Annotated in this window: 58 protein-coding genes (1 of these 58 running past the window's edge); 42 read left to right on the top strand and 16 right to left on the bottom strand. The window is 45.4% G+C overall.

Annotation, left to right across the window (positions count from 1 at the left end; translation table 11 throughout):
• The first annotated feature begins 9 nt into the window (after positions 1–9).
• From ACAW68_10960 to ACAW68_10910, 11 genes are all read left to right on the top strand, one after another.
• Positions 10–339 carry a hypothetical protein gene (locus ACAW68_10960; GenBank protein ID XGA15954.1) on the top strand — a complete coding sequence of 110 codons (330 nt, stop codon included), beginning with the start codon at positions 10–12 and terminating at the stop codon, positions 337–339.
• A 110-nt stretch (positions 340–449) separates the two neighbouring features.
• The gene (gene rlmD / locus ACAW68_10955) at positions 450–1,931 is read left to right on the top strand and encodes a 23S rRNA (uracil(1939)-C(5))-methyltransferase RlmD (GenBank protein XGA15953.1); all 1,482 of its coding nucleotides are present in this window, start codon (positions 450–452) and stop codon (positions 1,929–1,931) included.
• Between the two features lie 126 nt (positions 1,932–2,057).
• Positions 2,058–4,550 (top strand): excinuclease ABC subunit UvrA, encoded by a 2,493-nt coding sequence (locus ACAW68_10950; GenBank protein ID XGA15952.1) that lies wholly within the window; start codon positions 2,058–2,060, stop codon positions 4,548–4,550.
• A 114-nt stretch (positions 4,551–4,664) separates the two neighbouring features.
• Complete coding sequence (locus tag ACAW68_10945) at positions 4,665–6,395, top strand: hypothetical protein (protein ID XGA15951.1); 1,731 nt, start codon at positions 4,665–4,667, stop codon at positions 6,393–6,395.
• Positions 6,396–6,460: 65 nt separating this feature from the next.
• Positions 6,461–7,342 (top strand): DMT family transporter, encoded by an 882-nt coding sequence (locus ACAW68_10940; GenBank protein ID XGA15950.1) that lies wholly within the window; start codon positions 6,461–6,463, stop codon positions 7,340–7,342.
• Between the two features lie 152 nt (positions 7,343–7,494).
• Entirely contained in the window at positions 7,495–8,625 is a 1,131-nt protein-coding gene (locus ACAW68_10935) for a lipase (GenBank protein XGA15949.1), read from the top strand.
• Positions 8,622–9,242, top strand: a complete 621-nt coding sequence (locus ACAW68_10930; protein XGA15948.1) for a DedA family protein — start codon at positions 8,622–8,624, stop codon at positions 9,240–9,242. The genes ACAW68_10935 and ACAW68_10930 overlap by 4 nt, the downstream gene beginning before the upstream one ends.
• 57 nt (positions 9,243–9,299) lie before the next feature.
• On the top strand, positions 9,300–9,791 hold the full coding sequence (locus ACAW68_10925; GenBank protein XGA15947.1) for an NUDIX domain-containing protein: 492 nt from the start codon (positions 9,300–9,302) through the stop codon (positions 9,789–9,791).
• Positions 9,792–9,949: 158 nt separating this feature from the next.
• On the top strand, positions 9,950–10,543 hold the full coding sequence (locus ACAW68_10920) for a MarR family winged helix-turn-helix transcriptional regulator (protein XGA15946.1): 594 nt from the start codon (positions 9,950–9,952) through the stop codon (positions 10,541–10,543).
• 39 nt (positions 10,544–10,582) lie between these two features.
• On the top strand, positions 10,583–12,349 hold the full coding sequence (locus ACAW68_10915; protein XGA15945.1) for an ABC transporter ATP-binding protein: 1,767 nt from the start codon (positions 10,583–10,585) through the stop codon (positions 12,347–12,349).
• Between the two features lie 178 nt (positions 12,350–12,527).
• A complete protein-coding gene (locus ACAW68_10910; protein ID XGA15944.1) occupies positions 12,528–12,731 on the top strand; it encodes a hypothetical protein in 204 nt (67 codons plus the stop codon).
• Positions 12,732–12,860: 129 nt separating this feature from the next.
• On the opposite strand, the gene ACAW68_10905 is transcribed toward ACAW68_10910, so the two are convergent.
• Positions 12,861–13,718: an aldo/keto reductase gene (locus ACAW68_10905; protein XGA15943.1), complete on the bottom strand. Its 858-nt coding sequence runs from the start codon at positions 13,716–13,718 to the stop codon at positions 12,861–12,863.
• Between the two features lie 291 nt (positions 13,719–14,009).
• Between ACAW68_10905 and ACAW68_10900 the strand changes: the two genes are divergently transcribed.
• The 3 genes from ACAW68_10900 (at position 14,010) to fetB (ending at position 16,090) form a co-directional block, all read left to right on the top strand.
• Positions 14,010–14,594, top strand: coding sequence for a TetR/AcrR family transcriptional regulator (locus tag ACAW68_10900; GenBank protein XGA15942.1), 585 nt, complete (start codon positions 14,010–14,012; stop codon positions 14,592–14,594).
• A gap of 76 nt (positions 14,595–14,670) precedes the next feature.
• Positions 14,671–15,321, top strand: coding sequence for an ATP-binding cassette domain-containing protein (locus ACAW68_10895; GenBank protein ID XGA15941.1), 651 nt, complete (start codon positions 14,671–14,673; stop codon positions 15,319–15,321).
• The gene (gene fetB / locus ACAW68_10890) at positions 15,314–16,090 is read left to right on the top strand and encodes an iron export ABC transporter permease subunit FetB (protein ID XGA15940.1); all 777 of its coding nucleotides are present in this window, start codon (positions 15,314–15,316) and stop codon (positions 16,088–16,090) included. The genes ACAW68_10895 and fetB overlap by 8 nt, the downstream gene beginning before the upstream one ends.
• Before the next feature lie 57 nt (positions 16,091–16,147).
• Here fetB and ACAW68_10885 read toward each other — a convergent pair whose 3' ends face one another.
• Together ACAW68_10885 and ACAW68_10880 are read right to left on the bottom strand one after the other, a co-directional pair.
• Positions 16,148–16,888: an amino acid ABC transporter ATP-binding protein gene (locus ACAW68_10885; protein ID XGA15939.1), complete on the bottom strand. Its 741-nt coding sequence runs from the start codon at positions 16,886–16,888 to the stop codon at positions 16,148–16,150.
• A gap of 6 nt (positions 16,889–16,894) precedes the next feature.
• Entirely contained in the window at positions 16,895–17,596 is a 702-nt protein-coding gene (locus ACAW68_10880; protein XGA15938.1) for an amino acid ABC transporter permease, read from the bottom strand.
• Between the two features lie 525 nt (positions 17,597–18,121).
• Here ACAW68_10880 and ACAW68_10875 point away from each other — a divergent pair.
• From ACAW68_10875 to ACAW68_10855, 5 genes are all read left to right on the top strand, one after another.
• Positions 18,122–18,793 (top strand): transporter substrate-binding domain-containing protein, encoded by a 672-nt coding sequence (locus tag ACAW68_10875; protein ID XGA15937.1) that lies wholly within the window; start codon positions 18,122–18,124, stop codon positions 18,791–18,793.
• A 135-nt stretch (positions 18,794–18,928) separates the two neighbouring features.
• Positions 18,929–19,051, top strand: coding sequence for a hypothetical protein (locus ACAW68_10870; protein XGA15936.1), 123 nt, complete (start codon positions 18,929–18,931; stop codon positions 19,049–19,051).
• 14 nt (positions 19,052–19,065) lie between these two features.
• Positions 19,066–19,866 (top strand): transporter substrate-binding domain-containing protein, encoded by an 801-nt coding sequence (locus tag ACAW68_10865; protein XGA15935.1) that lies wholly within the window; start codon positions 19,066–19,068, stop codon positions 19,864–19,866.
• A 62-nt stretch (positions 19,867–19,928) separates the two neighbouring features.
• Positions 19,929–20,204: an acylphosphatase gene (locus tag ACAW68_10860; protein ID XGA15934.1), complete on the top strand. Its 276-nt coding sequence runs from the start codon at positions 19,929–19,931 to the stop codon at positions 20,202–20,204.
• A 616-nt stretch (positions 20,205–20,820) separates the two neighbouring features.
• Positions 20,821–21,714, top strand: coding sequence for a prenyltransferase (locus tag ACAW68_10855; protein XGA15933.1), 894 nt, complete (start codon positions 20,821–20,823; stop codon positions 21,712–21,714).
• A gap of 60 nt (positions 21,715–21,774) precedes the next feature.
• Here ACAW68_10855 and mprF read toward each other — a convergent pair whose 3' ends face one another.
• Positions 21,775–24,306: a bifunctional lysylphosphatidylglycerol flippase/synthetase MprF gene (gene mprF / locus ACAW68_10850; GenBank protein ID XGA15932.1), complete on the bottom strand. Its 2,532-nt coding sequence runs from the start codon at positions 24,304–24,306 to the stop codon at positions 21,775–21,777.
• Positions 24,307–24,308: 2 nt separating this feature from the next.
• Positions 24,309–25,019: an alpha/beta fold hydrolase gene (locus tag ACAW68_10845; protein ID XGA15931.1), complete on the bottom strand. Its 711-nt coding sequence runs from the start codon at positions 25,017–25,019 to the stop codon at positions 24,309–24,311.
• Positions 25,020–25,272: 253 nt separating this feature from the next.
• Here ACAW68_10845 and ACAW68_10840 point away from each other — a divergent pair, with 253 nt between their 5' ends.
• Positions 25,273–26,388 (top strand): AI-2E family transporter, encoded by a 1,116-nt coding sequence (locus ACAW68_10840; GenBank protein XGA15930.1) that lies wholly within the window; start codon positions 25,273–25,275, stop codon positions 26,386–26,388.
• Between the two features lie 36 nt (positions 26,389–26,424).
• Here the strand turns inward: ACAW68_10840 and ACAW68_10835 are convergent, their stop codons facing one another.
• A complete protein-coding gene (locus ACAW68_10835) occupies positions 26,425–26,760 on the bottom strand; it encodes a winged helix-turn-helix transcriptional regulator (GenBank protein ID XGA15929.1) in 336 nt (111 codons plus the stop codon).
• Positions 26,761–26,926: 166 nt separating this feature from the next.
• On the opposite strand from ACAW68_10835, the gene ACAW68_10830 reads away from it, so the two are divergent.
• The gene (locus tag ACAW68_10830; protein ID XGA15928.1) at positions 26,927–27,697 is read left to right on the top strand and encodes a nuclear transport factor 2 family protein; all 771 of its coding nucleotides are present in this window, start codon (positions 26,927–26,929) and stop codon (positions 27,695–27,697) included.
• Between the two features lie 101 nt (positions 27,698–27,798).
• Here the strand turns inward: ACAW68_10830 and ACAW68_10825 are convergent, their stop codons facing one another.
• The gene (locus tag ACAW68_10825; protein ID XGA15927.1) at positions 27,799–28,440 is read right to left on the bottom strand and encodes an NADH-flavin reductase; all 642 of its coding nucleotides are present in this window, start codon (positions 28,438–28,440) and stop codon (positions 27,799–27,801) included.
• Positions 28,441–28,589: 149 nt separating this feature from the next.
• On the opposite strand from ACAW68_10825, the gene ACAW68_10820 reads away from it, so the two are divergent.
• The 6 genes from ACAW68_10820 (at position 28,590) to ACAW68_10795 (ending at position 34,356) form a co-directional block, all read left to right on the top strand.
• Positions 28,590–30,050 (top strand): glutamate--cysteine ligase, encoded by a 1,461-nt coding sequence (locus ACAW68_10820; protein ID XGA15926.1) that lies wholly within the window; start codon positions 28,590–28,592, stop codon positions 30,048–30,050.
• Between the two features lie 100 nt (positions 30,051–30,150).
• On the top strand, positions 30,151–30,561 hold the full coding sequence (locus tag ACAW68_10815; protein ID XGA15925.1) for a DUF6508 domain-containing protein: 411 nt from the start codon (positions 30,151–30,153) through the stop codon (positions 30,559–30,561).
• Positions 30,562–30,751: 190 nt separating this feature from the next.
• Positions 30,752–32,095 carry an amino acid permease gene (locus tag ACAW68_10810; protein ID XGA15924.1) on the top strand — a complete coding sequence of 448 codons (1,344 nt, stop codon included), beginning with the start codon at positions 30,752–30,754 and terminating at the stop codon, positions 32,093–32,095.
• Positions 32,096–32,168: 73 nt separating this feature from the next.
• Positions 32,169–33,062, top strand: coding sequence for an alpha/beta hydrolase fold domain-containing protein (locus tag ACAW68_10805; protein ID XGA15923.1), 894 nt, complete (start codon positions 32,169–32,171; stop codon positions 33,060–33,062).
• A gap of 14 nt (positions 33,063–33,076) precedes the next feature.
• On the top strand, positions 33,077–33,286 hold the full coding sequence (locus ACAW68_10800) for a hypothetical protein (protein ID XGA15922.1): 210 nt from the start codon (positions 33,077–33,079) through the stop codon (positions 33,284–33,286).
• A gap of 119 nt (positions 33,287–33,405) precedes the next feature.
• Positions 33,406–34,356, top strand: a complete 951-nt coding sequence (locus tag ACAW68_10795) for a YihY/virulence factor BrkB family protein (GenBank protein XGA15921.1) — start codon at positions 33,406–33,408, stop codon at positions 34,354–34,356.
• Here ACAW68_10795 and ACAW68_10790 read toward each other — a convergent pair.
• Both ACAW68_10790 and ACAW68_10785 read right to left on the bottom strand, forming a co-directional pair.
• Positions 34,326–34,874: a YiiX/YebB-like N1pC/P60 family cysteine hydrolase gene (locus tag ACAW68_10790; GenBank protein XGA15920.1), complete on the bottom strand. Its 549-nt coding sequence runs from the start codon at positions 34,872–34,874 to the stop codon at positions 34,326–34,328. The two genes, ACAW68_10795 and ACAW68_10790, sit on opposite strands and share 31 nt — an antisense overlap.
• Positions 34,875–34,937: 63 nt before the next feature.
• A complete protein-coding gene (locus ACAW68_10785) occupies positions 34,938–35,999 on the bottom strand; it encodes a tRNA dihydrouridine synthase (protein XGA15919.1) in 1,062 nt (353 codons plus the stop codon).
• Between the two features lie 200 nt (positions 36,000–36,199).
• Between ACAW68_10785 and ACAW68_10780 the strand changes: the two genes are divergently transcribed.
• The 3 genes from ACAW68_10780 to ACAW68_10770 all read left to right on the top strand — a co-directional run bounded on the left by ACAW68_10780 (position 36,200) and on the right by ACAW68_10770 (position 38,475).
• The gene (locus ACAW68_10780) at positions 36,200–36,772 is read left to right on the top strand and encodes an N-acetyltransferase family protein (GenBank protein ID XGA15918.1); all 573 of its coding nucleotides are present in this window, start codon (positions 36,200–36,202) and stop codon (positions 36,770–36,772) included.
• A 66-nt stretch (positions 36,773–36,838) separates the two neighbouring features.
• A complete protein-coding gene (locus ACAW68_10775; protein XGA15917.1) occupies positions 36,839–37,834 on the top strand; it encodes a YeiH family protein in 996 nt (331 codons plus the stop codon).
• A gap of 146 nt (positions 37,835–37,980) precedes the next feature.
• Complete coding sequence (locus ACAW68_10770) at positions 37,981–38,475, top strand: hypothetical protein (protein ID XGA15916.1); 495 nt, start codon at positions 37,981–37,983, stop codon at positions 38,473–38,475.
• A gap of 51 nt (positions 38,476–38,526) precedes the next feature.
• Here ACAW68_10770 and ACAW68_10765 read toward each other — a convergent pair whose 3' ends face one another.
• Positions 38,527–38,889 carry a hypothetical protein gene (locus ACAW68_10765; protein ID XGA15915.1) on the bottom strand — a complete coding sequence of 121 codons (363 nt, stop codon included), beginning with the start codon at positions 38,887–38,889 and terminating at the stop codon, positions 38,527–38,529.
• Between the two features lie 122 nt (positions 38,890–39,011).
• On the opposite strand from ACAW68_10765, the gene ACAW68_10760 reads away from it, so the two are divergent.
• Entirely contained in the window at positions 39,012–39,566 is a 555-nt protein-coding gene (locus tag ACAW68_10760) for a PolC-type DNA polymerase III (GenBank protein XGA15914.1), read from the top strand.
• A gap of 47 nt (positions 39,567–39,613) precedes the next feature.
• Here the strand turns inward: ACAW68_10760 and ACAW68_10755 are convergent, their stop codons facing one another.
• A complete protein-coding gene (locus ACAW68_10755) occupies positions 39,614–40,849 on the bottom strand; it encodes an amidohydrolase family protein (GenBank protein XGA15913.1) in 1,236 nt (411 codons plus the stop codon).
• 495 nt (positions 40,850–41,344) lie between these two features.
• On the opposite strand from ACAW68_10755, the gene ACAW68_10750 reads away from it, so the two are divergent.
• The 4 genes from ACAW68_10750 to ACAW68_10735 all read left to right on the top strand — a co-directional run bounded on the left by ACAW68_10750 (position 41,345) and on the right by ACAW68_10735 (position 45,535).
• Positions 41,345–42,742, top strand: a complete 1,398-nt coding sequence (locus ACAW68_10750; protein XGA15912.1) for an APC family permease — start codon at positions 41,345–41,347, stop codon at positions 42,740–42,742.
• 149 nt (positions 42,743–42,891) lie between these two features.
• A complete protein-coding gene (locus ACAW68_10745) occupies positions 42,892–43,494 on the top strand; it encodes a cation transporter (GenBank protein XGA15911.1) in 603 nt (200 codons plus the stop codon).
• Positions 43,495–43,675: 181 nt separating this feature from the next.
• On the top strand, positions 43,676–44,629 hold the full coding sequence (locus ACAW68_10740; protein XGA15910.1) for a GRP family sugar transporter: 954 nt from the start codon (positions 43,676–43,678) through the stop codon (positions 44,627–44,629).
• A gap of 27 nt (positions 44,630–44,656) precedes the next feature.
• Positions 44,657–45,535: an ROK family protein gene (locus tag ACAW68_10735; GenBank protein XGA15909.1), complete on the top strand. Its 879-nt coding sequence runs from the start codon at positions 44,657–44,659 to the stop codon at positions 45,533–45,535.
• Positions 45,536–45,567: 32 nt separating this feature from the next.
• Here the strand turns inward: ACAW68_10735 and ACAW68_10730 are convergent, their stop codons facing one another.
• The 4 genes from ACAW68_10730 to ACAW68_10715 all read right to left on the bottom strand — a co-directional run bounded on the left by ACAW68_10730 (position 45,568) and on the right by ACAW68_10715 (position 49,947).
• The gene (locus tag ACAW68_10730; GenBank protein ID XGA15908.1) at positions 45,568–45,945 is read right to left on the bottom strand and encodes a hypothetical protein; all 378 of its coding nucleotides are present in this window, start codon (positions 45,943–45,945) and stop codon (positions 45,568–45,570) included.
• Positions 45,938–47,251: a Y-family DNA polymerase gene (locus ACAW68_10725; protein ID XGA15907.1), complete on the bottom strand. Its 1,314-nt coding sequence runs from the start codon at positions 47,249–47,251 to the stop codon at positions 45,938–45,940. Before ACAW68_10725 ends, ACAW68_10730 begins: the two co-directional genes overlap by 8 nt.
• A 180-nt stretch (positions 47,252–47,431) precedes the next feature.
• A complete protein-coding gene (locus ACAW68_10720; protein XGA15906.1) occupies positions 47,432–49,282 on the bottom strand; it encodes an FAD/NAD(P)-binding protein in 1,851 nt (616 codons plus the stop codon).
• A complete protein-coding gene (locus ACAW68_10715; GenBank protein ID XGA15905.1) occupies positions 49,282–49,947 on the bottom strand; it encodes an NAD(P)H-hydrate epimerase in 666 nt (221 codons plus the stop codon). Before ACAW68_10715 ends, ACAW68_10720 begins: the two co-directional genes overlap by 1 nt.
• 151 nt (positions 49,948–50,098) lie before the next feature.
• Between ACAW68_10715 and ACAW68_10710 the strand changes: the two genes are divergently transcribed.
• From ACAW68_10710 to ACAW68_10695, 4 genes are all read left to right on the top strand, one after another.
• The gene (locus ACAW68_10710) at positions 50,099–50,437 is read left to right on the top strand and encodes a hypothetical protein (protein ID XGA15904.1); all 339 of its coding nucleotides are present in this window, start codon (positions 50,099–50,101) and stop codon (positions 50,435–50,437) included.
• A gap of 124 nt (positions 50,438–50,561) precedes the next feature.
• Positions 50,562–51,266, top strand: coding sequence for an MIP/aquaporin family protein (locus ACAW68_10705; protein ID XGA15903.1), 705 nt, complete (start codon positions 50,562–50,564; stop codon positions 51,264–51,266).
• 152 nt (positions 51,267–51,418) lie between these two features.
• Positions 51,419–52,330 carry an NADP-dependent oxidoreductase gene (locus ACAW68_10700; protein XGA15902.1) on the top strand — a complete coding sequence of 304 codons (912 nt, stop codon included), beginning with the start codon at positions 51,419–51,421 and terminating at the stop codon, positions 52,328–52,330.
• Between the two features lie 78 nt (positions 52,331–52,408).
• The gene (locus ACAW68_10695) at positions 52,409–52,894 is read left to right on the top strand and encodes a phosphatidylglycerophosphatase A (GenBank protein ID XGA15901.1); all 486 of its coding nucleotides are present in this window, start codon (positions 52,409–52,411) and stop codon (positions 52,892–52,894) included.
• Positions 52,895–52,946: 52 nt separating this feature from the next.
• Here the strand turns inward: ACAW68_10695 and ACAW68_10690 are convergent, their stop codons facing one another.
• Positions 52,947–53,087 (bottom strand): hypothetical protein, encoded by a 141-nt coding sequence (locus tag ACAW68_10690; GenBank protein ID XGA15900.1) that lies wholly within the window; start codon positions 53,085–53,087, stop codon positions 52,947–52,949.
• Positions 53,088–53,368: 281 nt separating this feature from the next.
• Between ACAW68_10690 and ACAW68_10685 the strand changes: the two genes are divergently transcribed.
• The 3 genes from ACAW68_10685 to ACAW68_10675 all read left to right on the top strand — a co-directional run.
• Entirely contained in the window at positions 53,369–54,733 is a 1,365-nt protein-coding gene (locus ACAW68_10685; protein ID XGA15899.1) for an MFS transporter, read from the top strand.
• A gap of 140 nt (positions 54,734–54,873) precedes the next feature.
• Positions 54,874–55,788 (top strand): GRP family sugar transporter, encoded by a 915-nt coding sequence (locus tag ACAW68_10680; GenBank protein XGA15898.1) that lies wholly within the window; start codon positions 54,874–54,876, stop codon positions 55,786–55,788.
• Between the two features lie 386 nt (positions 55,789–56,174).
• Positions 56,175–57,056, top strand: partial view of an APC family permease gene (locus tag ACAW68_10675; protein ID XGA15897.1) — the 5' portion only. 444 nt of this gene lie beyond the right edge of the window; the window shows 882 of its 1,326 coding nt (coding positions 1–882); the start codon lies at positions 56,175–56,177; the stop codon falls past the right edge of the window.

Genomic DNA, 57,056 nt, shown 5'->3' with positions numbered 1-57,056 from the left:
AAGTTGAATATGGAATCTTATGAATTGCAACAACACACTAATGCAGTGCAGGATGCGGCTAATGCAACGCGTGAGCAAAATTGGCTTTTGCAGCAACAAGCGCAAGAGTTGGCAACGCAAAATGAGTTGAGTCAAAAAGACTTCGAACTCCGTCGCCAAGTGATGATGATTGAGCACCCAGAATTGCGTCCGATCATTGAACAACAAATGCGTGAAGAAGCAGAAGCAATTGCTCGTCGTAAGCGACATGATTTTATTGGTAGTTTGGTTGGCGTTGTTATCTTAGGGTTGATGATTGGATATGGGCTGCCCTGGTTGTTGAACAGTGGCTTAATTTAAAAACGAATGACCGATTAGTCGCGAAGGACTGACCGGTCATTTTTACTTCCTACATGTTAGAATAGAACTATCTTATAGAAAGAGTAGACGATAAGTCTTTGTAGAACGAAATGGCTGAAGAAAAGAAGCGTCGTCCTTACCAAGGTAAGGGTGGCAACAATCAAAATCGCGGCAAGTTTGTTCCACGTGGAACACGTGGACCTCGTCGTGATAATCGCAACCAACAAAACGTCGAAGTTAACGTTGGTGACAAGCTGTTGATTACCATCAAGCGATTGGGAATCAACGGTGAAGGAATTGGTTACTATAAGCGTAAGATTACGTTTATTCCAGGAGCACTTCCTGATGAAGTTGTTGATGTTGTTGTAACGAACGTCACAGACAAGTTCATCGAAGCGCGTGTTCGTAAGATTAAGCAACGCTCACCAAAGCGTGTTGATCCAGTTGATAACCAAGAAGTTGGTGGCTTTGAATTGGAGCACTTGTCTTACGATGGCCAACTAGAATTTAAGCAAGATGTGATTCGTCAGGCCTTGGAAAAGTACAAGCCTGAAGGATATGAAAAGTTTGATTTGCGCCCAACGATTGGTATGGAAAACCCAGATGGTTACCGTAACAAGGCGCAATTCCCGGTTCGAGAAGTTGACGGTAAGTTGGCCGTGGGAATGTACAAGCGTAATTCTCACGACTTGGTTGATTTGCCAAAGGTTTCAACGCAACACCCAGCAACATTGAAGGTAGTGCGTAAGGTGCGTGATATTTTGGCTGATATGGACATGCCAATTTACAACGAGCGCAAGAACTCAGGAATCGTTAAGACGTTGATTGCCCGCGTGTCAGAAACGACAGGTGATGTGCAATTGACGATTGTTACGAACGGCAAGTACTTGCCTAGTGCTGATGAATTGATTGCACGTATCAACAAGGAATTGCCTGAAGTTGTTTCTGTTCACCAGAACATCAACTCAGACAAGACGTCACTTGTTTGGGGTGAAGATACCAAGTTGTTGTGGGGGAGTGAGTACATTACGGAGACGATTAACGGTAAGACGTTCAAGTTGTCACCACGTGCATTCTTGCAATTGAACCCACGCCAAACGCAACGTTTGTACAACGAGGCCATCTCAGCGCTTGATTTGACGCAAGCCGATAAGTTGATTGACGCCTACTCAGGAGTTGGAACCATCGGTATTTCATTGGCTGATCATGCTGGTGAGGTGCGTGGTATGGATACGGTTCCTGAAGCCATCGATGACGCAAATGAAAATGCGGCTGATAACGGTGTTAAGAATGCTGCCTACTACACAGGTGCAGCTGAAGATTTGATTCCACGCTGGGCAAACGAAGGCTGGGTTGCCGACGCTTTGGTTGTTGATCCGCCACGTACTGGTTTGGATGAAGAATTGCGTTGGACAATTTTGGAAACACAACCAGATAAGTTTGTGTATGTGTCATGTAATGCATCAACGTTGGCCCGTGATTTGGTCGACTTGACGCGTGTTTATGATGTTGAATACATCCAATCAATTGATATGTTCCCACAAACTGCTCGTTGGGAAGGTATTGTTAAGTTTACGAAGAAGAGCAAGTAAGATAGAGGACGCGCAAATTAATTGCGCGTCCTTTTTCAGTTGGGGAGAACTGTTTTTCATGCTTTGAAGCGATACAATGAAAGGTAACAGGGAAAACGAGCACGACAACTAAGGGGTGGTAAGAAAATGACATTTTCGATTGAAGTCCGGGGTGCAAAAACTAATAATCTGAAAAATATTGATGTGGATATTCCACTTGGACAAATGACTGGAATTACTGGGCGCAGTGGTTCTGGAAAGAGTTCGCTGGCGATGGGGACGCTATACGGTGAGGGGATGCGTCGCTATTTGAATGCCTTGTCGACCTATACGCGACGCCGAATTACACAGGCGAATCGCGCTGACGTGACAAGTATTCATCATTTGCCATCAGCTTTGGCACTGCGTCAACGTCCACAGGTGCCAGACGTACGTTCAACGGTTGGAACGATGACTGAGAGTTTAAACGTGCTACGTTTGATGTTTTCTCGTTTAGGGTCGATGGTGTGTCCAAATGGGCATCGCATTGGGCCAACCTTGGCCGTTGCAATGGATGTTGATATGACGGGGATGGATTGCCCGGTTTGTGGTGTGCATTTCATGCCGTATGGCGCCGAAGATTTCGCTTTTAACTCGGCTGGCGCATGCCCAACGTGCCAAGGGACGGGTGAGGTGCAAACCATTAATCCAGCGTTACTGATCAATGAAAAATTAACCATTCGCGATGGGGCGGTGAATTCATGGCGCACACCTGGGCGTACGTTTATGCCATTGGTGGCTGAAGCAGCGGGCATTAATATTGATATTCCATATGAAGATTTGCCAGATGACCAAAAGGATTTGGTTTTGCATGGTGACCGTGATGAATATGAAATTAATATTCCAAGCAAAAGCGGGAAGGTGTTCCACATGGATCATGCGGTGTTTGAAAATGCGACGAACGCCATTGAGGACAGCATGAAGAGCAGTAAAAATGAGCGCACTATCAAACGCTTGAATCAGTTTTACACTTTCCAAACTTGTCCAACGTGTCATGGATCGCGTTTTAACCCGAAGTTGCTGACGCAGTTACTACGAGACAAGAACATCGCGGAGCTGTCAGAGTACACCATCGAAGAGCTGGCAGTATTTATTGCCGAATTGCCTGCGACATTGCCAGACGAGATGCAAAAGATGGGACAAAAGCTTGTTGATGAGTTTTTGGAACTATTAGATGCACCAATTAAGCTTGGTTTGGATTATCTTACGTTGGCCCGTGCCGGAAGTACACTTTCGACTGGTGAACTACAACGTATTCAACTTGGACGTACGATTCGCAATGAAACGACTGGTGTATTGTATGTGCTAGACGAGCCAACGGTTGGATTGCACCCAGCCAACGTCGCAGGCCTATTAACGATTTTCAAAACGCTTTTGGAACAAGGTAATACGTTGGTCGTGGTTGATCACGATATGAGTGTCATTGGAGCGAGCGACCATATTATTGAAATTGGCCCTGGTTCGGGCGATTACGGTGGGACGGTGACGTTTACCGGGAGTGCCCGTAATGCAAAGACGTCCAACGCGTTGGTGGCCCCTTATCTAAACGGGACGGCTGACATTCAGACCAGAACATTGGCGCCGCGGGAATCGCTGTTTGATGATGGTAGCATCGATATCGCGGTGACTGCCAAGAATAATTTGCATAACGTTAGGGCACGGATTCCTAAGAACCGATTGACGAGTGTCACGGGGATGAGTGGTGCCGGTAAGACAACGTTGATTCTCGATTTGTTGGTGCCAGGTATTCTAGCGCAAAACGAACAACAGCCACTACCTGATGGTGTGGCGTCACTTGATGCGGCAGGTGTTGCAAACGTGGTGATGGTTGATTCGGTGCCGGTTGGTAAGAATGCACGTTCAACGGTTGCGACGTACACCAACATTTTGGATAATTTGCGCAAGTTGTTCGCTAGCTTGCCGGATGCTAAGGAACATGGTTTCACCGCAAGTGATTTCTCATACAATGCAGCTGGTGCATGTCCAACTTGTGGTGGTGTCGGGCACATTACGCTCGATGTGCAATATCTACCAGATGTGACACAAGTCTGCCCAACCTGCCAAGGCTCACGTTATCGTGCTGAGGTACTGGATGTAAAGTGGCATGATCGATCAATCGCAGATTTGTTGGCCTTGTCTGTCACGGATGCACTTGAAGTGTTCAAGGATGAAAAGAAGATTCTAAAGACGCTCGAAACGTTGCAAGAATTGGGCTTGGATTATCTGATTTTGGGTGAAAGTACACCTGAATTATCAGGTGGGGAGGCACAACGCCTAAAGTTGGTGTCACAAATTCACCAAAAGCAGGGTGCCAGCTTGTTTATCTTTGATGAACCGTCAGTTGGATTGCACCCGTTGGACATTGAGAATCTGCTTCACGTGTTCGATTTGTTGCTGATGCAAGGGGCAACAATCATTACCATCGAACACGATTTGGAAGTGATGGCTAACTCAGATTGGTTGATTGATTTGGGACAAGGTGGTGGTACGCACGGTGGTCAAATTGTTGGTACTGGGACACCAGCCGAACTAGCTGCGATACCAGAAAACGTCACAGGTCAGTATTTAAAGGATTATTTGGCGCAATATCAACGCGCATAATACTGTGGTCGTTAGTTTTGGACTGACGACCTTTTTGTTTTAATCATCAAAATAAATTAACAAGTTATTGATAAACTATAAACTGATATATTAGTCGTAAATAGGAGGTGCAAGATGCGTTCATGGCGATCGCTTGTGTTGCCTGGTGGCGTGCTATTACTAGCATCAGTTGTACTGGTGTTACCGCAGCTGATATCGAATATGCCGATTATTGGCATCGATGCGCTTTTCCACTTTAATCGGTTCTATGATATTGCGGAACAAATTAAACACGGGCAGTTTAACTACTTCATGTCAGAATATGGCTATCAACATTCCGGACGAATTGTCACGCCGTTATATGGACCGTGGCTATCGTACTTGATGGGGTTTGCCCTCATGCTAATACCAAACTGGTTTTGGTTTGAAATTGTAACTGACATTGCTATCTTGTTCGTCGCTGGTGTGGGGATTTATCGACTAGGCCGTTATTTGAAATCTAGTCGATATGCCAGTTTAGTGAGTGCGGTTGTCTATATGGCGTTACCGTTAACGACAACTTGGCAAACGAGCCAATCATTTACTGGCATCGGCGCTGCGCTACTGTCGTATGTGGTGTATTACGGCATTGCAATGGCTAAACAGCCGACAACCTTTTCTTGGGTTGGTCTGTCGATATCGTTGGCGGTACTGACGCAAGCCCATTTATTCACGGCACTATTAGGTGTCTTGGTATTAGGCATTTTATTTGTGGTGACGGTGATTGGTAAGAACAAGGCAACAATCATTGCTTTGATGCAACGGTTGCTAAAAGCGGTTGTCTTATACGGGTTGCTAGTCGCTAATGTTCTAGTTGGTATGGCCGACGTGATGGGAAGCAATCAGATTCTAACGCCATATACGCCGCTTAATATTAGCCGTGAGGGAATGCGGATCACATTGTCGCAATCCCCAACGCTCCGAAATTATAGTTGGCTTGGCGTTATAGCAGTGATTGTCTTGATTGTTGCCGTGTTGGTTTATCGGAAGCTGGCCCGTGAATACCGCTTCTTATTTTGGCTGGCAGTTATCTTTTTCAGTTTGTCATTAACGGTATTTCCGTGGGATGCGATTCAGCAAATTGAACCAACCATTGTTGATACGATGCAATTTCCATCACGGTTGTCAGTGGTTAGCAACATTGCTTTGGTGTTGTTGTTGCCACGAATCCTGATGATGCCGGATGTGAAAAGACAGCTAAATAGTCGGTTGCGATTGGTGATTGTTATGATAGCCGTCGTGGTGCCGGTGGCGATTTCGGCAAGTATTTTGGCGAAGAGTGCTCATCGCTTGCATACGGATGAGCTGGTCCACGTCACGAAGCACATGGTATTTAACGATAAAAAATCTAAAGCTGAAATTGCACGGGATTGGCGCTACGGTGATGTACAGGTTGCACTAGCAGATGTACAAAAAGCGACCCCTGATTATTTGGTGAATAATGGCTTGCAACCAGGTGATAACAGTTATGACATGTATATGCGCGAGGTTATTCAGAACCCACTAAAAGCGCAGGTGACACAAGGTAATAATGCACTCACGTATCGTTGGCATAGTGGAAATGAACAGCAGACAACAGTGCCAGTTGCTGTCTATGCGCATTCAAAGGTGATGCTGAACGGCCAGCAGGTGACGAACCCGCAAACGACACGTATTGGGACGTTACAGGTTCGACCACGGGTTGGTCAGAATAACGTGACGATTTCGTATGACGTGTCACCAGTTATTACAATAATCGTTTTAGGCAACGCTGTACTTTGGGCGGGCCTCGTCATTTTCATGACTGGTAAAACAATTTGGCGTAACGGCTATCAGATTAAGGTCTGATGGCCGTTTTTTGCGTGGTATACTTAGCGATAAGTTTCTATTTTTAACGTAAGGGAAGTGTTTGTGTGAGTAAGCAGTGGTATGTGGGGATGGCTGCTGGTGGTGCCTTGTTCTGGGGTATCAATGGTATCTTGTCGAATATGCTATTCGATCGGATTGCGATTTCCCCAGATTGGTTAACGACCGCTCGTTTGTTAATCTCAGGTGTCGCGTTGCTGTTGTATTCGTTGATTCGCCGGCAGAATATTTTTGCGATTTGGCGTCAACCAAAGAATGCTGTCTTGTTAGTGTCGTTTGGGTTGGTTGGGGTGTATTTTGCCCAGTCTAATTTTGTGCGAACGTTGTACTACGGTAACGCAGCGGTTGCGACGGTGTTGCAGTATATGGCGCCAGCTTTGATTGTTATTTTTTTGGCGCTATTTCGTCGCAGGTGGCCACAACGACAAGAATTAATCGCAGTAATTCTGTCGTTAGTGGGGATTGTGTTGTTGGTAACCAATGGTAATCTGGCGCAATTGCAAATCTCTGAGAAGACATTATTCTTTGGAATTTTGTCAGCGTTGGGATTGGTCGCCTACACGTTGATACCAGGATCTTTGCTGGCTGAAAACGATGCTATCGTTGTTGTTGGTTGGGGGATGTTTATGGGTGGTTTGGCCGCTAATTTCGTGGCGCCACTTTATCACCCGGCTTATCATTTTGATATGATCGACTTGATATTGCTGTTCTTTATTGTGGTGTTTGGGTCGATTGTTGCGTTTGTCTGGTATATTGCGAGTTTGCGTAAGGTGGCCCCAGAAACAGTGGGGATGCTTGGCATGTTAGAGCCATTAAGTGCGACTGTCTTATCAGCGCTTGTGTTGGGAGTGTCATTCCATGCCTTTCAAGTAGTTGGGATTGTCATGACACTCGGTGCGATTTTGATTATGAATGTCGTTAAGAAGTGACGAAATGCTTGTAGAGTTAATGCTCTGCAAGCGTTTTTTTGTCTGTACAGCAATGTTTCTTCATGTTTTTAGAATACAAATCGAGTAGACTGAAGGGTAACAAGTGACGTTTTTAAAGTGACAGTGACGTAATTAGTGGTGGGGGTAATGAAATGACTGTTTTAACATTTACAACAAGTAATCTTCAGGGGCGTTTGCCGGAAGCCCGAGAGATGGACGTACCATATAGCGATGCGCTTTTTAACAATAATCCGGCTGAGTACCAACATGATTTGGCGCGAGTTAGCGCTGTGATGGCTGGGTCAACGTACACGCGTGATAGCCAAGTGGCCGGACCAGGTTATACAACTGAAAATTTGCGTGCCTTGGGCTTTAAGACAGAGTCACACGGCTATCATGTGCTTGATGATCCGAATAATGTCGCTTTCACGCTAGGTTATAAGCGGGTTGGCGCCAATAATTTGTTTGCGGTGATTATCCGTGGGACGCCACAAAACGCGGAATGGTCGGGCGATTTCATGATTGGTGACGAAGATGCACCAGGAATGGATAACATGATTTATATCGGCCAAAAGATTGCAGCGCAGTTGCATGATTATGTGATGCAATTCGACAACGTTGGTCAGGAAAATATCTTCTGGGTAACCGGGCATTCTCGTGGCGGTAGTGCGACAGAAGTGCTGGGAAAGTTGTTGATTGATGCCGGAGAAGAACACGTTTTTGCCTATGCATTTGCGCCAACGACAACGTACAAGACGGTTGCTAACGTTGATTATGCGGTGAAGTATGATGCAGTGCATGCCATTATCAATCCGCTAGATGTTGCCCCAACATTCCCATTGGTCCAGTGGGGCTTCACACACATTGGCCAGCAACATATGCTGCCAGTGTCAGCATTGCCGGAAGTTGCCAAGGAATATGAGCGCATTAATGGAGTGCCATTTAAGGGCGATGCTCAGCAAGATGCGGAGATGTTGGAACGTGGTTTGCAACTGTACTATGCGTTGGCATCAAGTGTGCATGACTTTTACCATGCGACGACACCTTGGTGGGACGGACAAACGATGACGCCATATCAATGGGTGCAGGATATGATGATGGCACCACAAGGGCTGGAAATCCCTGAGCGAACGGCTAATGTGATGGCATATGCAAAGACGCATCCAGTGTATGCAAAGTTGTTCGAGCATATGGCGAATGGTGGTATGGCATCATATGAGCACACGATCACCACATATATTAGTTTCATGGCAGTCTTACCAGATGATTGGGTTAAGTCATGATTGAATTAGCAGATATTATTTCGGTTATCCAAAATCCGATTGTTTTTATCCGACCGATAATGGACAATCCGTGGCTGGTGTATCCAGTACTTTGGGCGATTGTGGCACTAGAAAGTTATTTCGTTCTCTTCGCATGGATGCCAGCGGAAACGACCATGTTTCTGGCCGGTAGTTTGGCGGCCCATCCAGATATTCCAATCGAGCTGTGGTTGCTATGGATTGGCTATTTGCCAATGGTGTATCTTGGCTGGCAGGCGAAGTATAAGCGTGGTCGCAAGCACAAAATTAAGAATGCCCGCATGGACGATACAGTCGCATTCTTCAACAGTCATGCACCCCTAGCGATGCTATTTGGCCGGTATATTCCAGTGTTGGGTATTTTTATTCCAATTATCGCCGGTGAAAGTCAGTATGCAGCTGACCGCTTTAAAAACCAGAATATGGCGGGAACTTTAATTTGGGTGCTCGGATCAACCGTAATTGGCTTCTTTTTGGGATCAGTACCGTTTTTCCAACAACATTTTTCAATCTTGATTGTCGGCATCATTATTGTGCCGGCTGGCCTTTACTACCTCGTCAACTTTGTAAATAGCTTTTTCCAGCATATGCGTGGATAACGTGTTGCATTATCTCCTTAACGTGGAATAATGGGTGGTGAAAAGAGGGCGAATCATATGGCAGAGAAAAATTACATCGCACGTATGCGCGAAAAAGTTGGTCATGAAGCCATGATTTTTAACACGGTATTCGGTGTGTTATGGCAGGCGGATCGTTCAGCAATCTTATTAGAGAAACGTTCTGATATTCAAAAAGGCTGGGGCTTTCCAGGTGGCTATATCGAATACGGTGAAACGCCACAGGAAGCGATTGTACGCGAATTCAAAGAAGAAACGGGACTTGATGTGCACCTGAAGCGTTTGCTCGGTGTATCGTCTGAAATCGTCACTGAGAACCGTTGGGGTGATGCGCAAGAAACGATTGCAATGGGTTTTGAAGTCGAAGCGGTTGGTGGCATGCTGCGTGAAGATGGTGAGGAAACATTGGTTGTTTCGTACGTACCGGTGAGCCCTGAACCCGAGATGTTTGTGCCACAGGCGCAGAAGACCGTTCATCAAGTAATTAATGATAATGAAGCTTCCGAGGCTGTTTGGCTACGTGAAGACTAGACGAAAGTCGCACTCAGACGGGTGCGACTTTTTAATTACCAAATTAATTAGTTAGTTTGTGTTGACTTAACCTAACTAACGGTTTATACTTCTTTTTCGTTAGGTTGGATGTTGTAAAACTAACTAATTAACTAATGACTATTTGAGGTAAAAATAAAATGACAGATGAAACACAAGACTTGATGGAATCGTTCAGCCGTTTGATGCACTCGCGCTTCTTTATGGCAGCGATGTCAATGAACATGCGTACTAAGCGCGGTAGTGATAAGGAATTGGGTCGTGGTCGTTTACGCTTGTTGGCTTTGTTGAACAAGGAAGATGGTCTAACGAATGCGGAAATCGCAGAAAAGTTGGATATTCGTCCTAGCTCAGTGAGTGCACAGGTGACGAGTTTGGTGGAGACGGGGATGATTGAACGTCGTGCTTCTGAGAATGATGGACGCGTTTCACTTATTTTCATTACAGATGCCGGTAAGGAGACGCTTGCTGGTTTGCATAACGGTAATGACGAAATGAGTGAACGTGCTTTCTCAGTGCTAACTGAAGCCGAGCAGGCGCAGTTGAAGGACATGTTGCGTCGCATCGCAGCCAATACTGAGGACATTGAAATGGATCCTGAGATGCTCCGCGATGCGTTTGGACCATTCGCTGAGCGTTTCCAAAACATGGATTTCACTGACCGCCGTGAAATGCGCAAGGAGATGCACAAGATGCACCACGACTTGCACAAGGGCTTCAAGGGTTGGTTCTAACCGATAAGAGATAAGAGATAAGAGATAAGAGGCAGAGAGATGGATCGTGGACAAAACGTTGAAACGGAAGCATTTCAACGACCAGCAAAGTTTGATATGAAGGCATTTATGCGCTTGATTCGTCAAACAAAACCAGCCTATTGGCAACTAGGACTGGGCCTAGGATTAGGCGTGATTGCGACGGGCATTCAGTTGGCCGTGCCACATTTTGCGGGTGATTTGATTAACGGGTTTGGTAAGTCGATTGATAAAACATTGCTCGTCAGTGTGATTGGTATGTTTATCTTGAGCGCGGTAATTAGCGCCTTATCAGGAACTGTTTTGGGAATCTTTGGCGAAAACGTGGTTAGTCGTTTGCGTAATACCTTATGGGACAAACTAATTCGTTTGCGCGTCGCCTATTTTGATGAAACCAAAGCGGGCGAAATGACGTCACGTTTGATTAATGATTCAACGCAAATTAAAGACTTGCTGGCAAACTCATTCCCTCGTATGATTACGTCTTTGCTAACAGTGGTAGGTGCACTGACGCTGATGGTCTTGAAGGATTGGCGCATGACGGCGATTATGGCATTGGCAATTCCATTGGTGATGTTGGTGATGTTGCCAGTGATGCGCCAATCACACAAGGTTGGTCGTGATCGTCAAAATTCATTAGCTGACTTTAATGGCGCAGCCGGCGAAACGCTAAGCGAAATTCGTTTGGTGAGGTCATCTAACGCGGAACCGTTTGAAACGGAAAAGGGCCACACAACGATCCAATCTTTGTACAAGATCGGCTTGCGTGAAGCTGTGTATGATTCCGTGGCCGGTCCATTGATGACGGCGGTTATGATGGGATTATTTGTTGGTGTATTGGCCTATGGTGCGCACCGTGTGTCACAAGGCACGATGACGATGGGAACGATGTTTTCATTCTTGATGTACCTATTCCAATTGCTGGGACCATCAGCAACGCTGGGTCAATTCTTCTCAGATTTGGCTAAGGCCAGTGGTTCAACAGAACGTGTTCAAGCCCTGTTGACAGAGCCTGAAGAGGATTTGACGTCTGGTGTCGATGTTGATGTTGAAGGGCAAACGTTGGCGATGAACCATGTTGATTTTGCCTATGATGACAGCAAGAACATCTTGAGCGACGTATCGTTTGAGGCCCAGCCAAATACAGTTGTGGCGTTTGCTGGACCTTCGGGTGGTGGTAAGTCAACCATCTTTAGTTTGCTTGAGCGTTACTACATGCCAACGGCCGGTGAAATCATGATTGGTAATCATGATGTGGCAGATGTGAATTTGGCTAATTGGCGTGAACAAATTGGGTTCGTTAGCCAAGATTCAGCGATTATGGCTGGAACCATCCGCCATAATTTGACGTATGGTCTAACGGGTGATTACTCAGATGATGATTTGTGGCGTGTGTTGGGACTAGCGTTTGCTGAAAAGTTCGTGCGTGACATGCCAGCTGGCCTGGACACTGAAGTTGGTGAACGTGGTGTCAAGGTGTCTGGTGGACAACGTCAACGTTTGGCAATCGCGCGTGCGTTCTTGCGTGATCCAAAGATTTTGATGTTGGATGAAGCGACGGCAAGTTTGGATTCAGAATCTGAAGCAATGGTGCAAAAGGCTTTGGAATCTTTGATGAGGGGTCGCACGACGTTGGTGATTGCACACCGTTTGAGCACAATTGTAGACGCCGACAAGATTTACTTTATCGAACATGGGACGGTAAGTGGCGCTGGTACGCACAAGGAATTGGTTGCTAACCACGACTTGTATCGTGAGTACGTTGATACACAATTCAATCAAGATTAATATGTTTTTGCAGGCGGGTGTAGATGATTACACTCGCTTTTTGTTTCATGTGGAACAAAATTAGTTAACTTAGGTATCTTTTATTGTGGACGACTTTTTCCTTTCGCTCTTGAATAAAAGTAAGTAACGGTTATAATAAATACTCGTGTGAGATTTATATTTGTGAGAGGTTTGAATAATGCAAGAGATGAAGTATGTGATGTCAGCAAAGGCGTCAGCTATTGCCGCTATTGCAACGATTGTTGTGTTCGCAGCATTGATGTTGCTATTTAGCGCTGAGGGCAACGCCTCAACGTGGGAAGTTGAGTTAGATGTTGTTCTAGCCGTTGTTGCTTTGTTGGCCGTAGGCGTCGTTACAGTCGCTTTTGGTTTTAAGAAGTAATCATATATCAATATCGTTGGGTGGTTGGTGAGAGAGCCACCTGATGAGCAAGAAATCATTCAATTGAATCATTCCTTACAGACAAAAACGCCCCTAACTTTTCAGTTAGGGGCGTTTTGTTATGCATAATTAGAAGTTTGTCTTGTCAGCGTCGTTGTGCCTACCAGCAACACCTTCAAGCTTGTCCAACGTTGCCATATCTTCAGCAGACAACTCGAAGTCAAAGAGTTGACCGTTTTCAACGATACGCTCCTTGTGCGTTGACTTTGGCAATGGCAAGAAGCCGTGTTGCAATGACCAGCGCAATGCAACTTGAGCAACTGACTTGTTGTACTTGTCGGCAACTTCTTGAATTACAGCAACCGTCAACATCTTACCCGTTCCCAATGGTGAGTAAGCTTCAGTCAAAACGTTGTGCTCGTTGTTGAAGGCAACGATTTCGGCTTCCATGTCAGAAGGGTTAACGAACAATTGGTTAACCATAGGCGTAACCTTAGCCGTCTTCAACAATTCTTCGAAGTGGTGTACTTGGAAGTTTGAGATACCGATTGCACGGACCTTACCAGCCTCGTAGGCTTCTTCCATCGCACGCCAAGTCTCAGCGTTAGCTTCGGCCCAGTTTTCGCGGTTAGCCTTTGGGTTTGGCCAGTGGATCAAGTACAAGTCCAAGTACTCCAAGTCCAAGCGCTTCAACGTGTCTTCCAAGGCTTGCTTAGCTGACTCGTATCCGTGCATGTCGTTCCACAACTTTGATGTTACGAAGATATCTTCGCGGGCAATGCCTGAATCCTTCAAAGCACGTCCGATTGATTCTTCGTTACCGTAAGCAGCGGCCGTATCGATGTGACGGTAGCCGGCAGCCAAAGCATCCAACGTGCTTTGGTAGGCCACATCACCATCAGGCGTTTGCCAAGTTCCGAATCCCACAACGGGGATCTTAACACCGTTTGAAAGCGTGTAAGTATCAGTCAATGATGAAATAGTCATTAAATTTCACACTCCTATTAAATTGATTAGGTGCATCGACGTGTAACGTTACTAAATAAAAATAAGTTACACAACTACCCCTTAATGATAACAAAAATATTGAGAAGTTTAAAAAATTAGGCACTTTTTTAAGGTTCGGCTATAATAAAGCAGACTAGGAATGTCGGAGGTTTGACCTCCGACGTGACCAAGTCGCCCTTATCAGGTGCGTTGTTGGTCTTACGCCTGACTAAAGTCAGGGGTTTTAGACCAACAGCTGCTGTGATAAACAACAGAACGGAGGTGAACGTCATGGCGAAAGTGACGACAGAGTCCATTTTTGATGCCGCACGAGCAGTTCTCGACGAAAAGGGTTTTGAAAAGTCGCGATTAGCTGACGTTGCCCGAAAGTTGGATATTACGCCGGCGGCTTTATACAAGCATTTTGCGAATAAAGAGGCGCTTTTTGAAGCGATGAATACGGCTTGGCTAGAGCAAGTTGATGGTCCGGTTTGGGAAGCGAATGTTCGCGCACCTGAAGAAGAGCGTGTCACAGCCTTGCACGATTGGTTGTGGTTGTTGGCATCACGTCGACGCGAAGGATTTAGTCGCGAGCCTGAAATGATGGCTTTTTACGAAGAACAATTGGCTAACCGAGATGTGTTGCTTGATCCACGTTTGCAGGATTTTGCGCTGGCCGTGGAAAACATCATGGCCTGGGATACATTCCGTAATCAGCGTGGCATGACCATCATGCAGACATTTACATATTTCTACCACCCATTTTTTGCAGACAAGTGGGATGATAATTTGTTTAAAACGTTGTTCGAAACAACGTGGCAAGAAATGTTGCCAGTTGTGGAGCAAGGAATTGTGTTAAATGAAGAAGAAAATTGATTAAAAAGCGTTGGTGCCAGGTGCATCGGCGCTTTTTGGTTTACAATGTCATTAGGTTTAATGTGGGGGGATAATCATGACAACGTTAGAATTGAAACATGTTAATTATCTGGTAGATGGTCGGACGATTTTGAAAGACTTGAATTTGAAGCTTTCGTCTGGCGATTGGGTGACGGTAGTGGGGCCGTCAGGAACAGGTAAAAGTACACTATTGAAGATTATTGCTGGGCTGCAAGATGCCACTGATGGTGAGGTCGTTCTGGATGATGCCAGTACGACAACCATGCCAATCGGAACAGTGCGCCAACAAATCTCATATGCGACGCAATCGGCCCAACTATTTGGTGAGACGGTGCGTGATAATTTAGATTTTCCGTTTTTGGTGCGCCAAGAAACGGTGAATGAAGCCGCCCAACGTGATGGTTTGGTGAAGATGGGCTTGCCTGAGTCTTATCTTGATAAGGCGGTTTCAGAATTGTCAGGTGGTGAACGCCAACGTATTGGTGTGCTACGCAATTTGCTATTTCCGCCAAAGGTTTTGTTATTAGATGAAATTTCAACCGGTTTGGACAGTGAAACGAAGCAAGCAATTTGGCAAGCTATTCACGCTTTACATGATCGTGAGAATAACATTGTCTTGTCAGTCACACACGATGAGCAAGAAATCGCTGAAGCGCAAACTGTGTTGACGTTGCACGAGGGTGAGGGGGTGTTGACGCATGAATAGTCAAATTAATGTTAGCAATTGGTCACTCGCCCTTGCGTTTGTGTTGGTCGTTATCTCATTGGGGATTAGTTATCGTCAGAAATTAGGACTCGAAAAGGATACGATTATTTCGGTTGCCCGCGCGATTATCCAACTGATTATTGTTGGGTACCTATTGAAGTTTATCTTCAACTTGGATAACTGGTTGGTCACGATTGTGATGCAACTATTCATTGTTTATAACGCTGCCCGCAATGGAAAGAAGCGTAGCCAAGGAATTCCTGGTGCGTTCTATATCTCTTGGTGGGGCTTGCTCCTATCAACGACAGTGACGATGAGTATTTTGGTTTTGACGGGTGTTCTGAAGTTTGAACCTTATCAAATGATTCCAGTCACAGGTATGGTTGCTGGAAACTCAATGACGGCGGTCGGACTGGTTTATCGTAGTTTGAATCAACAATTCCGTGATCAACAAGGTCAAGTCTTTGAGCGTTTGGCCTTGGGTGGTTCGCCTAAGCTAGCTGCTAATAGCATTGTGCATGAGGCTATCCGTACTGGTATGCAACCGACAATTGATACGGTGCGTACGTATGGTTTGGTGTCATTGCCAGGTATGATGTCCGGTTTGATTATGGCGGGTGTTGATCCAATTCACGCCATTAAGTATCAAATCATGGTTGTGTTCATGTTGCTTTCAGCGACCGGTATTTCATCGGTTTTTGCTAGTTTCATGGCTTACCGCAAGTTCTTTAATGAACGTTGGCAACTACAATTGCCAGTTAAGAAGTAAGAAAAAGCCTTCGAGAAATTTTTCTCGAAGGCTTTTTGTTTCACGTGAAACACGTGATTAATCTTCAAATTTGAATGCGTTTAGGAAGTGCTTGATACGGTCAGTTGGTTCACTGAAGAACTCAGCTGGTGTACCATCAAACACAATTTCACCATCTTCCAAGAACAACATGCGATCGGCTGCTTCACGTGCGAATTCCATGTTGTGTGTCACGATAATCATTGATTGGTCATCCTTTGCCAAACCATTCAAGACACGCAAAACTTGTGCTTCCAGTTCAGGGTCCAAGGCAGAGGTTGGCTCATCAAGCAAAAGATAATCAGGTGACATCGCCAAAGCACGGGCGATAGCAACACGTTGCGTTTGACCACCAGATAGTTGATAAGGGTAACGATCAGCCGTGTTATCCAAATTAACAGCTTGTAGCAACTCGTGGGCCTTCGCAATTGCTTCAGCCTTATTTTGCTTCAAAACGTGCACAGGCGCCTCGATAATGTTGCCTAAGATTGTTAGGTGATCAAACATACGTGGTTGTTGGAAAACCATGCCAGTCTTACGACGAACCCAAAGCAACGTCTCAGTTGTGATTGGTTGGCTCAAATCGATTGTACGATCGTCCAACGTGTACAAACCTGAATCAGGGTGCTCTAGCAAGTTAAGTGAGCGAAGCAACGTTGACTTACCTGAACCAGAAGGCCCGACAATAACCGTCGTTTCATGTGGATTGAACGTCACGTTGATATCTTTTAGCGCGTGGTGTTCAGCGTATTGCTTATCAATGTGTTCTAACTTCAACATAATTAATTACCCTTGTACCTTTACGAAACGATCAGCCCATCGTTGGATGTAGCGTTGTGGAATAGACAAAATTGAGACGAATAGTGCGTAAATTGCAGCGACTAGCAAGTACATTTGCAATGGTTCGAAGTTAGCAGCGGCCAATTGTTGTGAGAGGTAGAACATCTCGACAATCGTGACAACAGATGCCAATGACGTATCCTTAACCAAAGAAATGAATGAGTTTGCCAACGTTGGAATTGAAATACGAGCAGCTTGTGGCAGGATGATGCGCAAGAAAATTTGTGAATCAGTCATACCAAGCGCTGCACCAGCTTCGCGTTGTGTATCAGGAATTGATGAGATAGCGGCGCGAATCGCTTCTGAGGCGTATGCGGCCGTGTTCAATGACAATACCCAGATGGCAGCGGCCCATCCAGAAGGAGATAGCCAGCTAATACCCAGCTTAGGCAATCCATAGAAGACCACGAACAATTGGACCAACATTGGTGTTGAACGGAACAACCAAACGTAGAACCAAAGGACGAACTTCAAAATGCGCCAACCAATTGACTTGATACCGGTTGCGTGTGGTACGTATGAACGGAGCATCGCAACGATTGCCGCAATGATAACGGCGATGACAAATGAGATAAGTGCTAGAGGCACAGTGTACTTGATACCCGCCATAATCAATTGTGGGGCATACTTGGCAATAAATTCAAACATGAAGATTCCCTTTCTGAGGATGAGCGCAAAAAAGAGCGCGCCGACAGTTTCTGTGTGACACAGGAAAGGCCTAGCGCGCTCTTCTTAACGGTTCATCGGAATGATAAGTTCACCAAAACGACCTACCGCGAGTAACGCGCTAGGCTGATGCAAGCAACAGTAATTTGTGTGTTGATCGTCATCATGGTTAACTTTCCTTCCGTCTTTTTTAATTAGTCTTTGTTGTGTTTCATTTTAGAGACATCACTGACTAAATGCAAGCGTTTTAGGATAAGAAATTCTCGGCGCTGAATTAAATAAACATTAAAAAGGTATTTGACAACCATGGCAAAGTGGGTTTATGCTATGCAACATACTTTTTGAAAGGGCGTAAGATAATTATGCAAAAGCACAGCTTTAACGGGATTAAGCTAGTCGCAGCGGTATTTGCCGCAGGAACATTGTTGAGCGCCGGGGTGTGTAACCGCTAATGCGGATTCTACTAAGAACCTCGGCCTCCTTCACAAGGATCAACTGACTGTTGGTTTGGAAGGTACGTATGCACCATATTCATACCGTACTGATTCAGGTAAGTTAACGGGAATTGATGTGGATATGGCCAAGGAAATTGGTAAGAAGATGGGTGTTAAGGTCGCCTTCGTACCAACAAAGTGGGATTCACTGGTTGCAGGTCTACAAGACCACAAATACGACATCATTTTGAATGATATGGGTGTGACGCCAGCACGTATGAAGGTGTTCCGTTATGGTTCGGAATACATTTATACTGGGGGAGTTGTCGTTACGAAGAAGGATTCAGGTATTAAGCAAGTTACTGATATCAAGGGCAAGAAGACCGCTCAATCAGCAATTGGTAACTATGTGAAGTACGCCGAGAAGCTAGGATCTACAAATGTTGCTGTACCAGGATTTGCTGAAGCGATTGCCACGGTTGAAAACGGGCATGCAGACGCAACTTTGAATGATGCAGCAGCCTGGGGAGTTTACAAGAAGGCGCACCCTGATACGGATTTGATTGCCATCCCTTCACCATCAAAGTACATGCCTGCAACTGGGGCTGCACCTATGATGAACAAGAAGTCTGTTGCCCTTGATAAGGCAGTTACGAAGGCTGAGCACGAGCTTCGTAAGGAAGGCATGATGAAGAAGATTTCAGAAAAGTATTTGGATGCTGATTACAGTAATCCAATTAAGTAAGATTTAGCATTTGCAATTTAGGGATCGTTTTGGTTATTATTTGAAAGTAACCGAAACGATTCCTTTTTCGTTTGCGCAAATAAAAAGACGCGCATATACTCACTCAACAGAATAAAAGTTGAGGAAGTTAACGATATGATTGTTTCATCAGTTAATTATCGTAAGCGCTACTGGGCAATGCGAATCAATATTGCATTTACTGTGATGTTTGTGACGTATAGTTTGGGATCAACACTAATGATAAATACAGCTATGTAGGCGAGGGTATAAGAATGAACAAGATTATGAAGACGTCTGTTGCATTGGTTGCAGCAGGTATGATTGGCGGTGTTGTCGCATCAGCAACGACTGTTTCAGCAGCATCATACAAGAGTGAATTGAAGACTAAGGGTAAGTTGACCGTTGGTTTGGAAGGAACATACGCACCATTCTCATACCGTAGCGATTCAGGTAAGTTGACTGGATTTGAAGTTGAGTTGGTTAAGGCTGTTGCTAAGAAGATGAAGTTGAAGCCAGTGTTTGTTCAAACAAAGTTCGACTCATTGGTAGCCGGTTTGGATGCTAAGAAGTATGATGTTGTGTTTAACAACATGTCAATCACGCCAGAACGTAAGAAGGCTTACGCATTTGCGCAAGAATACTTGTTCACTGAGTCAGTAATGATCACGAAGAAGGGTTCAAAGATTAAGGATTACAGCGATTTGAAGGGTAAGAAGGCGGCACAAACGTCATCATCTGACTTCGGTCAAGCTGCTACTAAGGCTGGGGCGACGATTGTGTCAGCACCTGGTTTTGCGGAAGCTTTGGACTTGGTTGATTCAGGTAAGGCTGACGTGACGTTGAACTCACAAGATTCATGGGGCGTTTACAAGAAGGCCCACCCAAAGACGGATTTGCAAGCTAAGGTAACGAAGGCTTTGGGTGAGACGACTGCTGCACCTATGCTTGATAAGAAGGATAAGAAGTTGGCCACTGCAATTACAAAGGCAGAGAAGTCTTTGCAAAAGGATGGCACAATGAAGAAGTTGTCAGAGAAGTACTTCGGTTCTGATTTGACCACTGAGAAGAAGTAAAACGCTATAATAGTCCCATGGATAACCGTTATCCATGGGACTTTTTTGATAGGGGAAAGGCTATGGTAGAAGCAAAAAGCATCGTTGTGACAGGGCGTGTTCAAGGGGTTGGTTTTCGCTATTTTACGAAAATTTTGGCCGATCGTTTGGGTGTTACAGGTGTGGTTTGGAATGCCTCAGATGGCTCTGTTCGAATCGAAGCGCAGGGTGATGAGGTGGCGATGAAGGACTTCGTGAATGGGGTGAGTGTGTCGCCGTCACCGTATGGTCGGGTCGATTCGGTTACGTCTGAGGTGATTGATGTATCGCCAGAACGACGTATTTTTAAGGCGATTTAGCGACGTATACCAATCTGTTTTTTGGTATTAAATCGACCGTTGTGTTTAGTTAAAATTTAGTGCTTCAGCTTGACGTTGATCCGCCACTTTTGTGGTTCGGATTGACGTCTTTTTTGTCGCTTTTTGGCGTGTGTTTGAGGTGATGTTTTGGTGGCTTGAGGGGTGGGTTTTAGGTTGTGTTGGGCTTGTTTTTTGATGGGGATGGTTTGTGCTTTTGTGCGACTGATTGTTTTGAATGGTGGTGATTTTTGACATTGGTTACCGTCGGAATCTGATATCGTCGTGGGCACCAATATGCAACCAAATGCATAAACTGCATACACGTTTTTGCATATAAATGCATACGGAGTAACCGTGTAAAAAGGCCGCTTTGGTCGTGTAAAAACGTGAAAATCCTTTACATTTTTAACTGAACGCCCCGTTCAACAGATGTAACGTGTAACACGTGTAAACCCTGCCCGAAACGCCTTCGTTTGGCGAAATTGTATAATACAACATAAATACTAAGGTGTGATTTCCCCTACCCCACCCCTGTGGATAACTCGGTATTTCTTGCTTACAGCGGGTACTTCGGGTAAGCTGAATTGTCGGAAAAACTTTTTGGAGGTTTTTGAGAATGACTTTGAAAATATGGTTGAAATTCGTTGAAATTCAATCTTTGGTAGCGAGTGTATTGCCGCTGGTATTGGGTAACTTATACGCGGCGATTACTTATCAACATATGAATGCGGTGCTGGCGATTGTGTTTGTGATCGTTGCATTTGCCTTGCAGATGGCAGTGAATGTTTGGAACAATTTGCAGGACTTTAAGTCAGCCACAAGTGAGGAATGGAAGAACGGTGTGAACAACATTGTTGGCTCAGGTGGCATCACACCACGACAAGGATGGACAACGCTGATTGGGTTGGTGTTGATTGTGGCAGTTGGTGGCCTTTGGTTGGTGTCACAAACGGGTATACCATTGTTGGTGATGGGGCTGATTGGTTTCGCCGTTGCATACTGGTATGCAGGTACGCCGTTGCCACTGTCACGTACTCCTTTTGGTGAATTAGCCTCTGGTTTGACGATGGGATATTTGATTTTCCTAAGTGCGACCTACGTGAATGTTGCGCCAACATTTACGACTGAATTGGTGTTACACGCAATCGTTGCATCAGCTATTTCTTGGTTCGCAATCGGCGATATTATGTTGGCAAATAACATCGGTGATTACGAAGAAGACCTGGCTGAGAATCGTCACACGTTGGTTTGGTACCTTGGTAAGGAACGAGCCGTTAAGGTGTTTGGTTGGATTTATTTGGCTGGTTACATTGTTTTGATTTTGGCGGTCGTTTTGCGTATTTTGCCATGGCCGGCATTGATTACGTTGGTCTCATTCCCAATCGTTATAAAGAACACGAAAGCCTTCCAAGCGAACCCGATTAAGCCAAACTTTCCGCAAGCAATTAAGAATGCGGTGGTCATCTCATTGACTTTGGCAATCGGTTTGGTTGTTGCGCTATTCATTTAATATTTTGAACAATGCAAAAAAGCTGCCCGCTCAAATTTAAGAGCGGGCAGCTTTTTTGTGTTAATCCAATTCAACACCAGGGTTATCAATTAGCAACAAAGCGATCATGACGAAGATGATGTTTGAGTGGTTTGAGTAAGCAATGTAGTAAGGTTGCCAATCGCTGGCGAACTTACGCTTGTAGTGACGCAAACCTTCGAACGAGTAAATCGCAGAACCAAATTGGAAAATAAGGTTGGCGATACGTTCGCGGATGAAACTGTGTTGGTACAAGCCAACGTTAGCTAGTGGCGACATGCCAAGGTTGAACGTCTGATAACCGGCATCGCGGGCATATTCGAAAGTCTTAACGAACAGCACGTCCATCGTACCGTTTGGTGATTCCTTCGTGAAACGCATGAGATCGACGGTCATTTGATTTTCCGTGTGAGACGTAACCAAGGTTGCAAAGGCGACGATATGGCCGTCAGGGGCCTTTAAAACGCCAATGCCGTCACGCTGGAGGTAATGTTCATCGAAGAACCCCAATGAATAACCTTTTTCTTCACGGCCGTTCAACCATTCGTTTGAAATGGCGCGCAACTCAGTCATTAGCGCAGGGCTGAATGGTGGTTGCAGCACTTCGTATTCAAAGCCAGCCGCGGCCGCTTGGTTGATTTCACTACGGATATTCGCAAATTTCTTACCAGCGGTCTTGAAATTCACGGTATCAACGCGGGCTTCTTCACCGAGTTTCATGAAGTTATAACCGAACTCGTGGGCAATCATGGCGATTTGCTCTGAGACCTCATAGAAAATTGGCATATAACCCAGACGGTCAGCTTCGGTGATAAAGGCGCTCATAGCAGCCTTGAAGTCATCAGCGTTACCAAATGGATCACTCATGACGGCAGCCTTGTTGTTGATGAGACGGAATTGAATGGCGACGGAATCTTCAGCACCTTCCTTTGGTTGGTAGTAGAAGAGACGCTTGTCGCCCAAGAAAATGAGGTTCGTGTAGTGGTTATCGCCGATTGCGAGGACCTTTTCGACACGTTCTTCATCGAGTGCCTCACCTAATAATTCACGCTTGCCTTGCAAGTAAGCGATAAATCCTAGCGCTCCAAGGCTCACAGCGACAATTGTTAGGAAGCCAATTACCCACCAATGGAATGATGGTAACAACAACAGCCCTGTAGAGCGGAAGTGGAAGTGCGCTGACACAACTGGCAAGTTGGCCAGTCCGATCAACAGATAAGCGATAAACAAAATGCTGTAAATGGCGCCGTCGATTAAACGAGATTCCCAGCTGTACACCAGTTGCTCACGTGTCAAACGTGGCTTGATGAATAATGTAGCAAGGAATAAAGCGCCAACCAAAATAACTGGTGTGATATGACTACGTGAAATGATGACATAGACAAACGTGATTGCTAGCAAAATGAGTGTTGGCACGTAGGCGCGCTTTACTTTGCTGGCGATACCACGTCCAGCCATGATCAACATGAATCCCAAGAAAATGTTAGGGACTTGCGTTAGGAAATTGCTCGTCCAAGGACTGAAGCGTTGCAAGAATGTAATTGATTCTAGCGTGCCAGGCAGTGCGCCAACCAAAATCATGGCGATACCCATTAAGTAGAGTAAGAAAGCATCAACTTTTTGAATAATTGAGCCGGCGATTATTCTTGGGACACCGCGGAATGAGGTGTTCACATTAACCAAAGCGCCACTGATGCCTGCAATCACGGCGATGATGCCGGGGATTGCCGTGTAGGCCAAGCGGTAGAACATAATCCATAGGAATGCGACAGCTGAATCGATACCGAGATGTTGCAAACCGAAGAATATGAAGATATCGAATGTACCATAGCCACCAGGCACCAACGTAATGAGGCCGATGATGCGAGCGGCAATAAATAGTGGCACGAGCTCAAGTAATGTTGTTGGAAGGTGCATCACGGCACCGAATGCTAGGAATGCAACCGTGCTGCCGAGCCATTCGAATAATGAAGCGCCGACCGTCTGAGCGAATCGACGTTTTGTGACCGGAAACGCGAGGGTTTTCCAATTGCGAATTGTGACAGCAACCCCGATGAATGGTAGCAACATACCAATCAACAAAATAAAGGCGTAGTCAGCAACGGGCGCGTTTGGCCAGAAGATAAGTGTCGCAACAAAGCTTAACAAGCTGGCGATACCTAGACCGAATGTGCCTTGCCACCAGTGTTGGCGGATTGTGGCTGATTCTTGGACGGAACGGCTGTTAAACAGGCGCCCGCGCAACCAGCTCATCACGATGTCGGCAATTCCGAACGCATTGTTTAAGTTGGTGACGGTCCAACTTTCGACCCAAAATTTACGACCCTGCGGCGCGTTGTTGACGTCGTTATCCTGAAAAATTTTGCGTAGCACCCAGTCTGACAAGACGCCTGTGCTTGCGCCAACTAAACCGATCAAAAAGATACTGATGGTTAGGCTGAGAGGTAATTCTGCCAAAATGGCGACGATACTTTCTGGCGGAATGTGTTTGATTAATGCTCCTAACTCGAACAATGCGACGAACGCGACCCCGATAATGAAGATTCGCCTGAAATTTAGAAAACTAGATTTCATAATTAGTGCTCCTTAAGAAATTGACGCACGATGTTTGAGAAAACCAACGGCGAAAATTGAATGAATAAATGTGTTTTGAATGGCGCGACGTATAGTGTGCCGTTGCCCAAGGCGTGTGCGATGTTTAGAGAGTGGCGTCGCTTGATGAAGTCGAATTGACCAACTAAAACAAGTGTTGGCGCCATGACCGTCTGCAAATCGCGCTTGGAAATGCCAGGTGTTTTAAACATGAGGCTGGTTTGTTGCCAACGGGCCTCGAAGAATGGATGGAGATGTCGTAACTTGCCTAACAGCCATTCAATCCAACTGGCAATCAGAACAATTGGCTTTGTTAATCCGTTGATGGTCAGATTAGGGGCGTTCAAAACTAATGCGTGAACACGCGTCGGATTATCCAGCGTGTAACGCAATGCTAAGTTGGCGCCGTCGCTATATCCCAAGATGCTCCACGTCGAGATATTAGTTGCGATTCGCAATGCTTCCAAATCGGAGGCTAATAGCTGGTAATTGAGCTGTGGCTGGGTATTCGTTGATTGCCCGTGCCCGCGCGCATCTTGCGTAATGACATAAAAGTCATGTGCGAAGAGGGGGAGGTAGGCATTGAAGTCTTGTTGCGATCCGTTGTTACCATGTAATAACAGCAAGGCTGGTTTTGTAGGTGAGCCATATGTTTGATAATCAATTTGGCTACCATCTTTAGTATGCAATTTCATATAAAATGCCTCGATATGTTAATACTTATTATTTTACACAAAAAGCCTGTGGATAACTTGTGGAAGGTTTGTTCGCATGACAATTGTCACGTGCAATTGTTCGTTAGGTTAAACTTAATTAATAAGTGAATAAAATCACAACGCCCATAAACGGGCATTTGCGGCGTGTTTTGGTATAATGAAATTCATTAGGTTGCCGACTTTTGCGTTGGTAACCGCGGGGAAACTATAAAAAATGAAAAGAGGTAGGCGTGTGTTACAGCAATTGAGACAATCACGACTCTTGTATTGGACAGTGGAATTATTGGCTGCTGCCCTCTTGATCTTGGTTGTAACGCAGTTGAGTTTTATACTCGAACCGATTGGGAAATTTATCGGGGCAGTGTTTGTGCCGCTGATTGTATCGGGATTCTTCTATTACTTGTTGAACCCGATTGTTGGGTTGCTTGAAAAAGTTCGTGTCGGCAAGTTTCATTTGAATCGCGTCGCATCAATCGCAATTGTGATGGTATTGCTAGTCGCTTTGATTGTTGCTGCGTTTATGGCGTTGGTGCCAGCATTGGCGACACAAGTTGGTAAGTTAGTTGATAATGCGCCGGGATTGATTAGGACATCGCAAAGTTGGATTGCGCAACTAAGCGAAACAGACTGGGTGAAAGACATTGGCGTGAATGCTAATCTGCAGGATTTACAAGCCCAAGTGCAAAAGTACGGTGAAACATTTATCTCTGGAACTGCAAGCAGTTTGAGTACGTTGATTGGGACGATTACCAGTGTAACAATCACGGCTGTTACCGTCCCGGTTATGACGATTTATATGTTGAATGACGGACATAAATTAGTGCCATTCTTGCAAAAAATCTTCCCAGGCCGAAATGAGGGGCGCGTCGCTGAGATTTTGGGTCGTTTAAACAAGACAATTGCACAATATATCAGCGGACAAGCCATTGAGATGATTTTCGTTGGTGTGGCGACGACGATTGGTTACTTTATTATTGGGCAAAATTATGCGCTACTACTTGGTATCTTTGCTGGGTTAACGAACCTGATTCCATATGTTGGACCATATATTGGTCTGGTACCTGCAATCTTTGTGGCGTTCACTCAGGATATTTGGCAAGTTGTTTGGGTCATTGTGGTGGTGTTGATTGTGCAACAAATCGATAGCAACTTAATCTATCCACGCATCATGGGTGCATCGCTAAACATTCACCCGTTGACGATCATTATCTTGTTGTTGGCGGCTGGGAACATAGCCGGTATTGCTGGTATGATTTTGGCTGTGCCATTCTATGCAGTTGTGCGAACGGTTATTATTTATGCTTGGCAACTATGGCAAATTGAAAAACAACAACGAACAGAAGCCTAAAAATGGCGCTACTTCTTGCGAGGTAGCGCCATTTTTCTATTTAACGTGAGTCACGTAGTAGTCAGCCCAGATACGCATCGCTTCGTGAACGTCTTGTAGTTGTTGCCCAACGTCGGTTAATGAATATTCAACGCGGGGTGGCACTTCAGGGTAAACGGTGCGGGTCAAAATTTTATTTTCTTCTAGCCATTTCAAATTGCTAGTCAGCACTTTCTGCGTGATGCCCAGCTTCTTTTGCAATTCGCCAAAGCGGAGCGTCCCTTCCTCTAATAAGAGGTTAACGATGTCTGGACGCCAACGATTGCGGTGGAGTTCGTTAAGGGTCACGAGCTTCTCGGCAATTTCTGGGGTCATGTCGATACTGAACGTCATTGGGTGTCTCCTTGTTTTTTTCTGTGAAGCTAATGTATCACACAATAGTTTCTTTAGGGAAACTATGCCACTTTAAAGTGCCTACTTATGCAATTTATCCGCGTGCGATATATTATAGGCATAGACAAGAACTATTTTGAAAAAAAGTACTTGGAGGTACGAAATTATGACCCATACAGACATTGCAAAAGCATTGGTTGGTACATTTGTTTCAGGTGATATCGCGGTTGCTGAAGCGAGCGCGTTGCCTACCTACAAGCAACACAATTTGAACTTTGGGGATGGCCGCGACGCGTTTATTGGCGCAGTTAAGGGCTTGCAAGAAGCACCTGTGAAGACAACGTTGGAAACGGTTCGTTCATTTGAAGATGGTGACTTTGTCGTTTTGCAAAACGTTGTGAACTTTGCCGGTTCAGGTGATCAAGTTGCTTTTGATGTTTTCCGCTTTGAAGGTGACAAGATTGCGGAACACTGGGATAACGTGACTAACGTGGTGGCACCGAACCCATCAGGTCACACGCAATTCGACGGTGAAACGGTTGTGACTGATTTGGACAAGACTGACGACAACAAGCAATTGGTATCAGACTTCGTGCGCGACGTTTTGCGTGGTGAAAAGCCAGAAAAGCTACCAGAATACATTGCTGGTGAAGACTACATCCAACACAATACAGACATTGCTGATGGTTTGACGGGCCTTACAACGGCCTTTGCAGCGATGGCTGAACAAGGCGTTGCCATGGTTTACGACAAGGTATTCAAGGTCTTGGGCCAAGGAAACTTTGTATTGGTGATGGGGGATGGTGAATTTGCCGGTAAGGCAGTGACATTCTACGACCTATTCCGTGTTGCTGATGGCAAGATTGTAGAACACTGGGATATCATTGAAGAAATTCCGGCCCGAGACAAGTGGGCTAACGACAACGGTAAGTTTTAATAGTACAAAAAAGCTGACAGTCATGAAGACTGTCAGCTTTTTAATTACCGTATTTTGGGATTGGATTGTATATGTTTTAAATAGACACGGTAATGTTTTTGTTAGAACTTGTCAGCTGCCGTGAAACGACCGTGGATGTGAGTAGGAGCTTCCAACTCATCATACAAAGCCTTGGCCAACGTACCAGTCGTAACACGTGATTCCTCACGTGCGTTGAAGATCAAAGCATCGTCTGACTTCAAGTATGTTGGTGTTGCAGGACCTGGCATAAAGGCTTGTTGTGGTGAGATTGCCATCCAGGCGAAATCATCAACCGTTTGCAAGTACTTGTATTCGTTAGCTTGCTCGATTGCTGCTTCAATCCAAGGTGCTTGTCCACGCATCAAACCTAGACGATCAGCCATAACTGATCCATCAGGCATTTGCAAAGTTGAAGAACCAACAATGAAGACGACGATAGGGGCGTCAGTGCCAGCCAATTGGTCGTGTAGATATTCGGCGAAACGAACGTGATCACTAGCGCGAGTAAAGTTCGAAGCGACGATGATAACATCAAATTGTGTTAGGTCTTCGCGCGTCAATTCGAAGTTTTGACGTTCGAAAGAAGGGATTTCATTACCAATCATACGTGTCACCTTGCCAGCTGAACGTGTGATTGCAGTAACTTGGTTCCTGCGTTGGTAACCTTCGATAACAAAGGCAGAACCGGCCATTCCGGTTGCCCCGATAATTCCAATCTTCATGTGCATACTCCAGTCTGTTTTTTCAAGCCTTATAATAGTCGCTTTTATAAAAGTGGACAAATAAAAAGGGTCAAAAAAGATTTTGCTGTTAAAGTCATCTCATTGATTTATAATATTTTTTAAATACTGCAGAAGGGCACGTTTGAAATATGGCAGAAAACCAGTTGGAAATTGGCAAGCTAGTTGCTGAAAATGATTTATATCACGAATTGCTGGGTGGCCGTTTCGGCATCGAAATCGAAGAGCATCGCGTCACGGAAGAAGGACGCTTGAGCCGTCGCGTATATCCGGATACGTTAGGTCCGCGAGCAACGCATCCTTATTTGCAAACGGATTATAGCGAAACACAATCAGAAATCGTCACTGAGCCAGCAACGTCATTTGAAATGGCGCGCGATTTGTTGCTGCAATTGCAATGGGTGTTGCGTGACCACATGGCTGACAACGAAACGATTTGGCCATTGAGTATGCCACCACGTTTGACGCCCGACGATTTACAGTGGGTTGATGAAACGTTTGATCGACCATGGATTAGTGAGTACCGCGATTGGTTAACGGATAAATATGGCTCAACCCATGAGATCATTACTGGCCTTCACTTGAATTATTCATTGCCAGAATCGTTGTTGCAAAAGTTGTTTGCGTTGAGCGATGAAACTGACTATGTGACGTACAAGAATTGCGTTTATTTCAAGTTGGCGCAAGCGATTTCGGTGAATCGTTGGTTGTTTGTGTACTTGTTTGGGGCAACGCCATTTAGTTTGAATTCGACTGATTCGCGCCTGCCAGAGCTTGATCATCCGGTGCGCTCTTTGCGTACGAGTCAATTTGGGTTTGCGAACGATGCAAATATCCAGGTCGACTATGCGACGAACCTGACAGATCATTTGGCACAAATCGATCAGCACATCCAGGCTGGCGATTTGTATTCAAACCACGAGTTCTATGGCACGGTCCGTTTTAAGGGACCAGAGACAAAGGAAGCGATGGCCACGGAAGGTGTACGATACTTGGAATTGCGCATTTTGGATGCCGATCCATTTGATCCAGCCGGTATCTCTGAAAATGCGTTGAACATCATTCACTTGGTAATTATTTACTTGTTGCTCCAAGACGAGGTGTACTCGGCAGATGATTTGGTACGTGCAAATGAGTTAGCGAATGAGGTTGCAATGCAGTCACCGACGGATAAATTGCCTAATCAAAAGGAGGCAATGACTTTGATGGGCGAAGTGTCAAAGTTGGCGGATCATTTTGGTATGCGCTTTAACGATGGGTTATCCTTAATTGCAGAACGTATCTTAACGCCAAGTAAGACGCCGGCTGCTAAAATTGCGGCCCTTGCTAAGACGCCAGATGAGCTCCAAGAGTGGGCGACGAACCTTGGTAATGAGCGTCGTGATTTGTTCCACGTGAAACATGATGAACAGTTTGAGGATTTATTTGGTCGTGGTGAATTAGCCAGCGTTGTAAGGCAGGCATATGAGTTGGGCGTGCGAGTTAAAGAACGTACTCGCGATGAAGTGACACTGTCAGTTGGTGACCACGTCGAAGTTTTGCACGAAGCCAAGGACCTGACGGAATTGTTCCCAGAAATATTGCCGGCCTAATTTACTGACTAAAAGGAAGTAAAGTGTTACAATAGCTTTCGTGATATCGAGAGGACGGTCGAAACATTGGGCACTCTCGTCAAAATGAAGGAGGCAACTAATGGCAAAAGAACACCCTTTTGATTTTAAGAAGTGGGACGCCTTTTTGGCAGAAATTGAAGGCAAGGAAATTCCTTGGGTAATGGGGGCTGTCGCTGATGGACACCCACAATACGACGAACGCATGATTGAGCTTGCTAAGGCTTTTGAGTGGTCAGATTACTTTGACCGCAACTTCGATCGTACGTTGAAGCAAAAGGGCCACCAAGAGTTGCCTGAAGAAGAAGTGGATGAAATTTCACGTACTAGCTCAGACTTCCGCGACTTGCGCGCTGTGACATCTGTTGTCATTTACGGTGAGCGTCGTTTGGAAGGTATGTGGGCAGCTATGACTGAGAAGGGTATCTTGCGTCGCTTGTTGAAGCGTTTGAACGACATGACGCCAGACGACTTCCCAGGTCCAAACTACTAAAATCAATTAACGGCTAGGCTCTGTTGAACCTAGCCGTTTTTGTTTGCGAAAAAAGAAATATTAATAGCCTTACGTTGCCGAAATCTTGAAAAATGAGTGAATTCTTATATACTAGAAAGAGTGTTGCAACTTTGCGACAGCTCGAATGGAAAATAAAATTAAATAAAAAGTCAGAAAGAGAGTGTTAACTATGGCACAGCAAGAAGCTTCTAATCAGAAGCTAGAACGTGGGCTTTCAAGTCGCCACGTTGAGATGATTGCGCTTGGTGGGACGATCGGAACTGGGCTGTTTTTGGGTGCTGGTCACTCAATTAGTACAGCAGGTCCAGCTATTCTGCTAATCTACATCATCACCGGATTGTTCATGTTCTGGATGATGCGCGCGTTGGGAGAATTGTTGCTTACTGATCCCGATAAGCCAACTTTTGTCGGATTCGTTGAGAAGTACCTTGGCAAAAAGGCCGGCTTCGTCATCGGTTGGACGTATTGGATTGGCTGGATTACGATTGCGATGGCTGAGTTGACGGCCGTTGGAACTTATATGAAGTTCTGGTTCCCATCAGTTCCAGTTTGGATTTGGGAAATCATCTTCTTGGCAGCCCTTTACGGGATTAACATCATTGCCGTTTCAGCCTTTGGTGAAACGGAATTCTGGTTCTCAATGATTAAAATCGTGGCTATCTTAGCGATGATTGTGACTGGAATTATTATGATTGTGATGCACACGAAGACGTCTGCCGGGGTAACGAGCCTATCAAACCTATGGCAACATGGTGTTGTGGCTCACCAAGGTCATCAAATTTTGGCAGCGTTCCAAATGGTCTTCTTCGCTTTTTTGGGAATTGAGTTCGTCGGTATGACGGCTGCTGAAACAAAGGATCCATTGAAGACGATTCCAAAGTCAATTAATTCAATTATCATCCGAATCTTGATTTTCTACGTTGGTGCATTGGTTGCCATCATGAGTATTCAACCATGGACGAATTACAACGCGAATGAATCACCATTCGTGCAAGTGTTTGCCGGTATCGGTATTTCAGCTGCGGCTGGAATCATTAACTTCGTTGTGTTGACGGCCGCCGCATCATCATTGAACAGTTCACTGTTTACAACTGGTCGTATGCTTTTCTCATTATCTAATGGAAAGGGTTACGCTGGTAAGTTGAACCGTCGTTACATTCCACGTAACGCCATCAACATTTCAGCGATTTTGATTGCTTTGGCAGCCGTTGTGAATGTTTTGTTCCCATCAAACGCGTTTGATTTGGTGACATCAGTTGCCTCAGCCGCCTTTGTGGTTATCTACGGCGTGCTTGTGTTTGCGCACTTGCGTTACCGTCAATCAGATGACTTCAAGAATGGTGAACAACACTTCAAGATGCCAGGAGCGCCATTTACGGATTACCTAACGATGGCTTTCCTAGCCGGTATCTTCTTGATTTTGCTATTTACGAAGTCAACGATGCCAACAACGGTCTTGGCTATTATCTGGTTTATCATCATGATTGCCCTTAGTCGCCGAGTTAAAGATTAAAATAGTGTATGATAAAGGTGGATGCAGATATGCATTCACCTTTTTTATTTGTCTAGGAAAGTGAGCGAAACACATGGCAGAAAAGTTTATTGAGCGAGACTATCAAAAGGTCCCAGCCGAAACCGACTACATTAAGCAACAATGGCACGATGTGGCCTACATGGATGGTGACCGTCACAGCATGGATATTTACCTACCGAACGATGGTCAAGGACCATTTCCAGTCATCGTCGATATCTACGGTGGTGGCTTGATCTTTGGTGACAAGAGTTCACACAAACTAGAACCGGCTTTGCGTATGCTGGATAAGGGCTATGCTGTCGTGAGTGTGGATTACTCATTGATTCACCAAAAGGATTTCCCATTCCAAATTTACGAGATTAAGGCTGCACTACGTTTCTTGCGTGCTCACGCTGATGAGTATCAATTGGATATGAATCGTGTGGCGTTGATGGGTGAGTCTTCAGGGGTACACTTGGCTGTGATGACTGGTGTCTCAGCATCAGTTGATGCATTGCAAAATCCATTTATGGGCGATAATAACAATCAACCAGAGACGGTAAATGCCATCATCGCGATGTACGGACCATATGCTTTTGATCAATTTGTTTCACAATTTGAAGAGAGCGGTGTGACGCCAAAGTATGCTGAAACGGGTACGGCGGACTCATTCGAAGGGCAAATGTTTAACAAGCAAGCGCCTAAGGATGTGCCACAACGCGTTAAGAACTATAACCCAGAAATGTACTTTAACGACCAAATGCCACCTATTTTGGCATTTGCAGGAACGGCCGATGCTGTGGTACCTTATCAACAGACAGTTAATATGATTGACGCGGCTCGTCAATTCGTTCCTGAAGAAAAGGCAGTTTTGCACTTGGTTGAAGGGACTGGACACGGACCTGCGTCATACATGACGCCAGAGTTCACTGATGAGAAGATTGCCTTCTTGGAGAAGTGGCTCTGATTTAGGGGGCAACCATGTTTGGTGCGTTTGGTAAGTCGTTTTTTAGGGCGACACCACAACAATTATTTGTACAATTGATTATTGATACGGTTTGGTTTTTGATTTTTCGACCAACTGACCCAACGATGAAATGGATTTTTATTGCCATTTTGCCAGCGGTTGATTTGCTATCAGCGGTGGTTAGTTTTTGGAATTACGTAAAGGACAATCGACCACAAAATTAAAACGAGCGAATGTTTCATGTGGAACATTCGCTCGTTTTTTGTTTGCCATTTAAGCAAATGTTTTGACCCAGCGACGCGATAACTGCGATACTGTAAGAAAAGCGAAGGAGATAAGGGGGATGCGTGGGTTAAAAGTAGACATCGAAAAATTCCGCAAGCAATTTCGCTTTGCGGATTTACAAACATTTATTAGTCGCGCCAACTTAAACATGGTTGGGCCGACCATCACATACTACACGTTATTGTCGCTAGTACCAGTTTTGATGAGTATTGGTGCGATTGCCGGACTTGTCGGCATCTCATCGACTGAGTTAATTGCAACTTTAAAAACAAATCTACCGGCTAATATCATGTCGATTTTGGCCCCGATTATTAAGTCGGTTCTGAGTGGTGGTGTTGGAATCTTGTCATTCTCAATTGTGACAACTATTTGGGGAGCTAGTGCGGTGCTGGCAGTTATTCGAAAAGCGTTCAACGGGGTGCACGATGTACCAGAACGTGTGAGTGGCATGCTGACACGCGTGTTTAGTTTTCTATGGTTGATGGTTATCTTGATTACGGCCGGTATTGTTATGGCCGCGACAGCGATTATGCCGGCAGTGATTCAAGCGATTCCTGGTGACTTACCTTGGCTAGATGAATTGGCTAAGCAAAGCCGACTATTTGCTTTAATTGGGCTGTGGTTGTTGATGTGCGTGTTTAACGTCGCATTGCCCGCCAAGCGTTTACCATGGAAGGCAACATTGCTTGGATCGGGGATTGAAGTCATCATCCTGGTATTACTAAATGCTGGATTTAGCTGGTATGCGCAATTTGCGGTTAAGAGCGTGGGATTTTACCAGTCATTAGGATCGTTGTTGGTGTTGATGGTCTATCTAAATTTGGTTGGCACCATTATGGTCGTTGGTCAGATTTTAATTGCTTGGTTTAGCGTACTGTTTGATCCTGAAGAAAAACAGCCAGCGGCGGTGCCACTGGCTGCAAAAGGGGTGCCTGCAAAACGTCGGCCGGCTTTAGCTAAAAGACAAGTTGCCAAGCATTATCGCAAGCGCACAACCCGTTCAAGTTGATTACTAATTAAGGCGTTGGGGTTTGTGCCCGGCTCGCCATTTGGCACCGGTAAGCCTAACTTTGCATAGTAAGTTTGCCATTCCGGCAAGATTGAATCGTCAGGACCAAAGGTCATGGCGATTTTTTTGAATGGATTTTTGATAGCTGAGAACGCTGTTTCAATAAATTCAGAGCAGTAAAACCCAGGTTCGCTGGCAATGAAAGACCAATTATAAGGTTGCCCTAAAAGGGTGTTAGCCTTCGCGATTACTGGCATTAGGTCTGGGCTTGCCTTTAGCCGATAAACATCAATCGATCCAGTTTGTTGGTCGATGAAGTCGTTTAAGGGTTGGCGAACGGAACCAAGTTCAGGGGAGGCGTGTAACACAAATACGCCATCAGCTGCTATTTCAACGATGCCGACGTGGGTGTAATTGAATGTTTCAGTATCAGGTTGCGTACTTTGGGCAATCATTTGTGAAAATTGCTCGGTCGTTGACCCGACAAAGAGCAAATCACCGGTTTGTAGTTCTGACATGGCAACACCTCTCGTTGTCTGACTTTATAATAAAAGCCCGCAACGCATGCGGGCTTTTATTATTTACTTTGCTTCGATTGCGACAGCATCTTCAGCCTTCTTGGCTTCCCATTGCTTGTCGAACTCGTCCAAAAGCGTACGAACTTCATCAGTTGTGTTCGTGTCCATCAAAGCCACACGCAAATCTGAGGCGTAGGCAAAGCCACGAACATAAATCTTGAAGAAGCGCTTCAACTTTTGGAAGTGCATAGGACCGAACTCAGCCGTGAACTCATCGTAAAGGTCAAGTTGCAAACGCAACAAAGCCAACGTTTCGTCCAACGTGTGTTCAGTAGGCATGATTTCAAAGGCGAATGGGTTTTCGAAAACACCACGACCAATCATGACACCGTCAACACCAGGGTGTTGACGAACAAGTTCCAAACCTTCTTCACGCGTCTTGATGTCACCGTTGATTTGCAACAACGTATCAGGTGCGATTTCATCACGCATCTTAACGATTTCATCAATGTACTCGTAGTGGGCTGGTACCTTTGACATTTCCTTACGCGTACGCAAGTGAACTGTCAAAACTTGAATGTCTTGTTGCAACAAGAATGGAATCCAAGTACGGAACGTCTCAATGTCGTTAAAGCCCAAACGAGTCTTAACAGACACTGGCAAACCAGCTGTCTTAGCTGCGCCAATAACTTCCTTTGCTGAATCGTAGTGACGAATCAAATCTGATCCGCCTCCGTTCTTGACAACTGTTGAATCCGGACAACCCATGTTCAAATCGATGGCGTTGTAGCCGCGGTCGCGCAATTCTAGTGATGACTTTTCGAAGTCTTCACCACGGTTTCCCCAAATTTGTACGACGGGCATCTTTTCGCTCTTATCAACGTGTAGACGACCTTGGACCGTAAACTTTGCCTTGGGGTGTGAAATACTGCGGGCGTTCGTAAACTCTGTGTAGTAAACGTCAGGCGCAGCAGCCTTCTCAACGACGCGACGGAAAACCGTATCCGTAACAGCTTCCATTGGTGCTAGTGAGAAGAATGGGGTCTTCTCAACACCAGGAACCTTAGGGTGATTTTGGGCTTCATCGACAACGCCTTGCCAGTAAGCTGACTTTGCTTTAACCATGTCTAAATCCTTTCTCTAAACATTTTTATTTTCATTTATGCGGCTCGATCTTCCGCAATCCAAACTGGGACATTTACAATATTAAAGGGTTTTGCAGGTCCTTTCAAGGCGTTTACATATCCAAAGTAGATAATTCCGAAAAAACTAGTGGGCAGACCTAAATAAAGTCGTTAAACTAGAGTGATGGGGAGGAAGAACTTATGATTACAATTCGACCAGCGACAATTGCTGATACAGGGGCAATTGTCCATTTAGAAATGACAATTATTGACCAAATGCAAATTCCGATGGTGGAAAAGCTTGGTCGTGACAATATTGAACAATTACTGCATGACAGTGCATTGGCTGATGATACAGCCCGTTATTCACACACGCATGCGACGGTTGCGGAAATGAGTGGTGCGATTGTTGGGGTGGCATTTGGTTATCCGGCTAAGCAAGAACCTTATTTGGATGTGTCTTTGCAACGCCTCCTGGCTGACCGTTTTGGTGAGTTAGCGGAACTATTCCCAGACAAAGAAACGGTGGGACAAGAATGGTATCTTGATTCGATTTCAGTTTCTGAGACGGCCCGCGGTAAGGGTGTTGGGACACAGTTATTGGCTGCTTTGCCAGCTGTTGCGCAAGCACAAGGTGAACAAGTCATTGGACTTAATGTGGATGATGGTAATCCAAAGGCACGTGCGTTGTATGAACGTGAAGGATTTGAACCAGTTAGCGAGCTCATGATTGGTGAGCATCATTACACACATATGCAACGTTCAGTGGAATAAACCATTATCTTCAGTCGAATAGTAGTACACTAGGAAAAGTAGTCTTTATTCGAGGAGAGAAGTATTATGGCAATTAAACGTAATATGGTGGCGGGTATTTTGCTAACTTTGGCGGTGTCCATTGTGGCGAAATTGCTATCACCATATTTGCCTTCGCTGGGTGGCGAAGCATTGGCGATGTTGATGGGAATTGTTTTAGGAAACACATTGTTTGCCCACGAACGCTGGAACGCTGGTGTGAAGTGGGCAGAGAAGTACCCAATTGAGATTGGAATTGCGGTACTTGGGCTAAACGTGACGCTTAATAACATGGCGACATTGGGTTGGTCAGGTGTGATTTTCATCCTAATCCAAATGACGGCAACGATTCTGTTTGTCATGTGGATTGGCGGACGCGTCTTCAAGGTCGCACCACAATCAGCGATGTTGATGGGAGCTGGAAACGCAGTTTGTGGATCCAGTGCCATTGCATCGGTCGCACCGGCAATTGGTGCAACCGATGATCAACGTCGTACGACAGTGGCAACGGTTTCGCTAGCCGGTGTTGTATTGCTGTTCGTTTTGCCAGTCATTGGACCAGAGTTGTTGCACCATAACGACATGTTGGTCAGTGCGTTGATTGGTGGAACGGTGCAATCAGTCGGACAAGTATCAGGAACAGCTTCTTTGGTTGGTGGCGACGTTGTGACGTATGCGCCGATCTTCAAGATGCTACGTGTAGTCTTGCTATCAGCAGTTGTCATTCTGATGTCACGTTATGCTACGAAAGCGACACCAGTTGAAGGCGTTGCACCAACTTCAAAGGTCAAAGTGCCATGGTTTGTTTTGACCTTTATCGTTTTGGTGGTCATCAATTCATTCGTGAATTTGCCACACGTGCTAACGGGTACGGCACATGAAGTGACTAGCTTCTTTGGGATTGTGAACTTGGCTGGTATTGGACTGAATTTGAAGTGGGCGACAATCAAGTCTTCTGGGGCGACGTTCCTAGGATATGGCTTGGTGACAATCATCTTCCAAGTCGTGCTAGCGCTTGGTTTAATCATGCTATTAATGCACTAAAAATAAGCGTCAACCCGCGTGGTTGACGCTTTTTGCGTAAAAATGGCTATGTTTTGTTTCATTCTGTGAACTTTTCGAATTTTCTGTGTCCTGCGTCATAAACTTAAACTTGTAATAACAGAGAACACGTTAACAAGGGGGCAGTTATGACAGGGACAGTACACACACAAGCATTTATGATGTCATTCGGAAACATTTTGGTGAAGACGGGCGTTCGACCTGAAGTCGCTGGACAAGTTATCGCGAAGTTGCATGCATTGGAAGCTCAAGCTGTGGCTTACCCAAGCAATCGCGCTTATCCAACGCCAACAATGTATAAGGTGACTGGCCAAACGCGTGGTACTGCTGCTCAAGGTTTGGTAATGTTGGCCAATATCGAAAACCGTTCATTCAACTTGTATAACATCTATGATGCGAATGCCCGTGAATTGCGCCAATTTGAGGCGATTGTTGGGTTGCTACACAACCACTTGCTTGAAGTTGGTGTGAAGCAAGTTTGGCACATGAACTCACCTGAATTCACGAAGCTAACTGCCTTCGCCTATGAAAACGAAGTGCCATATAAGGTGGCTGTTGAACACTACCTAATGGATAATGTGGCAGCGGTCGATACACAATACAATGGCGTATCATTGTCATAATCATAAATACAACGAAAAAATCCGTCTCAACCGAGACGGATTTTTTGATTACTATGCTGGCACAATCTTGATGTGCAAGCCGTTAGCGTCGATTTTGTGGGTCACTTGAATACCGTTGGCCGTGGCGACGGCTGGCTCATCTGGATTCTCGTGAACGGCCATGTAGGCGTTGTAGAATTCTTGTGATGACCAGCTCATACCGTGCTCGAAGGCGACGAAAGCGCGACCAGCTTCATCGTTATCGGCATCCTCAGAGTCGATGAAAATCATCGTTGCTTGATCGTCCTTAACGAGAACGGTCACTTGAACGCCATCATAAACGTCAGTGACACCGTGCTCGTCAAGTTGCAACTTGCGGTGGCTTTCCATGTTGAAGTTGCGGCGTAGCTTATTGAATTTTGCTAAAGAGCGCATGAAAAAAGTTCCTTTTCTTTACGTATTGTTAGTGATAACTTTACGCCTCCCTTTAATAAATGCAAGCATTCGGTTTCTCGACGGGGTATACTGTTAACATAGTGAACAATCGGGAGTAGGGTATGCTATTTACAGAATTAAAAAATTATGTCGTTTTTGACCTGGAAATGAACGGCAGTAATCAAATTATCGAGATTGGTGCGTTGAAGGTAACGACTGGTCAGGATATCGAAAAATTTTCCGTGATTGTCAACAATCCGCCAATGGGGAGCGGGATGGCATCGTTTAAGTTCATCTCACAATCAATGGGTGGTGATGACGGCTGGATTACGTTGGAGATGATCCAAAACGGTTTGGCAGAAGAGCGTGCATTGACGCGCTTTATGAAGTTCGTCGGTGATTATCCAGTTGTGGGTCACGCGATTGTTGATGGGGATGTCCAATTAATCAAGGAAGGCCTTCGCTACAACGATTTGGGTAAGTGGAAGACGAACGGTAAGGTTTTTGATACGCAACAAATCCACCGTGCGTTGAATGGTAACCCAAATGATATTTCATTAGCTGGCTTGGCTGATGAATATGAAGTAGAAATTGGCACTCAAAAGCACCGTGCGTTGGCAGATTCACGCGCAACGCTAGCGGTCTTTGCGGCCATGCAAAAAGTCTGGGCAAAGTAAAAAAAGACGAGATGAACATCGATGTGTTCATCTCGTCTTTTTGTTTTTTAAGCTAGGTGCCCCTTATCAAGTGGCAAGATAAATGGGTTTTGGAATCCAGTTGTATCAACGAATTCACCAAACTTAGCAACGCGCTTTGGATCTTGCAAAACCTTAATATCAGCAAGTGGGCTGGCATCGAACATAACGAAGTCGGCCATCTTACCGGGTACTAGTTCACCATAATCGTCGCTGATTTGAAGCAAGTCAGCTGCGTTGGTGAAGAGGGCACGCAAAATTTGTTGGTTTGTGGCACCGGCAATTGACCACAATTCAGCTTCCAAAGCTGTGTCGGCATAACCGTTCAATGGTGAACCGGCATCCGTTCCAAGCGCCAAGTTAACACCGTTCTTGGCTGCCTTTCCGAAAGCTTCGAAGTGAGAATCAACCCACTTGTAGGCCTTGTCGACCATCCATTGTGGCAACAAACTGTCACCACGCTTGATGATAACGTATGGGGCGACCAAGGTTGGCGTCAAGTAAGTGCCAGTTGAAAGGAACAAGTCCAACGCTTCGTCATCAATGACAAAGGCGTGTTCAACAGAATCAACACCAGCGCGCAAAGCTTCCTTAACGGTTTGCAAAGCTTCGGCGTGAGCGGCAACCTTGATACCGCGACGGTGGGCAACATCGACACCAGCCGCCATTTCAGCTTCAGTCATTTGTGGCATGTCGGGTTGTTCGAATTGTTCAAAGGCAATACCACCAGAAGCCATGTACTTAATCGCGTGGGCACCTTGTTCGATACGGCGACGCACACCAGCACGGAATTCTTCCGGACCAGTCAACGCCTCACCGATTTTTGAAGCGTGACCGCCAATGGTTGAAAAGGCGCGACCAGAAGCCACAACCCCAGTACCACGCCATTGACCGTTCAACGTCATCTTTTGGATACCGATATCAAAACTATTTGCTGTCGCAAGGACGCGCGTGTAAGTGACACCAGAAGCCAACATTTCGTTCAAGTTAGCTTGGGCTTGCATCGCAATCTCAAAGGGCTCACGAGATGCCTTAGGACCGTATGGGAACACCTTGTTGATGATGTGAACGTGGGTATTGATCATACCGGGTGTCACAAACTTGTTTTCAAGATCGACAAGTTCTTGGCCTTCTGCAGGAGCAGTGCCAACGCCGGTAGATGTGATACGACCACTGGTCAAATCAACGGTGAACCATGAATTAGGAATAAATTTTTCTTGCGCAACATCATAGACTTGCGCATTATGATACGTGCGAATCGACATGAAACCACCTCATTTTTAGACTCAGTTTGGTTTAGCGCCAAACTACTTGTTTTCTATTATAAACTTATTTTTTGTCGAAAAACGAGTATCCGGCTTGCAATGTGTTTCGTTATAGTTACAAAAAGTCAGTGCAGATAAGTTGTTGACGAATTGTCAGGGATATCATATGCTTAGGGGGTCATTTAAAGGGGCCGTTGGTTCAAATTGAATCGGCGTTAATCAAAGTCAAAGGAAATGAAATTCATGCAATTACTTATGTCATCAACGCAAGCGTTTTTCTACTTTACGTTTTTCGGTTAGTCATCCGAATCAATCGTAAAGTTATTTTGCGTTGAACACTCGGATGACGGTAAAGTATCCGAGTGTGTGAGACATCAGGCAACTAAGTAATTGGTTTGTATGAAACTCATTTAGCACGCATCGGATACTGGATTGGTATCCGATGCGTGCTTTTTATTTACTGGGGCTTTGTGTCATTTGGGAAGAGGTGTTTATATGTCGTTATTAAAGAGGATGTTCCGAAAAGAATCATTGGAAACATATTTGAAGAGTGATGCGCATTTTTCAAAGTCACTGACTGCTAAAGATTTAATTGGGTTAGGAATTGGGGCAGTTATTGGAACGGGTATTTTTATTTTGCCGGGTACGGTTGCTGCAACGACAGCTGGCCCAGGCGTGATTTTTAGTTTTATTATCGCAGCTGTTGTCTCTGGTTTGGTTGCGATGGCGTATTCGGAAACTGCGTCAGCAATGCCAGTAGCTGGATCCGCATATTCATACGGGAATGTCATCTTTGGTGAAGTGATTGGCTGGATTCTTGGCTGGGCATTGATTTTGGAATATGCGCTAGGTGTGGCCGCTGTTTCAACCGGCTGGTCAGCCTACTTTGCAAATTTGATGTCACCATTCTTCAAGTTACCAACCGCGTTATCAGGAGCTTATAATCCGGCTGAAGGAACGGTTGTGAATATTGTCGCAGTGGTAATCGTCTTGTTAATTGGGTTGCTGTTGCGCGGGGGAATGACTGAATCTAAGCGCGTTCAAAATGCGATGGTGTTATTGAAAATCGGGATTATTGTGTTGTTCATTGTCGTCGGCTTTTTCTTCATCAAAGCTGACAATTTGACACCACTGATTCCAAAGCGCATGGATGGTGCGTTTGGTATTCAAGGGGTCTTTGCCGGAACGTCGATGGTGTTCTTCGCCTTTCTAGGGTTTGATGCGTTGTCAGCGACCGCTGCTGAGGTGAAAAATCCAAAGCGCGATATGCCAATTGGTATTATCGGGACATTGATTGTCGCAGCAGTTTTGTATGGTTTGGTTGCTCTAGTTTTGACAGGGATGGTGCACTATTCAAAGTTGAACGTTGCTGATCCGGCTGCGTTTGCGATGCAACAAGTTGGCCAACACTGGGCAGCGCTTATCATCACCATTGGGGCGTTGATTGGGATGTTCACGATGATGGTGACGATGCTATATGCTTCTTCACGATTGATTTATGCCGTTGGTCGTGATGGCCTATTGCCAGGTGGACTAGGTAAGTTGAGTAAGCAAGGGGAACCAGAACGTGCGCTGGGTATTGCAACAATTGTTGTGGCATTCTTTGGTGGGTTCGTACCGCTAGAAAAGCTAGTCGATTTGGTGAATATGGGCACATTGTTGGCATTTATGGTTGTGTCATTGGGAATTTTGCCATTACGTAAGCGTGCTGATGTGCGCCAAGATGGTTATAAGATGCCTGGTTATCCGGTGCTACCAATTTTGTCAGCGCTATTCACGTTCTTCTTAATCACGCAATTGCACCTAGAAACACTGGTAGCAGCGCTGGTATGGTCTGTGTTGGGGATTATTTTGTACCTAACGTATGGTATGAAACATTCACGGATGAACTAAACAATTTGTTCCACGTGAAACAGAAAAACTTTTTGAAATGATCTTGGTTTAAAAACCGAGGTCATTTTTTAATTGTGCATTTTTTCTCAAACTTATGATATAATAAACATATGAAATAAATGACATGTATTATTCGGGGAGAAAATGAAATGGAAGTACGACAGAAATTATTAGCGCGGGGCATTCAATTAGAAGTGATTTCAATGGCATGGATGGCGATTGAATTTGTGCTTGGTGTGTCTGCGGGGATTCACGCTGGGTCAATTTTGCTGATTGCGTTTGGGCTCGATGCCTTTTTGGAAACAGTCGCCGGTGGTATTTTAATTTGGCGTTTGCGCGCCGAATATAATGGTGCGGATGCCAAGACGGTAGCGCGGGTTGAACGTACGGCCAGCCGATTGGTAAAGGGTATCCTGTTGTTACTTTCAGGATATGTGTTGATTACTTCGGTTATGAACCTGATTAACCATGAAATGCCAGCGGAAAGCGGTATTGGGTTGATCATTGCGATTATGTCCGTTATCTTGATGCCAATCATGACAACGATGAAGCGTCGCATTGGTGATCGTATTCAATCTGAAGCGTTGCGTGATGACGCGATGTGTAATGTCACATGTGCGGTGTTAGCGGCTCTTGTATTGGGTGGCATGGTCCTGACGGCATTGTTTGGCCTATGGTGGGCAGATGCAGTTGCGACAATCTTGTTTGCGATTTATGTCGGCCGTGAAGGATTGGAATTGTTCGAAAAGTAAACAGTTAATATGTAATTAATCAGCTGGGTGATATTGATTTAATGGTCAATGTCATCCGGCTTTTTTGTGCATCTATCTGAAAAATGACGGCTCGTTAAAAAACGAAACTTGTGAAAGCGTTTTCGCGCGAGTAGCGTAATACATGTTGATAGAAAGTTTTTGATTAGGGGGAATTATTGATATGTCGATATTGATTGCGTTGGTACCAGCATTAGCCTGGGGGTCAGTAGGAATTGTGACCACCAAGGCCGGTGGAACAGCTGCTCAAGGCATCATGGGAATGACGATTGGAGCCATCTTGCTTGGCTTCGGTACATTGGCATTTTTCGTTATTCCGAATGCCGGCATGGATTATGCATTTAATTCACGCATTTGGTTGGTAGGATTTATCTCAGGATTGATCTGGGCAGTTGGTCAGGTTGGTCAACTGATTGGCTTTAAGAAGTTAGGGGTGTCGATTGGAAATCCGTTGTCGACATCTGGTCAAATTGTTGGAAATGCCTTGATGGCAGCTGCGGTGCTGGGTGAATGGCACACAGGCCGCATGTGGTTCTTTGGTTTGCTATCAATCGCGTTAGTAACCGGTGGGGCACTTTTGACGACGGTTCGCGATAAAAATGCGCCGGTTGAAACCAATCCAGAACGTGATTTCAAAGGTGGTGTGACGGCAGTCATCGTCTCTACGCTGGCCTTTATGATGTACTTCGTTTTGCCAAACTTGTTGAACAAGTGGGGCTACATTTCAGATGCCATCCATAACCAAAATAATGGGTTGGATTACATGACAGCAATCGTTGCACCACAGTCGATTGGACAAATTCTAGGTGCATGGTTGATTGTGGCCTTCTACTTTAAGGAGACGCGTAACATCTTTAAAATTGGCACAGCGCGTCAAATTATCACGGGGTTAGTTTGGGCGCTCGGAAATGTCTTTATGTTCATCTCAACGGGAAATCCAGAAGTGGGGCAAGCAACAGCGACAACCCTTTCTCAGACAGGGATTATCGTTGGGACGTTTGGGGCCATTTTCATTCTTGGTGAACGCAAAACGACCCGCCAGATGGGATACATTTTCCTGGGAACGGTATTAGTAATCGTGGGGGCAATTTTGATTTCGAAATTGTCAGTATTGTAAGTGTTTTAAATTGGGGGAATTAAAATTATGGCACTTTTGGGAGCTATTGAAGCAGGTGGTACAAAGTTTGTCGTTGCGGTGGCGGATGTTGAAAATCCAGATGTTGTGGTCGCGCGTGAAAGTTTTCCGACGTTGGACGGTGCGGGGACCATTGCTCAGGTGATTGATTTCTTTGATCGTTATGATGACATCGCGGCCATCGGAATTGCAGCATTTGGACCGATTGATATTAATCCGGATAGTCGCACATATGGGTATGTCTTAGATACACCGAAGCGTGGTTGGTCAGGATATGATTTTTTGGGTGCGATGCGGGCATGGCGCGACATCCCGTACTATTGGACGACTGATGTGAATGGCGCCGGCTGGGCTGAGTATGTATCAGGTGCAGCTAAAGACGTTGAAAATGTCGTTTATCTAACGGTCGGGACGGGTGTCGGTGCCGGAATTATTCAGCATGGACAGCTACTGAGTGGTAATTCACACCCTGAAGCTGGGCACATTATGATGCGTAAGCACCCGCAAGACAGTTACGTCGGTCACTGCCCATTCCATGGCGATAACTGCTTGGAAGGGTTGGCAGCCGGTCCGGCCATCGAAGACCGTTGGCAAGAATCAGCAAAGTCATTGCCAGATGATCACTTGGCATGGGAAATCGAAGCGTACTACTTGGCGCAAGCGGCCGTGACTTACACCGTTATTTTGCGTCCGGATCGCATTGTATTTGGTGGTGGGGTCCCTCACCGTGAAGTATTGTTGCCAATGGTGCGCAAGTCATTTGCGGAACAATTGGCGGATTACCTACCAGTTGATGATTTGGATAAGTATTTGGTGACGGTCGGAAACGGCGACAACGCCGGTATTCTAGGTTGCTTCTATTTAGCAAAGCAACTGGTTGAAGCTTAATTAATGAAAAACGCAGTGATTCAATGTGCGAATCACTGCGTTTTTTGCGCCCACCACAAATTAGATAGCGGAATGCGGGTGTCACCGATAATGATGTCTGAGTCGGTATAGCCAGTGACTAACCCGGTGATGATGGGTGGTACCGCACCATCTGTATCTGAATAATTTTCTTGCACGGCCACTTCTTCATGTCGGCCGAAAGCGTCGAATAAAATCGCTGTCATATCGGGTAAGGTCATTTCTGGCATGCGTTTACGATTTTGGCGGGCTAATTCTAAGGCTTCCTTCTTTTTAACGTCTTCGGTGTGGTCAGACAGGTAGTAGCCTTGCCATTTCACCATGCCGCGATCTTGATAATCGTGGCTGAAAAAGTAGGCTGCCCGTTCGAACATATCCTGTTCATCATCCATAAGCGTTTCCTCCGTTGTGACCACCAACCAGACCGATACGGTTAAGCATCGTACCGCCGGCAACACTAGAACTTTTGAAGACAGCGCCGACGCCAAATTTTTTGCGAATATCATCGATGACGGTATCGATGGTTCGTTGGCGCGTATTAATCATGACCGGGGTAAATAGGTCGATTTGTTCAACGCCTTCAGGTGCTAAACGGCCGGCACTGACGTAAACGTTGCGCACGACTTGTCCCTCGTAATGTTGCCTAAAAATATCGCGGAGTGCATTGGTAATTGGCAAACTGAGATTGGTGGCATCAATCGTTATCTGGCCGCCGAAACCGTGTGTTTGGTTTGTTTCGCGATATCCAAAGCCGATGCCAAGGCTAATCTGACTGGCAACCACGTGTTTGGCACGCAAACGACTCGCGACTTGCTCACCAATTTCACGAATCACGACTTCAATTTCGGTCGGATTGTCGTAGTCGCGCGGCAGAACTTGCCCGTTACTAAACGAACTCTCTTTTGGCCGATATTTTTGTTTAATCAAACTACGGTCAATGCCCCAAGCCAGTGCGTAAAGTTCGACGCCTTTAACGCCGAATTTTTCTTTAAGCCGGTAGGGGTTTGCTGCAGCCAAATCACGCATTGAAAAAATACCTAAGCGTCGTAATTTTTTTGCGGTACGTGACCCGATACTCCAAACGTCATCAAGCTTTTCGATGGGCCATAAAACGTCGGGGATGGTGTCATAATGCCATTCACCAATTAAATCATCAGCGTGCTTAGCGGTTAAATCGAGCGCCATTTTAGCCATGGCAGGGTTGTCACCAATGCCGACTGTTAGGTAGATACCAGTTGCGTCACGGACTTCTTGCTGAATAATCCGCGCAACTTCGTAGTCTGTCAGGGTGCGATGATATTTGGACTCTAAGTAACGCCAGCTATCGGTCAAATCGAGTAATGATTCGTCGATTGAATAGATGTGCAAATCCTCGTCGGCGACAAACTTCCGATAAATGTCATTAATTTGTTTGTTTTTTTGAATATAGTAATTCATACGGGGTTGGACGATTGCCAATCGTGGATCGCGTGGTACGTCACGTTGACGCATAACGTTGGATACCCCAAGGACCTTTTTAGCTTGGGGTGAGGCAGCTAAGACAAGGCCGCCGTTTGTGTTTTCTTGTTGACTCATCACGACCAGGAGTGATTTGAGGGGGTTGAGTCCCAAATCGACACTTTCAACGCTCGCATAAAAGCTTTTTGAGTCGATAACCATTACGTGCCTGGCGGTTTCTTTTTGGTAGACATCGACCATCAGAATGACCTCTATTTATGTATATTAGGTTTATCCTAACGTTAGGATAAACCTAATATACACCCTTTAGAAAATCTTTGCAAATACGAAAACGCCTGATATGACGGTGTTTTTAACAAAAAAATAGCACCAACCCGCATGGTTATGCGAGTTGGTGCTATTACTTTTAATGTCTAATGATTAACCAAAGATGTGGTGGGCGATGTTTTCAGCATCACGCAAGTTCTTGTCGTTAACACCTGAACGAGGTGCGAACGTCGTGAACCATGACCAACCTTCAGTAGGGACACCCCATACGTACAAGCCGTCGACTTCGTTATCGTTTTCATCGATAACAACCAACGTTTCCTTGTTCATACGAGTACCACCGACAACATAAGTTGAGCCATCAGCCTTTGTGTATTCTGCAGCGCTCAAAACGCCACGATCACGCAAGTTAGCAACCAATGGGTTAACTGAGTTTGCCAATGAAACAGAGAACAAACGAGCCTCAACTAGGTTGTTAACCGCCCATGAGTTACCACGGTTGTCTGTTGCTAGGTAGTGATCATCTTGGACAGAAACGGCCAAGCCAGGTCCAGCAATCGTCAAAACACCAGCTTCAATCAAAGCACGCATTTGCTCAACACGTAGGACAGGAGGTCCAACGGAAATCAATGAGTTGAATGGGTTGAACTTTGAAAGGAACTTGGCATACTCGTCAGCTGACAAGTAACCAGCGTCCAAGTAGTGACGGATGATACCACGAACGTCACGCAACATGTCGAAGGCACCGGCATACGGCGCATCGTTGTTACCTTGGTAAGCGTCGTTAATGTCCCAAGTTAGGTAGTTCATCATGAAGTCGCTGTATTCAACTTCAGCAGGTACGTCATTAACTGGGTTCAAAATACGCTCCCAGTCCATGATGTACTCTTCAGCGACACCAAACTTACGAGCAGTTTCATTCAAATCGTCACTCTCGGCCAAAGCGTTCATAAACGTTTCAGCGTTAAATGGCCATGTCACACCCAAGTCGTTAATTGTGTTTTGGTAGTGCTTGTACTCCAATTCCTTACGCAACAACGTGAAGAATTCATCGTAAGACACTTGACCGTTTGACTTTGCAGCCAAGGCGTCCAAGTTTTCGCTCGTAAAGAACTTTGGTTGGTAACCTTCAGCTTCGACCTTTTGGTTAACACCACGGGCGTGCATAGGCAATCCCTTGCGAGAACCGGCGATCATGTGTGGCTCCTTACCTGATGGCAAGTAGTACAAGACCCCGTTGTTGTCACGAGAGAAGCGTCCGCCACGGCTGATTGTCAACTTAGCGATGTAGTCAAAGAAACTCAATCCCAAACCACGCAAAACAACCTTTTCGCGTGCTGGCACAGCATCCAAGTCAGCTTCTGATGGGTGCGTTGGTGCAACGTACAACAAGTCAGCATTTTCATCTGCTGCGGCAGCGAAAACCTTTTGCTCGTCGTCCAAGTCGTTATCAACGTGACCCAAAGCCATAACGACGTGATCAGCCTTAACTGATGAATTGTCGTCCAAAGTTACCGTGTACTCATCGCCATTCTTCACAACGTCTGAAACAGACTTGCGCTCGTATGACAACGTCACGTTAGCTGGCACGTGGGCACCCAAGTGTTCAAAGAACCATTGTGAGTACACACCGAACAAGGCACGTGAAGTGAAACGGTTAGGGTTAATACGCGTCAACTCGTCCAAGAAGTAAGCTTCGTTTTCGAAGTTGTGCATCTTAACATATTCCTTACCGTAAGTTACAGCCCACTCGTAGAAGTTAGGTCCGTATAGGGCAGTAGATGCATGGTTAGGAACTGATGGATCTGTGAACAACGTCAATTGTTGCGTCACAGTGTTCATCAAAAATGTTGGATCTTGATCTGGATTCCAAACACGACCTCCGATTGGGAATGGGTCGTATAACGTAATGTCTACGGGGTCAGTCGTCTTCTTGGCGTGCGCCATCAAGCGCTCAACCAACGTCAAGTTTCGAGGACCAGCTCCGACCAATGCAATATTCATTAGTTCTCACTCTCTTCCTGCTTAAATGCTGCTAATTCTTCGGGTGAATAGATACCGATATCCTTCACGTAGATGTTACCGGCACGCTTCAAGCCTTCGTTTTGTAGCAACCCTTGCTTTGGGTAGGCAAAGGTTACTGTTGCGGTGGCACGAATGGCAGAGCCAAGGATTTCTCCTGTTGTTGCGTGCAAACCAGAAGGCACATCAACTGAGACAACTGGAATGTTTGCGGCATTTACTCGTTTAATAATATCACCAAGTTTGCTTGGAACGGGTTTAGAAAGGCCAATTCCAAACAAAGCGTCGACGATAACAGTGTAATTACGGAAATCACGGACACGATTTTGCGTTTCAATGCCGTATCCGCGAGCAATCTTCAATTGGGTAGCTGTGTTAGCCGTTGCACGGTGTTCATCGCCTAGGATAAGTAGGTCGACGTTGACGCCCTTTTGGGTCAACATACGCGCAATAGCGACACCATCACCACCGTTGTTACCCAAACCGGCGATGACGAGGACGTTAGCCAAGTCGAATGACCCAGCTGCGAGAACATCAATCACAGACATTGCGGCGCGCTCCATCAACACTAATGAGGGCACACCAATTTCTTCGATCGTGTAACGATCGAATCGTTGCATGTCTTGTGCGGTTACTGCTTCAACCATGAAAAGTAACCTCCTTAATTTAATAGGTATAATAGCAAAAACGTCGATTAGGACGTTCACAGTTTATTATATCGCAAGTCACTGCTAAAATGTCTTTAGGAGCGTGTTTAGATTGACACAAAGTAAGTGAAGGAAAGAAGGACTATTCGTAATGAATGAAGGATCAATCCCAGAAGATATGACGCAAGTGGCTGACCGTGTTGCTTTGATGGCAGCGCGTGGCTTCCCAGTTAGTGAAGATGATGTGATCAAGGAAGCGCTAAAGCTAGGTTTCCAAGACATTATCGATGAGCGCATGGAAGGCAATTACTTTACGGTTCGTTGGGATGAAGATTTCCGCGCCCTACAAGTATTCGGTATTGGTAACGCCTATGAAGGCGAAGCAAAGCCGGAAGATGAACAACCTAGCTACATCGAGCAATTTAAGGCAAATGCCATGAATGTTTGGCTTGCACTAGACCGTGCGGCAAGCAAAATCATCGGTCGTTAAACTTAAATTTCTTTTAATGCCAGGCCTTAAAGCTGAATTTAAGACTGGTTGTGTTATATAGTAGGAACAGAAATTATTAATCTCGTACGATTCTCGTACCAATAGAATAAGGGAGTTTTTTATCATGGAAAACATGCGCAAGTATCTTGCCGAGTTCTTCGGAACGTTGATGTTGGTTGCCATGGGAACTGGCGTTGTTGTCTTCGTCGGAACTCAAACTGGTCCATTGCCAGTTGCCTTGGCCTTTGGGTTGGCTGTTGTAGCCGGAGCATATGCCTTTGGTTCAATCTCAGGTGGTCACTTTAACCCAGCCGTTTCATTTGCTGCTGCCATTAACGGTCGCATCTCATGGATGGATTACTTGGGTTACGTTGTTTCACAAATCATCGGTGCCTTTGCAGGTTCAGCCGTTGTTTTGGGTTTCATGAAGGCTTTCGGTGCTCCAGCAGCAACGATTAAGCAAGTTGGATTTGGTCAAACGAACTTTACGTCACCAATTTCATTCTTGTCAGCTTCATTGATCGAAGCATTCTTGACGTTCGTCTTTGTCTTGGTAATCTTGATGGTTACGGCTAAGAAGAACGCAGCTATCTCATCAGTTGCACCATTCGTCATCGGTTTGACTTTGGCTGCTTTGATCATGCTTGGTTTGCAAGCAACTGGTGCTTCATTGAACCCTGCACGTTCATTGGCACCTGCTGCCTTCCTTGCAATCTTCGGTTCATCAGCTGCATTGACTAACATTGGTGCCTACATCGTAGGTCCATTGGTTGGTGCCGCTTTGGCAGCCGTAGTTGCTAAGTTTGGTTTGGGTTCTGAAGAAGACTAATAATCAATCATTAAAATGCGTATCGTCTATGTGACGATACGCATTTTTGTTTTCAGGACGAAAATAATGCCTTTATTTTGTACACTCGTGACGAAAGAGGTTAAAATAAAATCAACAAATCAAGATTGGTCAAACCAAGGAGGGATTTCATCATGAAGGCAGTACAAATTAAGGCATTTGGGGACGTTGATGTACTTGAGGAAGTTGAAGTCGACACACCTAAGATTTTGAAGAAGCAAGTATTGGTTAAGAATCATGCAACTGCAATTGATCCTTATGACGTGAAGTTTGTGCAAGGATTGATGGGTGAGGCTGATAAGCTACCATTGATTCCTGGCTCAAGTGTCGTTGGCGAAGTGATTGCGGTTGGTGAAGAAGTCACTGACTTCAAGGTTGGTGATCGTGTCGCTGCAACGCGTCACCACCAAACGTATGCCGAAGAAGTTCCGGTTGGTCAATCTGCAGTTGCTAAGGTGCCAGAAGGCGTCGATGATGTTCACGCAGTTGCGGCTGTTGTGGGTGCAGCAACTGGGTACCAAATGATTACGGATGATTTGGATGTGCAACCTGGTCAAAAGGTTTTGATTCAAGGTGGTGCCGGTAGTGTTGGTTCTGTTGCGATTCAAGCAGCTTTGAACCGTGGTGCAGTTGTCTATGCAACGGCAAAGCCAGCTGACTTTGACTATCTAAAGTCATTGGGGGATGTGACGCCAGTTGATTATCACACTGCTTATGAGAATGACTTGTCAGACTTTGATGCGGTGTTGGATACGATCGGTGGGGATGTCGCCATCCAATCTGCGAAGGTTTTGAAGCAAGGCGGTAAGTTGCGTAACTTGACTGGTTTTGATGAAGAAGCCATCAGTAAGTTTGATATTGATGCAGTACACACTTATCAAAACGGAAAGCGTCCAAACTTGGCAGCGTTGTTGGATGATATGGCAGCTGGTAAGATTGTTGTTAAGGTTGGGGATGTTAAGCCATTCTCAGTTGAAGCATTGCGTGAAGCACACGCAGCTGCTCGCCAAGCCTCATTGGCAGGTAAGGCGGTATTTACCTTTTAATTAAAGATTAAAATCAGGCGATTGTTTCATGTGAAACAATCGCCTGTTGTTACAATACGGGTAGAGGGATTTATTATTATGCTATTTACAGAACGCGATTATTATGAAGATGTTGTTGCGATGCTAAATGCACGTGGCGTTGAATTAAAGGATATTGCAGAGTTGGTCTTGTTTGGTCAACGTGCGATTATTCCTGACTTGACGATGGCTGATGCAATCGATTCAGTGCAACACGTTTTGCACAAGACTGAAGTGCAAGATGCGGTCATGACCGGTCTAGCTATCGATGACTTAGCAGAAGCAAAGCAATTGCCACAACCATTGCAAAGCCGTATCGACCGTGACCACGGCACATATGGGATTGATGAACAATTGGTTATGTCAATTTTGGGTGTGTACGGCACGATTTCATGGACGAACTTTGGTTACCTTGATCGCATGAAGCCAGGTATTGTTGGTCGTTTGAACGACGAACAACACCGCGGTGGCCGCGTGAACACGTTTATTGATGATATCGTGTCAGCCATCGCCGCTGCAGCACAAGCGCGTATCGCACACGATTAAAAAATAGGACGCACAGCCAAATGGTTGTGCGTCCTATTTTGTATAGTCAGAATTACATGATGCCGTTTGCCTTGGCAGCTTCAATCAAATCGAGCTCCTTGGCGCTTTGAACAGGTGTTGGTGTACCGTCAACGTTAATTGACTCAATCCCCTTCTTTTCCAACAACTTCTTCAACTTATTCTTTTGTGACATAATTCCATTACCTCCTGCACATTAATTGCGCGTCAGGTGTTTGGCCCGGCGTGTATGTCTACGTTTATTAGTGTAGCGCTTTATCACTGATTTGTTAAATCATGTGTTTAAATGATTCGGAAAAATTTGCATGACAATATTTCTTGCGCGGTGTATTTAAAAGGCGTAGCATAGTTTCTCGTAGTTTTGTCTCTCATATAGGGGAGAGATACATAAAATCCGACCGATTGTTTCACATGAAACAATCAGATCGAGAAAACATAGGATCGTAAGGTGGGAAAATGAGTAGAGAAATAAAAGTTGCCTTATTGATGGCAGCTAGTTTATTTATGGATGTCATGGACGGTACCATCGTCACGACGGCATTACCAAAAATGGCGCAGAATTTTAATGTGTCTGCTGCCACGATTAGTCTGTTGGTAAGTACATATATGATTGCGGTTGCCGTATTTATTCCATTGAGTGGTTGGATTGCGCAACGTTTAGGTAATAAGCGTATTTGGTTATTGGCTGTGGCATTGTTTACGATCAGTTCTTTGGGTAGTGCCTTGGCACCAAATTTCGCCGTGCTATTAACAATGCGTGTGATTCAAGGAATCGCTGGTGCCATGATGACGCCAACAGCGCGCTTAATTGTGTTGGAAAAGACGCCGGCTAATCAATTGTTGCGTATGATTAGTTATCTAGTGTGGCCATCGTTGGTTGCGCCAGCGTTGGCACCGGTGATTGGTGGTATGTTCGTCACATACTTCACGTGGCACTGGATTTTCTTGATTAATTTGCCAATCGGTATTATCGCCTTTTTGATTGGGATGCATTTGTTGCCGAAGGATGAGGTTAAGCAAGCGCGTGCCTTTGACGTGCGTGGTTTCATTGAGCTGGCCTTGGCATCAGTTGCTTTGTTGGCTGGAGCAGAAATGGTCGCTCGCACCGGTACGGTTGTTTGGTACGGCTTGATTCTGGTAGTCATTGGTATCTTGTTGGGTGTGAATGTCTTCTTCCACTTGCGTAAGGCTGAGAATCCATTATTCTCAGTTGATGCCATGAAGGTACCGACGTTCCGTGTTTTCCAAACTGGTGGGACAATCTTCCAAGTTACGATTGCTAGTTTGCCATACGTTTTGACAGTATTGCTCCAAACGGTATTTGGCTGGACGGCTGCACGTGCCGGTTGGTATGTGTTGTTTATCTTCGTTGGTAATATTGGTATCAAGCCATTCACGAATCCAATCATTCGCAAGTTGGGCTTCCGCGGTGCGCTGGTTGCCTCATTCTCAATGCTAGCTTTAAGTTCATTTGCCTTGGCGTTGGTACGTCCAACATCACCAGCAGTTTGGATTATGTTGTTGGCATTGATTTCTGGTGTCGGCCGTTCATTGGCGTTTACGTCATATAACGGTTTGCAATTCACTGAAATTGCGCCAGAAGATCGTAATGGCGCCAACACGTTAACGGCGGTTACACAAAGTATGGGACAAGGATTAGGTATTTCATTGATTACTGTGATTATCCACTTGTTCCAAACGCACTTCTCACTGCAAGGTGCGTACTCATGGGGCTTCGTTGTCCTGGGTGTATTCGCCATCATCCCAATGTTGGAGATTTTGACGCTGCCTAAGGATGCAGGTTCAGAAGCAATTCAATAGTAAAAACTAGACCAATTGTCAGAAATGGTATACGCCAATTTGACAATTGGTCTATTTTATTCCCTTTTTAATTCGCACGGTTAATGCACGGTGCTATAGTAATTTACATTGATTAAGAGATTGAAAGAGAGAATTGGTACATGTCAATTATGTTTGCTTTGATTCCTGCGGTTTTGTGGGGTGCGATGGGAATTGTGAACGGCTGGGCTGGTGGTCGTGTCGCAAATCAAATTTTGGGTGGTGCACTTGGATCACTTGTATTTTCAATTGTTGTTGGCGTTTACGCATACATTGAAGCACCAACCACATCAGTTGTGTTTAGCATGGCGGGATTGACGTACATTCTTTCAGGAATTGCGTGGGCAGCTGGAACGAGTTTCCAACTAGCCGCCTTCAAGAAGATGGGTGTGTCACAAGCGTCAGGTTTGAATACTGCCGGACAAATTGCTGTGAATGCCTTGGTCGGTGCAGCCGTGTTCGGTGAATGGACGGGCGCACACCAATGGACAATTGGTTTGTTGGCCATCGCCTCAGTAATTGTTGGTGTGTTCTTGATTTCAGGTAAGCCATCTAACTTGAACAAAGACGGTGTTCGTCTAACGGCCATCTCAGTCTTTGCCTACATGATTTACTTCATGATTCCTAAGACGGTTGCTATTCTTGATTTGGTTCACGTGAACACGGGGACGTTGCACAACACAATGGCCTTGTCATTGCCAATTGCCATCGGACAAACAATCGGTGCGTTGGTCTTCGGTATCATTATCTTCAACGGTGGTAACTTGAGCTTGCCATTGTTGACGAAGGAAACGGCTAAGAACGGAATCGCCGGTGTGATGTGGGGGACTGGAGAAGTGATGATCCGTTTGGCAGTGTTGAATCCAGCGGTTGGACAAGCCAAGGCATCAACGTTGTCACAAATGGGAATCATCGTTTCAACGATGGGTGCCATCATCATCTTGAAGGAGCGCAAGACGAAGCGCCAAATCATCGGAATTGGAATTGGTGCTATCTTCGTTATGCTAGGTGGTATCTTGGTCACAATGGCCGGTTAATAAATAAGTTTTAATCTATCATTCGTTTGGCTGCGGGTGATGGATTTTTTGTTTAATTCTAAAAACCGCAAAAATTAAAAATGTAAACAAAATGAGAAAAGGCTAGACAAACACTACACCTAGATGATAAAGTTCTAACCATACTAAAAACGCCAAAAGGAGGGCAGACCTATGAATAACCGAATTAGCACAGCTATGATCATGACGACGTCCTCTGACTCAACCACCCGTTTGTGGTTGAGTAACTTTGACGTGCAATAATAATTGTATTTCACAAAGCCACTCAACCATGTTGGTACCCTTATACACAGACTGTATAGGCGTATCAGGGGTTGAGTGGCTTTTTTGTATACTTAGGGGCTTTAAGGAAAGATGAGGTAGACATTATGGTAGGCAATGAACGACATTTGAAACGCTCAATGGGTGTTTGGACTGGTATTTCAATCGTTATCGGAACGGTTATTGGATCAGGTATTTTCTTCAAGCAAGGGCAAGTTTTGGAGACCGCTGGTAGCACAACAGGTGCTTTGTGGGCCTGGATTGCTGGTGGTGTGGTAACGTTGGCGGCCGGTTTGACGATTTCTGAAATCGGGGCGCACATCCCACAAACTGGTGGTATCTATACATACATGGAAAAGTTGTATGGTAAGTTTTGGGGATTCTTGACTGGCTGGACGCAGGTTGTTGTCTATGCACCAGCGATCGTAGCCTCGATCTCAGCTTACTTTGCTTACTTGTTTGCGAACTTCTTTGGTTTGCCAGAGAGCAGTGTTGTCTGGATTGGGTTGGCAGCGTTGGTGTTGGTAACGGCGATGAATTCATTGGATAATCGCATTGCCTCAATGTTCCAAGTCGCAACAACAAGTATCAAGTTGATTCCGATTGCCGTGTTGATGGTGTTCGGTTTGTTCTTCGGTAAGGCTGATGCGTTGGGTCAAACGGTTTCACAATTGTCATCAACGGCAACTGGTAACTTTGGAATGGCTGTGTTGGCAACGCTGTTTGCGTATGATGGTTGGGCAACGTTGACGAACTTGGGTGGTGAATTGAAGGATCCACGTCGTAACATTCCACGTTCAATCATTTGGGGTGTCTTGATTGTTATGATTGCCTATGTTGGTGTGTCATACGGGGTTTACCGTGCGATGCCAGCTGATCAAATCGTGAAGTTGGGTAACAATGTCACATTCGAAGTGGCTAAGTCAGCGTTCGGTGAGCTGGGTGGACGTTTGTTGTCAGTTGGTATCTTGGTATCAATGGCTGGAACG

This window comes from Weissella confusa (genome assembly GCA_041871065.1).
Classification (GTDB): Bacteria; Bacillota; Bacilli; order Lactobacillales; family Lactobacillaceae; genus Weissella; species Weissella confusa_A.
The sequence above is the reverse complement of the archived record's forward strand: the minus strand, read 5'-3'. Positions and strand labels throughout refer to the sequence as shown.

What these genes read in the sequence shown, in the direction of transcription:
- ACAW68_10960 (XGA15954.1), top strand. Translation starts at nt 10, where the DNA reads ATGGAATCTTATGAATTGCAACAACACACTAATGCAGTGCAGGATGCG.
- rlmD (XGA15953.1), top strand. Translation starts at nt 450, where the DNA reads ATGGCTGAAGAAAAGAAGCGTCGTCCTTACCAAGGTAAGGGTGGCAAC.
- ACAW68_10950 (XGA15952.1), top strand. Translation starts at nt 2,058, where the DNA reads ATGACATTTTCGATTGAAGTCCGGGGTGCAAAAACTAATAATCTGAAA.
- ACAW68_10945 (XGA15951.1), top strand. Translation starts at nt 4,665, where the DNA reads ATGCGTTCATGGCGATCGCTTGTGTTGCCTGGTGGCGTGCTATTACTA.
- ACAW68_10935 (XGA15949.1), top strand. Translation starts at nt 7,495, where the DNA reads ATGACTGTTTTAACATTTACAACAAGTAATCTTCAGGGGCGTTTGCCG.
- ACAW68_10930 (XGA15948.1), top strand. Translation starts at nt 8,622, where the DNA reads ATGATTGAATTAGCAGATATTATTTCGGTTATCCAAAATCCGATTGTT.
- ACAW68_10925 (XGA15947.1), top strand. Translation starts at nt 9,300, where the DNA reads ATGGCAGAGAAAAATTACATCGCACGTATGCGCGAAAAAGTTGGTCAT.
- ACAW68_10920 (XGA15946.1), top strand. Translation starts at nt 9,950, where the DNA reads ATGACAGATGAAACACAAGACTTGATGGAATCGTTCAGCCGTTTGATG.
- ACAW68_10915 (XGA15945.1), top strand. Translation starts at nt 10,583, where the DNA reads ATGGATCGTGGACAAAACGTTGAAACGGAAGCATTTCAACGACCAGCA.
- ACAW68_10910 (XGA15944.1), top strand. Translation starts at nt 12,528, where the DNA reads ATGCAAGAGATGAAGTATGTGATGTCAGCAAAGGCGTCAGCTATTGCC.
- ACAW68_10905 (XGA15943.1), bottom strand. Translation starts at nt 13,718, where the DNA reads ATGACTATTTCATCATTGACTGATACTTACACGCTTTCAAACGGTGTT.
- ACAW68_10900 (XGA15942.1), top strand. Translation starts at nt 14,010, where the DNA reads ATGGCGAAAGTGACGACAGAGTCCATTTTTGATGCCGCACGAGCAGTT.
- ACAW68_10895 (XGA15941.1), top strand. Translation starts at nt 14,671, where the DNA reads ATGACAACGTTAGAATTGAAACATGTTAATTATCTGGTAGATGGTCGG.
- fetB (XGA15940.1), top strand. Translation starts at nt 15,314, where the DNA reads ATGAATAGTCAAATTAATGTTAGCAATTGGTCACTCGCCCTTGCGTTT.
- ACAW68_10885 (XGA15939.1), bottom strand. Translation starts at nt 16,888, where the DNA reads ATGTTGAAGTTAGAACACATTGATAAGCAATACGCTGAACACCACGCG.
- ACAW68_10880 (XGA15938.1), bottom strand. Translation starts at nt 17,596, where the DNA reads ATGTTTGAATTTATTGCCAAGTATGCCCCACAATTGATTATGGCGGGT.
- ACAW68_10870 (XGA15936.1), top strand. Translation starts at nt 18,929, where the DNA reads ATGATTGTTTCATCAGTTAATTATCGTAAGCGCTACTGGGCAATGCGA.
- ACAW68_10865 (XGA15935.1), top strand. Translation starts at nt 19,066, where the DNA reads ATGAACAAGATTATGAAGACGTCTGTTGCATTGGTTGCAGCAGGTATG.
- ACAW68_10860 (XGA15934.1), top strand. Translation starts at nt 19,929, where the DNA reads ATGGTAGAAGCAAAAAGCATCGTTGTGACAGGGCGTGTTCAAGGGGTT.
- ACAW68_10855 (XGA15933.1), top strand. Translation starts at nt 20,821, where the DNA reads ATGACTTTGAAAATATGGTTGAAATTCGTTGAAATTCAATCTTTGGTA.
- mprF (XGA15932.1), bottom strand. Translation starts at nt 24,306, where the DNA reads ATGAAATCTAGTTTTCTAAATTTCAGGCGAATCTTCATTATCGGGGTC.
- ACAW68_10845 (XGA15931.1), bottom strand. Translation starts at nt 25,019, where the DNA reads ATGAAATTGCATACTAAAGATGGTAGCCAAATTGATTATCAAACATAT.
- ACAW68_10835 (XGA15929.1), bottom strand. Translation starts at nt 26,760, where the DNA reads ATGACGTTCAGTATCGACATGACCCCAGAAATTGCCGAGAAGCTCGTG.
- ACAW68_10830 (XGA15928.1), top strand. Translation starts at nt 26,927, where the DNA reads ATGACCCATACAGACATTGCAAAAGCATTGGTTGGTACATTTGTTTCA.
- ACAW68_10825 (XGA15927.1), bottom strand. Translation starts at nt 28,440, where the DNA reads ATGAAGATTGGAATTATCGGGGCAACCGGAATGGCCGGTTCTGCCTTT.
- ACAW68_10820 (XGA15926.1), top strand. Translation starts at nt 28,590, where the DNA reads ATGGCAGAAAACCAGTTGGAAATTGGCAAGCTAGTTGCTGAAAATGAT.
- ACAW68_10815 (XGA15925.1), top strand. Translation starts at nt 30,151, where the DNA reads ATGGCAAAAGAACACCCTTTTGATTTTAAGAAGTGGGACGCCTTTTTG.
- ACAW68_10810 (XGA15924.1), top strand. Translation starts at nt 30,752, where the DNA reads ATGGCACAGCAAGAAGCTTCTAATCAGAAGCTAGAACGTGGGCTTTCA.
- ACAW68_10805 (XGA15923.1), top strand. Translation starts at nt 32,169, where the DNA reads ATGGCAGAAAAGTTTATTGAGCGAGACTATCAAAAGGTCCCAGCCGAA.
- ACAW68_10800 (XGA15922.1), top strand. Translation starts at nt 33,077, where the DNA reads ATGTTTGGTGCGTTTGGTAAGTCGTTTTTTAGGGCGACACCACAACAA.
- ACAW68_10795 (XGA15921.1), top strand. Translation starts at nt 33,406, where the DNA reads ATGCGTGGGTTAAAAGTAGACATCGAAAAATTCCGCAAGCAATTTCGC.
- ACAW68_10790 (XGA15920.1), bottom strand. Translation starts at nt 34,874, where the DNA reads ATGTCAGAACTACAAACCGGTGATTTGCTCTTTGTCGGGTCAACGACC.
- ACAW68_10785 (XGA15919.1), bottom strand. Translation starts at nt 35,999, where the DNA reads ATGGTTAAAGCAAAGTCAGCTTACTGGCAAGGCGTTGTCGATGAAGCC.
- ACAW68_10780 (XGA15918.1), top strand. Translation starts at nt 36,200, where the DNA reads ATGATTACAATTCGACCAGCGACAATTGCTGATACAGGGGCAATTGTC.
- ACAW68_10775 (XGA15917.1), top strand. Translation starts at nt 36,839, where the DNA reads ATGGCAATTAAACGTAATATGGTGGCGGGTATTTTGCTAACTTTGGCG.
- ACAW68_10770 (XGA15916.1), top strand. Translation starts at nt 37,981, where the DNA reads ATGACAGGGACAGTACACACACAAGCATTTATGATGTCATTCGGAAAC.
- ACAW68_10765 (XGA15915.1), bottom strand. Translation starts at nt 38,889, where the DNA reads ATGCGCTCTTTAGCAAAATTCAATAAGCTACGCCGCAACTTCAACATG.
- ACAW68_10760 (XGA15914.1), top strand. Translation starts at nt 39,012, where the DNA reads ATGCTATTTACAGAATTAAAAAATTATGTCGTTTTTGACCTGGAAATG.
- ACAW68_10755 (XGA15913.1), bottom strand. Translation starts at nt 40,849, where the DNA reads ATGTCGATTCGCACGTATCATAATGCGCAAGTCTATGATGTTGCGCAA.
- ACAW68_10750 (XGA15912.1), top strand. Translation starts at nt 41,345, where the DNA reads ATGTCGTTATTAAAGAGGATGTTCCGAAAAGAATCATTGGAAACATAT.
- ACAW68_10745 (XGA15911.1), top strand. Translation starts at nt 42,892, where the DNA reads ATGGAAGTACGACAGAAATTATTAGCGCGGGGCATTCAATTAGAAGTG.
- ACAW68_10740 (XGA15910.1), top strand. Translation starts at nt 43,676, where the DNA reads ATGTCGATATTGATTGCGTTGGTACCAGCATTAGCCTGGGGGTCAGTA.
- ACAW68_10735 (XGA15909.1), top strand. Translation starts at nt 44,657, where the DNA reads ATGGCACTTTTGGGAGCTATTGAAGCAGGTGGTACAAAGTTTGTCGTT.
- ACAW68_10730 (XGA15908.1), bottom strand. Translation starts at nt 45,945, where the DNA reads ATGGATGATGAACAGGATATGTTCGAACGGGCAGCCTACTTTTTCAGC.
- ACAW68_10725 (XGA15907.1), bottom strand. Translation starts at nt 47,251, where the DNA reads ATGGTCGATGTCTACCAAAAAGAAACCGCCAGGCACGTAATGGTTATC.
- ACAW68_10720 (XGA15906.1), bottom strand. Translation starts at nt 49,282, where the DNA reads ATGAATATTGCATTGGTCGGAGCTGGTCCTCGAAACTTGACGTTGGTT.
- ACAW68_10715 (XGA15905.1), bottom strand. Translation starts at nt 49,947, where the DNA reads ATGGTTGAAGCAGTAACCGCACAAGACATGCAACGATTCGATCGTTAC.
- ACAW68_10710 (XGA15904.1), top strand. Translation starts at nt 50,099, where the DNA reads ATGAATGAAGGATCAATCCCAGAAGATATGACGCAAGTGGCTGACCGT.
- ACAW68_10705 (XGA15903.1), top strand. Translation starts at nt 50,562, where the DNA reads ATGGAAAACATGCGCAAGTATCTTGCCGAGTTCTTCGGAACGTTGATG.
- ACAW68_10700 (XGA15902.1), top strand. Translation starts at nt 51,419, where the DNA reads ATGAAGGCAGTACAAATTAAGGCATTTGGGGACGTTGATGTACTTGAG.
- ACAW68_10695 (XGA15901.1), top strand. Translation starts at nt 52,409, where the DNA reads ATGCTATTTACAGAACGCGATTATTATGAAGATGTTGTTGCGATGCTA.
- ACAW68_10690 (XGA15900.1), bottom strand. Translation starts at nt 53,087, where the DNA reads ATGTCACAAAAGAATAAGTTGAAGAAGTTGTTGGAAAAGAAGGGGATT.
- ACAW68_10685 (XGA15899.1), top strand. Translation starts at nt 53,369, where the DNA reads ATGAGTAGAGAAATAAAAGTTGCCTTATTGATGGCAGCTAGTTTATTT.
- ACAW68_10680 (XGA15898.1), top strand. Translation starts at nt 54,874, where the DNA reads ATGTCAATTATGTTTGCTTTGATTCCTGCGGTTTTGTGGGGTGCGATG.